Annotated in this window: 51 protein-coding genes, 1 tRNA gene and 1 riboswitch (2 of these 53 only partly in view); of the genes, 29 read left to right on the top strand and 23 right to left on the bottom strand. The window is 63.4% G+C overall.

Annotation, left to right across the window (positions count from 1 at the left end):
- The 3 genes in view from nuoN to AC1DZ8_RS20475 are tightly spaced (at most 31 nt apart) and all read left to right on the top strand, a layout consistent with a single transcriptional unit that may run on beyond the window.
- Nucleotides 1–1,166: the 3' portion of an NADH-quinone oxidoreductase subunit NuoN gene (nuoN, locus tag AC1DZ8_RS20485; RefSeq protein ID WP_477309538.1), read on the top strand. It extends 271 nt beyond the left edge of the window; the window shows 1,166 of its 1,437 coding nt (coding positions 272–1,437); the start codon falls outside the window, past its left edge; its stop codon occupies nt 1,164–1,166.
- Between the two features lie 5 nt (nt 1,167–1,171).
- On the top strand, nt 1,172–1,993 hold the full coding sequence (locus AC1DZ8_RS20480; protein ID WP_477309537.1) for a biotin--[acetyl-CoA-carboxylase] ligase: 822 nt from the start codon (nt 1,172–1,174) through the stop codon (nt 1,991–1,993).
- Between the two features lie 31 nt (nt 1,994–2,024).
- Nucleotides 2,025–3,695, top strand: a complete 1,671-nt coding sequence (locus AC1DZ8_RS20475; protein WP_477309536.1) for a ribonuclease J — start codon at nt 2,025–2,027, stop codon at nt 3,693–3,695.
- A 21-nt stretch (nt 3,696–3,716) separates the two neighbouring features.
- Here AC1DZ8_RS20475 and AC1DZ8_RS20470 read toward each other — a convergent pair whose 3' ends face one another.
- Entirely contained in the window at nt 3,717–4,559 is an 843-nt protein-coding gene (locus AC1DZ8_RS20470; protein WP_477309535.1) for an MBL fold metallo-hydrolase, read from the bottom strand.
- 133 nt (nt 4,560–4,692) lie between these two features.
- Between AC1DZ8_RS20470 and mce the strand changes: the two genes are divergently transcribed.
- The 7 genes from mce to AC1DZ8_RS20435 all read left to right on the top strand — a co-directional run bounded on the left by mce (nt 4,693) and on the right by AC1DZ8_RS20435 (nt 11,962).
- Nucleotides 4,693–5,097 (top strand): methylmalonyl-CoA epimerase, encoded by a 405-nt coding sequence (mce, locus tag AC1DZ8_RS20465; RefSeq protein WP_477309534.1) that lies wholly within the window; start codon nt 4,693–4,695, stop codon nt 5,095–5,097.
- Nucleotides 5,094–5,378, top strand: a complete 285-nt coding sequence (locus AC1DZ8_RS20460; RefSeq protein ID WP_477309533.1) for a DUF1467 family protein — start codon at nt 5,094–5,096, stop codon at nt 5,376–5,378. The genes mce and AC1DZ8_RS20460 overlap by 4 nt, the downstream gene beginning before the upstream one ends.
- 731 nt (nt 5,379–6,109) lie before the next feature.
- Nucleotides 6,110–7,438 (top strand): proline--tRNA ligase, encoded by a 1,329-nt coding sequence (gene proS, locus AC1DZ8_RS20455; RefSeq protein ID WP_477401516.1) that lies wholly within the window; start codon nt 6,110–6,112, stop codon nt 7,436–7,438.
- Nucleotides 7,435–8,751: a lipoprotein-releasing ABC transporter permease subunit gene (locus AC1DZ8_RS20450; protein WP_477401514.1), complete on the top strand. Its 1,317-nt coding sequence runs from the start codon at nt 7,435–7,437 to the stop codon at nt 8,749–8,751. Before proS ends, AC1DZ8_RS20450 begins: the two co-directional genes overlap by 4 nt.
- Nucleotides 8,748–9,431: an ABC transporter ATP-binding protein gene (locus tag AC1DZ8_RS20445; RefSeq protein WP_112565145.1), complete on the top strand. Its 684-nt coding sequence runs from the start codon at nt 8,748–8,750 to the stop codon at nt 9,429–9,431. Before AC1DZ8_RS20450 ends, AC1DZ8_RS20445 begins: the two co-directional genes overlap by 4 nt.
- Before the next feature lie 474 nt (nt 9,432–9,905).
- Nucleotides 9,906–11,156 carry a site-2 protease family protein gene (locus AC1DZ8_RS20440; protein ID WP_477309530.1) on the top strand — a complete coding sequence of 417 codons (1,251 nt, stop codon included), beginning with the start codon at nt 9,906–9,908 and terminating at the stop codon, nt 11,154–11,156.
- Between the two features lie 152 nt (nt 11,157–11,308).
- Entirely contained in the window at nt 11,309–11,962 is a 654-nt protein-coding gene (locus tag AC1DZ8_RS20435; RefSeq protein ID WP_477309529.1) for a hypothetical protein, read from the top strand.
- 15 nt (nt 11,963–11,977) lie between these two features.
- Here the strand turns inward: AC1DZ8_RS20435 and lipB are convergent, their stop codons facing one another.
- Nucleotides 11,978–12,721, bottom strand: coding sequence for a lipoyl(octanoyl) transferase LipB (gene lipB, locus AC1DZ8_RS20430; protein ID WP_477401512.1), 744 nt, complete (start codon nt 12,719–12,721; stop codon nt 11,978–11,980).
- 334 nt (nt 12,722–13,055) lie between these two features.
- Between lipB and AC1DZ8_RS20425 the strand changes: the two genes are divergently transcribed.
- Nucleotides 13,056–13,140 (top strand) — tRNA-Leu (locus tag AC1DZ8_RS20425).
- A 158-nt stretch (nt 13,141–13,298) separates the two neighbouring features.
- Here the strand turns inward: AC1DZ8_RS20425 and AC1DZ8_RS20420 are convergent.
- Nucleotides 13,299–14,378, bottom strand: a complete 1,080-nt coding sequence (locus AC1DZ8_RS20420; protein ID WP_477309527.1) for a sensor histidine kinase — start codon at nt 14,376–14,378, stop codon at nt 13,299–13,301.
- Nucleotides 14,379–14,742: 364 nt separating this feature from the next.
- Between AC1DZ8_RS20420 and AC1DZ8_RS20415 the strand changes: the two genes are divergently transcribed.
- Nucleotides 14,743–15,675: a TauD/TfdA dioxygenase family protein gene (locus AC1DZ8_RS20415; RefSeq protein ID WP_477309526.1), complete on the top strand. Its 933-nt coding sequence runs from the start codon at nt 14,743–14,745 to the stop codon at nt 15,673–15,675.
- A 128-nt stretch (nt 15,676–15,803) separates the two neighbouring features.
- Here AC1DZ8_RS20415 and AC1DZ8_RS20410 read toward each other — a convergent pair whose 3' ends face one another.
- The 7 genes from AC1DZ8_RS20410 to AC1DZ8_RS20380 all read right to left on the bottom strand — a co-directional run bounded on the left by AC1DZ8_RS20410 (nt 15,804) and on the right by AC1DZ8_RS20380 (nt 24,668).
- Nucleotides 15,804–18,473: a phosphoenolpyruvate carboxylase gene (locus AC1DZ8_RS20410; protein WP_477309525.1), complete on the bottom strand. Its 2,670-nt coding sequence runs from the start codon at nt 18,471–18,473 to the stop codon at nt 15,804–15,806.
- A gap of 30 nt (nt 18,474–18,503) precedes the next feature.
- A complete protein-coding gene (locus AC1DZ8_RS20405; RefSeq protein ID WP_477309524.1) occupies nt 18,504–19,472 on the bottom strand; it encodes a 2-hydroxyacid dehydrogenase in 969 nt (322 codons plus the stop codon).
- Nucleotides 19,473–19,559: 87 nt separating this feature from the next.
- Nucleotides 19,560–20,459, bottom strand: a complete 900-nt coding sequence (gene sucD / locus AC1DZ8_RS20400; protein ID WP_477309523.1) for a succinate--CoA ligase subunit alpha — start codon at nt 20,457–20,459, stop codon at nt 19,560–19,562.
- A gap of 14 nt (nt 20,460–20,473) precedes the next feature.
- Nucleotides 20,474–21,661 carry a malate--CoA ligase subunit beta gene (locus AC1DZ8_RS20395; protein ID WP_477401509.1) on the bottom strand — a complete coding sequence of 396 codons (1,188 nt, stop codon included), beginning with the start codon at nt 21,659–21,661 and terminating at the stop codon, nt 20,474–20,476.
- A 76-nt stretch (nt 21,662–21,737) separates the two neighbouring features.
- Nucleotides 21,738–22,700, bottom strand: a complete 963-nt coding sequence (locus tag AC1DZ8_RS20390) for an HpcH/HpaI aldolase/citrate lyase family protein (RefSeq protein ID WP_477310806.1) — start codon at nt 22,698–22,700, stop codon at nt 21,738–21,740.
- A gap of 10 nt (nt 22,701–22,710) precedes the next feature.
- A complete protein-coding gene (locus AC1DZ8_RS20385) occupies nt 22,711–23,901 on the bottom strand; it encodes an aminotransferase class V-fold PLP-dependent enzyme (protein WP_477310808.1) in 1,191 nt (396 codons plus the stop codon).
- Between the two features lie 146 nt (nt 23,902–24,047).
- Nucleotides 24,048–24,668 carry a LuxR C-terminal-related transcriptional regulator gene (locus tag AC1DZ8_RS20380; RefSeq protein ID WP_477401506.1) on the bottom strand — a complete coding sequence of 207 codons (621 nt, stop codon included), beginning with the start codon at nt 24,666–24,668 and terminating at the stop codon, nt 24,048–24,050.
- Between the two features lie 442 nt (nt 24,669–25,110).
- On the opposite strand from AC1DZ8_RS20380, the gene mgtE reads away from it, so the two are divergent.
- Nucleotides 25,111–26,529: a magnesium transporter gene (gene mgtE / locus AC1DZ8_RS20375; RefSeq protein WP_477310812.1), complete on the top strand. Its 1,419-nt coding sequence runs from the start codon at nt 25,111–25,113 to the stop codon at nt 26,527–26,529.
- A gap of 298 nt (nt 26,530–26,827) precedes the next feature.
- The gene (locus AC1DZ8_RS20370; RefSeq protein ID WP_112565167.1) at nt 26,828–27,214 is read left to right on the top strand and encodes a MerR family transcriptional regulator; all 387 of its coding nucleotides are present in this window, start codon (nt 26,828–26,830) and stop codon (nt 27,212–27,214) included.
- Nucleotides 27,215–27,526: 312 nt separating this feature from the next.
- On the opposite strand, the gene AC1DZ8_RS20365 is transcribed toward AC1DZ8_RS20370, so the two are convergent.
- The 3 genes from AC1DZ8_RS20365 to AC1DZ8_RS20355 form a co-directional block, all read right to left on the bottom strand.
- Nucleotides 27,527–28,033, bottom strand: a complete 507-nt coding sequence (locus AC1DZ8_RS20365; protein WP_477310815.1) for a methyltransferase family protein — start codon at nt 28,031–28,033, stop codon at nt 27,527–27,529.
- On the bottom strand, nt 28,030–29,025 hold the full coding sequence (locus tag AC1DZ8_RS20360; protein ID WP_477310817.1) for an acetyltransferase domain-containing protein: 996 nt from the start codon (nt 29,023–29,025) through the stop codon (nt 28,030–28,032). Before AC1DZ8_RS20360 ends, AC1DZ8_RS20365 begins: the two co-directional genes overlap by 4 nt.
- Nucleotides 29,026–29,215: 190 nt before the next feature.
- Nucleotides 29,216–30,379: an aromatic ring-hydroxylating oxygenase subunit alpha gene (locus AC1DZ8_RS20355; RefSeq protein WP_477310819.1), complete on the bottom strand. Its 1,164-nt coding sequence runs from the start codon at nt 30,377–30,379 to the stop codon at nt 29,216–29,218.
- 122 nt (nt 30,380–30,501) lie between these two features.
- On the opposite strand from AC1DZ8_RS20355, the gene AC1DZ8_RS20350 reads away from it, so the two are divergent.
- From AC1DZ8_RS20350 to cobO, 5 genes are all read left to right on the top strand, one after another.
- Nucleotides 30,502–31,194 carry a gamma-glutamylcyclotransferase gene (locus AC1DZ8_RS20350; protein WP_477310821.1) on the top strand — a complete coding sequence of 231 codons (693 nt, stop codon included), beginning with the start codon at nt 30,502–30,504 and terminating at the stop codon, nt 31,192–31,194.
- 67 nt (nt 31,195–31,261) lie between these two features.
- Nucleotides 31,262–31,456, top strand: a riboswitch (cobalamin riboswitch).
- Nucleotides 31,457–31,492: 36 nt separating this feature from the next.
- Complete coding sequence (locus tag AC1DZ8_RS20345) at nt 31,493–31,672, top strand: CbtB domain-containing protein (RefSeq protein WP_477310823.1); 180 nt, start codon at nt 31,493–31,495, stop codon at nt 31,670–31,672.
- Nucleotides 31,673–31,687: 15 nt separating this feature from the next.
- A complete protein-coding gene (locus tag AC1DZ8_RS20340) occupies nt 31,688–32,473 on the top strand; it encodes a CbtA family protein (RefSeq protein ID WP_477310825.1) in 786 nt (261 codons plus the stop codon).
- Nucleotides 32,466–32,978, top strand: coding sequence for a bifunctional adenosylcobinamide kinase/adenosylcobinamide-phosphate guanylyltransferase (gene cobU, locus AC1DZ8_RS20335; protein WP_477401503.1), 513 nt, complete (start codon nt 32,466–32,468; stop codon nt 32,976–32,978). The genes AC1DZ8_RS20340 and cobU overlap by 8 nt, the downstream gene beginning before the upstream one ends.
- Complete coding sequence (cobO, locus tag AC1DZ8_RS20330) at nt 32,979–33,593, top strand: cob(I)yrinic acid a,c-diamide adenosyltransferase (RefSeq protein ID WP_477401501.1); 615 nt, start codon at nt 32,979–32,981, stop codon at nt 33,591–33,593. It begins immediately after the preceding gene.
- Between the two features lie 359 nt (nt 33,594–33,952).
- On the opposite strand, the gene cbiB is transcribed toward cobO, so the two are convergent.
- Complete coding sequence (gene cbiB, locus AC1DZ8_RS20325; RefSeq protein WP_477310829.1) at nt 33,953–34,930, bottom strand: adenosylcobinamide-phosphate synthase CbiB; 978 nt, start codon at nt 34,928–34,930, stop codon at nt 33,953–33,955.
- Here cbiB and cobD point away from each other — a divergent pair.
- A complete protein-coding gene (gene cobD / locus AC1DZ8_RS20320; RefSeq protein WP_477310847.1) occupies nt 34,929–35,984 on the top strand; it encodes a threonine-phosphate decarboxylase CobD in 1,056 nt (351 codons plus the stop codon). The two genes, cbiB and cobD, sit on opposite strands and share 2 nt — an antisense overlap.
- Nucleotides 35,981–36,490: a tyrosine phosphatase family protein gene (locus AC1DZ8_RS20315; RefSeq protein WP_477310831.1), complete on the top strand. Its 510-nt coding sequence runs from the start codon at nt 35,981–35,983 to the stop codon at nt 36,488–36,490. The genes cobD and AC1DZ8_RS20315 overlap by 4 nt, the downstream gene beginning before the upstream one ends.
- A gap of 4 nt (nt 36,491–36,494) precedes the next feature.
- On the opposite strand, the gene AC1DZ8_RS20310 is transcribed toward AC1DZ8_RS20315, so the two are convergent.
- Both AC1DZ8_RS20310 and AC1DZ8_RS20305 read right to left on the bottom strand, forming a co-directional pair.
- A complete protein-coding gene (locus tag AC1DZ8_RS20310; RefSeq protein WP_477310833.1) occupies nt 36,495–37,298 on the bottom strand; it encodes a creatininase family protein in 804 nt (267 codons plus the stop codon).
- A gap of 54 nt (nt 37,299–37,352) precedes the next feature.
- The gene (locus AC1DZ8_RS20305) at nt 37,353–37,736 is read right to left on the bottom strand and encodes a RidA family protein (RefSeq protein WP_477310835.1); all 384 of its coding nucleotides are present in this window, start codon (nt 37,734–37,736) and stop codon (nt 37,353–37,355) included.
- A gap of 254 nt (nt 37,737–37,990) precedes the next feature.
- Between AC1DZ8_RS20305 and AC1DZ8_RS20300 the strand changes: the two genes are divergently transcribed.
- From AC1DZ8_RS20300 to AC1DZ8_RS20270, 7 genes are all read left to right on the top strand, one after another.
- Nucleotides 37,991–38,995 (top strand): ABC transporter substrate-binding protein, encoded by a 1,005-nt coding sequence (locus tag AC1DZ8_RS20300; protein ID WP_477310837.1) that lies wholly within the window; start codon nt 37,991–37,993, stop codon nt 38,993–38,995.
- A 32-nt stretch (nt 38,996–39,027) separates the two neighbouring features.
- A complete protein-coding gene (locus AC1DZ8_RS20295) occupies nt 39,028–39,822 on the top strand; it encodes an ABC transporter ATP-binding protein (RefSeq protein ID WP_477310839.1) in 795 nt (264 codons plus the stop codon).
- Nucleotides 39,809–40,660 (top strand): ABC transporter permease, encoded by an 852-nt coding sequence (locus AC1DZ8_RS20290; RefSeq protein WP_477310841.1) that lies wholly within the window; start codon nt 39,809–39,811, stop codon nt 40,658–40,660. The genes AC1DZ8_RS20295 and AC1DZ8_RS20290 overlap by 14 nt, the downstream gene beginning before the upstream one ends.
- A gap of 318 nt (nt 40,661–40,978) precedes the next feature.
- Nucleotides 40,979–42,280: a cytosine deaminase gene (locus AC1DZ8_RS20285; RefSeq protein WP_477310843.1), complete on the top strand. Its 1,302-nt coding sequence runs from the start codon at nt 40,979–40,981 to the stop codon at nt 42,278–42,280.
- Nucleotides 42,280–43,683, top strand: coding sequence for an FAD-binding oxidoreductase (locus AC1DZ8_RS20280; protein ID WP_477310845.1), 1,404 nt, complete (start codon nt 42,280–42,282; stop codon nt 43,681–43,683). Before AC1DZ8_RS20285 ends, AC1DZ8_RS20280 begins: the two co-directional genes overlap by 1 nt.
- A gap of 205 nt (nt 43,684–43,888) precedes the next feature.
- Complete coding sequence (locus AC1DZ8_RS20275; RefSeq protein ID WP_477307484.1) at nt 43,889–44,470, top strand: NAD(P)H-dependent oxidoreductase; 582 nt, start codon at nt 43,889–43,891, stop codon at nt 44,468–44,470.
- Complete coding sequence (locus AC1DZ8_RS20270) at nt 44,470–45,057, top strand: NAD(P)H-dependent oxidoreductase (protein WP_477307482.1); 588 nt, start codon at nt 44,470–44,472, stop codon at nt 45,055–45,057. Before AC1DZ8_RS20275 ends, AC1DZ8_RS20270 begins: the two co-directional genes overlap by 1 nt.
- A 142-nt stretch (nt 45,058–45,199) precedes the next feature.
- Here AC1DZ8_RS20270 and AC1DZ8_RS20265 read toward each other — a convergent pair whose 3' ends face one another.
- Genes AC1DZ8_RS20265 through AC1DZ8_RS20245 form a run of 5 tightly spaced genes read right to left on the bottom strand, consistent with a single transcriptional unit; the run spans nt 45,200 to nt 52,736 of the window.
- Nucleotides 45,200–47,647 carry a GcvT family protein gene (locus tag AC1DZ8_RS20265; protein ID WP_477307480.1) on the bottom strand — a complete coding sequence of 816 codons (2,448 nt, stop codon included), beginning with the start codon at nt 47,645–47,647 and terminating at the stop codon, nt 45,200–45,202.
- Entirely contained in the window at nt 47,644–48,825 is a 1,182-nt protein-coding gene (locus tag AC1DZ8_RS20260) for a pyridoxal phosphate-dependent aminotransferase (RefSeq protein WP_477307478.1), read from the bottom strand. The genes AC1DZ8_RS20265 and AC1DZ8_RS20260 overlap by 4 nt, the downstream gene beginning before the upstream one ends.
- On the bottom strand, nt 48,825–49,724 hold the full coding sequence (locus AC1DZ8_RS20255; RefSeq protein ID WP_477307476.1) for a homocysteine S-methyltransferase family protein: 900 nt from the start codon (nt 49,722–49,724) through the stop codon (nt 48,825–48,827). Before AC1DZ8_RS20255 ends, AC1DZ8_RS20260 begins: the two co-directional genes overlap by 1 nt.
- Nucleotides 49,721–52,174 carry a GcvT family protein gene (locus AC1DZ8_RS20250; RefSeq protein ID WP_477307474.1) on the bottom strand — a complete coding sequence of 818 codons (2,454 nt, stop codon included), beginning with the start codon at nt 52,172–52,174 and terminating at the stop codon, nt 49,721–49,723. Before AC1DZ8_RS20250 ends, AC1DZ8_RS20255 begins: the two co-directional genes overlap by 4 nt.
- 19 nt (nt 52,175–52,193) lie before the next feature.
- Nucleotides 52,194–52,736, bottom strand: a complete 543-nt coding sequence (locus AC1DZ8_RS20245; RefSeq protein WP_477307494.1) for a helix-turn-helix domain-containing protein — start codon at nt 52,734–52,736, stop codon at nt 52,194–52,196.
- Nucleotides 52,737–53,018: 282 nt separating this feature from the next.
- On the opposite strand from AC1DZ8_RS20245, the gene AC1DZ8_RS20240 reads away from it, so the two are divergent.
- Nucleotides 53,019–53,723 (top strand): nitroreductase, encoded by a 705-nt coding sequence (locus AC1DZ8_RS20240; RefSeq protein ID WP_477307472.1) that lies wholly within the window; start codon nt 53,019–53,021, stop codon nt 53,721–53,723.
- Between the two features lie 22 nt (nt 53,724–53,745).
- Here the strand turns inward: AC1DZ8_RS20240 and AC1DZ8_RS20235 are convergent, their stop codons facing one another.
- Both AC1DZ8_RS20235 and AC1DZ8_RS20230 read right to left on the bottom strand, forming a co-directional pair.
- The gene (locus tag AC1DZ8_RS20235; RefSeq protein ID WP_477307470.1) at nt 53,746–55,188 is read right to left on the bottom strand and encodes an MFS transporter; all 1,443 of its coding nucleotides are present in this window, start codon (nt 55,186–55,188) and stop codon (nt 53,746–53,748) included.
- 176 nt (nt 55,189–55,364) lie between these two features.
- Nucleotides 55,365–55,911 carry the 3' portion of a sarcosine oxidase subunit gamma gene (locus tag AC1DZ8_RS20230; RefSeq protein WP_477307468.1) on the bottom strand. 71 nt of this gene lie beyond the right edge of the window, so the window shows 547 of its 618 coding nt (coding positions 72–618); its start codon lies beyond the right edge, outside the window; its stop codon occupies nt 55,365–55,367.

The following is a 55,911-nucleotide window of genomic DNA, read 5'->3' as shown; positions in this document are numbered from 1 at the left end:
TGATGTCGATGCGCTTTGCCAAGCAGGAGCATTTCGACAAGTTCGAATACCCCGTGCTGATCCTGCTCTGCACGCTCGGCATGATGCTGATGATCTCGGCCAACGGCATGATCGGCCTCTATCTCGGCCTCGAACTGCAATCGCTGGCGATCTACGTGCTGGCGGCGATCAACCGCGACAATCTGCGTTCGACCGAGGCCGGCCTGAAGTACTTTGTGCTCGGCGCGCTGTCGTCGGGCATGCTGCTCTACGGCATCAGCCTGGTCTACGGCTACACCGGCAATGTCGGCTTCCAGGAAATCGCCTCGGCCTTGGGAAGCGGCGAGCGCCAGCTCGGCCTCGTTGTCGGCCTGGTCTTCGTTCTGGCCGGGCTCGCCTTCAAGATCTCGGCGGTGCCGTTCCATATGTGGACGCCTGACGTCTACGAGGGCGCACCTACACCGGTCACCGCCTTCCTGGCGGCTGCCCCCAAGATGGCGGCGATGGCGCTGATCGTGCGCGTCACCATGGGCGCCTTCAAGCCGATCGCTTCCGACTGGCAGCAGATCATCGTCTTCATCTCGATCGCCTCGATGGCGCTCGGCGCCTTTGCCGCTATCGGCCAGACCAACATCAAGCGACTGATGGCGTACTCCTCGATCGGCCATATGGGCTATGCGCTGGTCGGCCTTGCCGCCAACAGCCAGGCCGGCGTGCGCGGCGTCGCCATCTACATGCTGATCTATCTGGTGATGACGCTCGGCACTTTCGCCTTCATCCTCGCCATGCGGCGCAAGGAAGGCAATGTCGAGCAGATCAGCGATCTCGCCGGTCTCTCCTCGACCAACCCGATCATGGCGACGATCCTGACCATCCTGATGTTCTCGCTGGCCGGCATCCCGCCGCTCGCCGGCTTCTGGGGGAAGTGGTACGTCTTCCTCGCCGCCATCAACGCCAACCTCTATGCGCTGGCGATCATCGGCGTGCTGGCCTCGGTGGTGGGTGCCTATTACTATCTGCGCATCATCAAGATCATGTGGTTCGACGAACCGGCCGGCGGCTTCGTGCCGATGGCCAGCGAACTGCGCCTCGTGCTCGGCGTCTCCGGCGCCTTCGTGCTGTTCTATGTGCTGATCGGCGGTCCGATCGCGACCTACGCCGAAGCCGCCGCCAAGACATTTTTCTGAGCGGGATGGCATTTCGGCTGGCTCCAACCTCTGAGACGGAAGGGTTCCGGCTCGAGGCTCATGACAGTATCGGCTCCACCAACACGGTGGCGCTGGACCATGCAAGGGCAGGCGACCCCGGCAAATTGTGGGTCGTTTCCAAGAAACAGGAAAGCGGGCGCGGCCGGCGTGGCCGTGCCTGGGTATCGCCCGAAGGCAATCTGGCAGCGACTTTGCTCGTCATCACGGGCGGCGAGCTTCGCCTTGCCGCGACACTAGGCTTCGTCGCCGGCCTGTCGCTGGCCGATGCGCTCGATGCCGTCGTGCCGAAAGGCCGGATCTCGATCGGCCTCGATGGCGCCAGCCAGGGCAATAACCGTTTCGAGCTGAAATGGCCGAACGACGTGCTGGCGTCCGGCGCCAAGCTTGCCGGCATCCTGCTGGAATCGGCCATTCTCGACGGCGGCCGTTTCGCTGTGGCGGTCGGCATCGGCGTCAATGTGGTGGCATATCCCACTGATATGCCGTATCCGGCGACATCGCTGCAGGCGCTTGGCGCGACATGCGATGCCGAAACGCTGTTTCTGGCGCTGTCGGATGCGTGGACCGACAATGCGCGGCTGTGGGATGAAGGACGCGGGCTCGATGCCATCCGGCGGCGGTGGCTGGCGCGCGCAGCGGGGCTCGGCGGCGAGGTTGCTGTCAGGATTGACGGGAATGTGGTGCGCGGTACCTTCGAGACCATTGACGCGGACTGCCGTTTCGTGATCCGCGATGATGAGGGGTCGGTCGTGACGGTAGCCGCCGGCGACGTGCATTTCGGCGCGGTCGCGTCGGCAAGGGTTTAGGACTGGCCCGAGGGCCGGGAAGGGAAAATTGATGGCGAAAGCGCAAAACGCCGAACTCGTCTTCGTGCCGCTCGGCGGCGTCGGCGAGATCGGCATGAACTTCGCCCTTTACGGCTATGGGCCGCCCAGTGCGCGTGAATGGATCGTCGTCGATGTCGGCGTGACCTTTCCCGACGCGGCGCATCCGGGCGTCGACCTGATCCTGCCCGATACGCGCTTCATCGAGGAAAACCTCGCCAATCTGCGCGGCATCATCATCACCCATGCGCATGAAGACCACTACGGTGCGCTGCTCGACACCTGGCCGAAGCTGAAGGCGCCGGTGTGGATGACGCCGTTCAGCGCCGGCCTGCTGGACGCCAAGCGCCAAGGCGAACAGGGCGCGCCAAAAATCCCGGTGACGATCTACCGGGCAGGCGAGAAATTCACAGTCGGGCCGTTCGAGATCGAGGCCATTCCGGTGGCGCATTCGATCCCCGAGCCGATGTCGCTGGCCATCACCTCACCGGCCGGCACCGTTATCCATACCGGCGACTGGAAGATCGATCCGGAACCGACGATCGGACCCAAGACCGACGAAGCGCGTTTCCGCGCCTATGGCGACAAGGGCGTGCTGGCGCTGGTCTGCGATTCGACCAATGCGCTCAGGGAAGGCGAATCGCCGTCGGAAGTGGCGGTGGGCGAAGGGCTGAGAGGCGTCATCCAGAGCGCTGTTGGCCGCGTCGCCGTCACCACCTTCTCGTCCAATGTCGGTCGTATCGTCTCGATCGCCAGGGCGGCGCGCGATGCCGGCCGCCAGTGCCTGGTGCTCGGGCGCTCGCTGAAGCGGGTCATCGATGTCGCCGGTGAACTCGGCTACATGGACGGGCTGCCGGAGTTCATCGCCGAAGAGGATTTCGGCTTCATCCCGCGCGAGAATTTGGTCATCATCTGCACCGGCAGCCAGGGCGAGCCGCTGGCGGCGCTGGCGAAACTGTCGCGTGACGAGATGAAGTCAGTGTCGCTGACGGCAGGCGACACGGTGGTGTTTTCCTCGCGCACCATTCCCGGCAACGAGAAGGCGATCCTCGAGATCAAGAACCGGCTCATCGATCTCGGCATCAAGATCATCGAGGACGGCGACGCGCTGGTGCATGTCTCCGGCCATCCGCGCCGCAGCGAACTGCGCAGGATGTATGAATGGGTGCGCCCGCAGATTGGCGTTCCCGTGCATGGCGAGGCAGCCCACCTGGTGGCGCAGGGATCGCTGATGTCGACCTCAGGCATCGGCCAGGTGGCGCAGGTGCGCGACGGCGACATGCTACGGCTGGCGCCCGGTCCGGCAACGATCATCGACCAGGTGCCGTTCGGCCGCATCTACAAGGACGGCAGGCTGATCGGCACCGACCAGGCGATGGGCATACGCGACAGGCGCAAGCTGTCGTTCGCCGGCCATGTCGCGGTCAATGTCGTGCTCGACGACAAGTATGAGCTGGCTGGCGATCCCGATCTGGTCGCCATCGGCGTTGCCGAAGCCGATGCCCGCGGCGAGAACATGGAAGATCTGATGCTCGACGCGGCCGTCGGCGCGGTGGACTCTATCCCCCGCCAGCGCCGCAAGGACCTCGATCTGGTGCAGGAAGCGGTGCGGCGCGCCGTGCGCGGTGCCGCCAACGAAGCCTGGGGCAAGAAGCCGCTGGTGACTGTGTTCGTCACCCGCTAGGGCGACGCCAATCGCTGAAATTCAGCTGGTGGCGGGAAGCCAGCGAAACGTCCCGTCCACTCGCTCGACGTGCCCGAGACCCGGGAACGGCATGTGATAGCCGGCGACCAGCAGCCGGTGATCGGCGGCCATGTTCAGCAGGCGCTTGCGGGTCTCGACGGCCTGCTCCTTCTCGTCGTCGAGATCGGCATGCCACTCAGGCCGCTGGATCGACACGACAGAGTGCAGGAAAGCGTCCGACCAGATGAGCAATTGCTGGCCGTCACTTTCGATGTGGAACGCCAGCAATCCCGGAGAATGGCCGGCAGCGTCGATGGCAGTGATGCCTGGCACGACCTCGTCTCCGGGCGCTACGAATGTTGAGCGGTCGGCAAGGCCGGCGCAGACACGCAGGAACAGGTCGCGGTTGCTCAGCCTGGCTTCGCGCACCGTATCGGCCTCGGTCCAGAAGACGAATTCTGCCGCACCGAACACGTAGCGCGCCTGGCTGAAGACGGCTTCGCCGTTGCGGACGAGGCCGCCAATATGGTCGGGGTGGCCATGCGTGATGACCACCAAATCGATGTCGGCGGGTTCGATCCCAAGGTTCTGCAAACATTGCAGCAGCGAACTGTCCTCGTCGCCGAATCCCGTGTCGAACAGGATCTTTTCGGCACCGGTGTCGACCAGCGTCGGGATGAAGCAATGCTCGTACCGGTTGGGGTCGATGAAGTTCGACATGGCGAGTTCCCGCACCGCGCCCGGCGACTGCCCGGTGGCGAAGGCAGCCGCGAGATTGTCTCTGGCGTCGACGGCGTCGAGCAGGGCGGCAACCCTGAACGAGCCAAGATCGAAGCTGAAAACGCGGGGGCGGGCATTGGACATTGCCGTTTGTACTTCGCCGATACCGATTCGAACATGCCGGCGGTTCACGGAAGTGCGACCTTGCGCGCCTCGGCAAAGGCTATTGATGTCGGCCGATTTGCCGTAAGACGCCAGCATGGAAGCTGGAGGTTTCATGCTCGGACGCCTGAACCATGTCGCGCTTGCCGTGCCGGATCTGGCTGCGGCAATCACCGCCTATCGCGATACGCTTGGCGCGAAGGTCACCGCGCCACAGGCGCTGCCGGAGCACGGCGTGACGGTGGTGTTCGTCGATGTCGGCAACACCAAGATCGAACTGCTGGAGCCGCTGGGCGAGGGCTCGCCGATCGCGGCCTTTCTTGAGAAGAACCCCTCGGGCGGCATGCATCATCTCTGCTATGAGGTCGACGATATTCTTGCCGCGCGCGATCATCTCAAGGCGAGCGGGGCGCGTGTGCTGGGCGATGGCAATCCCAAAACCGGCGCCCACGGCAAGCCGGTGCTGTTCCTGCATCCCAAGGATTTCTTCGGCACGCTGGTCGAACTGGAGCAGGCATGAGCTGGATTTCGTTTGCCGCGCTGTTCTTCATCACCTGGTGGCTGATGCTGTTCATCGTGCTGCCGTTTTCCGTGCACACGCAGGATGACGATCACGACGTGACGCTGGGCACGGTTGCCAGCGCCCCGCGCGGGCCGCATATGCTGCGCGCCGTGGTCCGCACCACCATCGTCACGGCTGTCGTCATGGGCATTTTCTACGGGCTGACGCATGGGCTGGGTTACAGCCTCGACGAAGTCCCGCACATCATCCCCGAAGCCAGCCAGGCACCGGCTAACTAAACTCTTTCCCGCCTACAGATCGGGCAGGGTGTTTGTGCCTGTTTTCGGAGCACAAAACTCAGGTTTTGTCGCGCCAGCCCGCGATGCGCAATTCGCCCTCAAGCGTGGCCGAGCCGCGAGAGAATCACGGCCCGGCATCAGGCCGGCGCAAGCTCATGTAATTTGGGAACAGGTTGATCTAACCGGATGATTGGGCAAAAAAAATGCAAGGCACAAGGCCTTGCAATTTAAACGCGTTCCGATCTGTTTTCCGGTTTCCGGCGGCAGCGGGTAACCGCGCCTAGATCGCATCCTCCCAAGACTTTGACCGCGTAGGAGAGCAGATTTTTCTCTACCCTCTCGGTTATCGGGGCACACTAGCCTAACCCTGATGAAATTGTCACGCAGAATTTTGCCCGCAAACGGGCAATCCTGTGCTGCACTGCACAATAGTACGGCAGGCTTTGCTTGCGAAACGAACAACAGCGGGGTTGCCGCAATAATGTGGCCAGGTGTGCTGTGTCGCTCGGACGCGCAAAGCGTGTGAGAGCACTTTGCAGCCAGGCCCGGCACTTTGCACCCAAGCTTTACCGTTTTCGGTTCCAAGATCTTTGGAAGAAGAATCGATTTTTGCGATTTCGGGCCGATGCGGCGGGTCGGGTTTCCATTCCGTCACGAAATAGCTATGAAGCCGGGGCAAGCAAGCCAGCCGCGCCGATTCCGGTGCAGCCTCCTCTCTCACGGACCTGTCCATGCGTTTGTCGCAGTTTTTCCTGCCCATCCTGAAAGAAAATCCGCGCGAGGCCGAGATCGTCTCGCACCGGCTGATGCTGCGTGCCGGCATGATCCGCCAGCAGGGGCAGGGCAGCTTTTCCTGGCTGCCGCTGGGCAAGCTGGTGCTGGACAAGGTCTGCCGCATCATCCGCGAGGAGCAGAACCGCGCCGGCGCGCTGGAAATCCTGATGCCGACCATCCAGTCGGCCGATCTGTGGCGCGAAAGCGGCCGCTATGACGACTACGGCAAGGAGATGCTGCGCATCAAGGACCGGCAGGACCGCGACATGCTCTACGGCCCGACCAATGAGGAAGTGGTCACCGAGATCGTGCGCGCCTACGTCAAGTCCTACAAGGATTTGCCGCTCAATCTCTACCACATCCAGTGGAAGTTCCGCGACGAGGTGCGGCCGCGCTTCGGCGTCATGCGCTCCCGCGAATTCCTGATGAAGGACGCCTACTCCTTCGACCTCGATTTCGACGGCGCAAAGGCGGCCTATAACAGGATGTTCGTCTCGTATCTCAGGACCTTCACGCGCATGGGCTTGCAGGCCATTCCGATGCGGGCCGACACCGGGCCGATCGGCGGCGACCTCAGCCACGAATTCATCATCCTGGCCGACACCGGCGAGAGCCAGGTCTATTGCGACCGCGCGTATCTGTCGCTGCAGGTGCCCGGCGAAAACACCGACTTTACCAAGGACGGCGAGATCGCAGACATCGTCAAGACGTGGACGACGCCCTACGCCGCCACCGACGAGATGCATGACGAGGCGGCCTGGGACAAGCTCGGCGAAGCCGACCGGGTCTCGGCGCGCGGCATCGAGGTCGGCCACATCTTCCATTTCGGCGACAAATATTCGAAGCCCATGAACGCCAAGGTGACCGGGCCTGACGGCAAGGATCATTTCGTCTCCGGCGGTTCCTACGGCATCGGTCCGTCGCGCCTGGTGGCGGCGATCATCGAGGCCAGCCATGACGACAACGGCATCATCTGGCCGGAAGCGGTGACACCGTTCGACATCGGCCTGATCAACATGAAGGTGGGCGACGCCGACTGCGACCGCGTCTGCAACGAGCTCTATGCTGCCTTCACCGGCGCCGGCAAGGACGTGCTATACGACGATACCGACCAGCGGCCGGGCGGCAAGTTTGCCACCGCCGACCTGATCGGCCTGCCCTGGCAGGTGATCGTCGGGCCGCGCGGCGTGGCAGCCGGCGAGATCGAGATCAAGAACCGCCGGACCGGCGAGCGCGAGACGCTGCCGGTCGCGGAGGCCAAGAAACGCTTCGGTGCAACCGCATGACCGAAGCCGCGGCAACGAAGCCTTCGGTCGCCAAGTCGCCGGTCGCCAAGTCTCCGGTCGCTGGCCCGTTTTCCATGTTCGAACGCATGGTTGCGTGGCGATATCTGCGCTCGCGCCGCAAGGAGACGGTGATCTCGGTCATCGCCTCGATCTCCTTCCTCGGCATCATGCTGGGCGTCGCCACGCTGATCGTCGTGATGGCGGTGATGAATGGGTTCCGGGCCGAGCTTCTGAYCCGCATTCTCGGCGTCAACGGTCACCTGATCGTCCAGCCGCTGGATTCGCCGCTTGAGGACTATGCGCAGGTTGCCGCCCGCATCAACGGCGTGGCCGGTGTCAAATACGCGATACCGCTGATCGACGGCCAGGTGCTGGCGCAAGGCAATGTCGGCGGCGGCATGGGCGCGCTGGTGCGCGGCATACGCGCCGAAGACCTCGGCAAGATCGCCATCGTCGCCCAAAACGTCAAACAAGGCACGCTTGACGGCTTCGATTCCGGCGAAGGCGTCGCCATCGGCAAGCGCATGGCGGAGAATCTCGGCCTGGTGCTGGGCGACACCATCACGCTGATCTCGCCGGACGGCGATGTGACGCCGATGGGCACGACGCCGCGGCTGAAGGGCTACAAGGTGGCGGCGATCTTCGAAGTCGGCATGTCGGAGTATGACAGCTCCATCGTCTACATGCCGTTCTCGGAAGCCCAGCTCTATTTCAACATGGACGGCAGGGCGCAGACGATCGAGATCTATGTCGACAATCCCGACAATGTCGACGCGCTGAAACCGCTGGTCGATGCGGCCGCACAACGGCCGATCGACATGGTCGACTGGCGCCAGCGCAACGAGACGTTCTTTTCCGCCCTGCAGGTCGAGCGCAACGTCATGTTCATGATCCTGACGCTGATCGTGCTGGTGGCGGCGCTCAACATCATCTCCGGCCTGATCATGCTGGTGAAGGACAAGGGGCACGACATCGCCATTCTGCGCACGATGGGGGCGTCACGCGGCGCCATCCTGCGCATATTCCTGATGACGGGCGCGGCGATCGGTGTCACCGGCACGCTCGCCGGCGTGCTGCTCGGGGTGCTCATCTGCACCAACATCGAATCCATCCGCCAGTTCTTCTCCTGGATGACCGGCAAGGTGCTGTTCAATCCGGAGCTCTATTTCCTCAGCCAGCTGCCGGCAAAGATGGACCCGCGCGAGACCACCTACGTCATCCTGATGGCGCTCGGCCTGTCCTTCCTGGCGACGGTGTTTCCGGCATGGCGGGCCGCCCGTCTCGATCCGGTCGAGGCCTTGAGATACGAATGAAGTCCGAGATCATTATCGAGCTGAAGAGCGTCGAGCGGCACTATGTCCAGGGGCCGCGCAAGCTCACCATTCTGAACGGCGCCGATTTTTCGCTGAAGCGCGGCGAGATGGTGGCGCTGGTGGCGCCGTCAGGCACCGGCAAATCGACGCTCTTGCACACTGCGGGCCTGCTCGAGCGCCCCGACGCCGGCGACGTCATTTTGGCCGGCCGCGCCTGCGGACGGCTCTCCGACGACGAACGCACCGCGATCCGCCGCAACGATGTCGGCTTCGTCTATCAGTTCCACCATTTGCTGCCGGAGTTTTCGGCGCTCGAAAACATCATGATGCCGCAGCTGATCAAGGGGCTGTCGCGCAAGGAAGCGTCGGAGCGCGCGGCGCAGCTGCTCGACTATATGCAGATCGGAAAGCGCGCTTCGCACCGGCCGTCCGAACTGTCGGGCGGTGAACAGCAGCGCGTCGCCATCGCCCGTGCGGTCGCCAATGCGCCCTTGCTGCTGCTCGCCGACGAGCCGACCGGCAATCTCGATCCGGTCACCGCGTCCTATGTGTTCGAGGCGCTGGGCGCGCTGGTCAGGCAGTCCGGCCTTGCCGCGCTGATCGCCACCCACAACCACGAGCTGGCCTCGCGCATGGACCGGCGGGTGACGTTGCACGAGGGTAAGGTCGTCCCGCTTTAGGGCACGTCGATACTCAGGTGAGGCCGGCCTGCGAAAGGCGACTTCCTGCGCTTCCGGTGCTCACGTACCCAAAGTACGCTCCGCTCAGGTTCTCGGAATCCACCTTTCTCGACTCAGCCTGACGGCGCCGGAAGACCGGCATCGCGCCTGCTAACCTTTCCTTAACCCTGCCCAAACCGGCTGTCAGGATTCGTCGGCATGCCGCTTTCCGATCGTTGACATTCGAACAAAATTAGAACAAATTATGAACATAGCAACAACAGGAGAGAGTTATGAGCGATCTTGTTCAGGACGTCGTTTCGTTGGTGTGTATGAGTGCGTTTCTTATTTCCATGGCGGTCTGGATCGGCGCCATGTGATCAGTCTGCGGTTCGCCGCAGTGTTTTGAGGCGGGCAGGAGGGCGTTGTGTTGTTAAGCCTTTCTTGCCGCCATGACGCTAGGGTGCCCTGTCAAGATAGGGAGCAAACGCCTAGGTGTCACCGATCATCACGGCCCTTCTCGTGGCCGGCAATCTCGGACTAATTTTCCTTTTGATGACCGCGCCGCTCGGTTTGCGCACGGTGAGGCTCAGCCGCGTGGTTGCCATGGACCGGCAGCGCCTCTGGCAGGCGCTGTGGCCGCTCGGCAGCGATGCCGGCTGGTCCGGCGAGATACTGTCGGCAGAGCCGCTGGACGGGCAAGGTACGGTCCGCATCATGCTGTCCTGGGAAGGCCGCGACGGCCAGCCGATCGAGCGCCGGTCGCGCTTCGAGGACGTCGTCGAAGGCAGTCGTTTTTCGCAGCGCGTCATCGAGGATACCGCGCTCGACACGTCGTTCTGGAAGGATTTTTACGAGACCACTGAACTCGTCACGGAAGGTGCGGGCACGCGGGTGACGCTCAGCCAGACCGACCACTATCGCGGCGTCGCTTTCCTGGTCTTCCGCTACTTCGCCATGCGCCGCGAACTCGGCAAGCTGCAGGTCTGGGCGAAGACCGGGCAGTATCGAAAAGGCGGCTGGTTCGAGCATCCGCTGAGCCAGGTCGGCTTCGCCATCCTGTCGGCCTTCATTCTGTGGCCGTTCTTCGGGCTCAATCTCGGGGGCTTCGCGCTGGCCGCGATCCTGACCTCTGTCGTCGCCCTGCACGAACTCGGCCATATGGCGGCCTTCCGGCTGACCGGGCACCGCAAGGCGCGGATGATCTTCATCCCGCTGCTCGGCGGCATCGCCATTGGCGGGCGGCCCTATGACAGCCGCTTCGAGGTCGCCTTCGTGGCGCTGATGGGCGCCGGCTTTTCCGCGTTTCTGGTGCCGCTGCTGATCGTCACCAGCGGCTTCGCGTCCAGCGAGGGGCATCGGCTGGCCGCCGCCCTTCTGGCGACGCTCGCCGGCTTTGCCGCTCTGTTCAACATCGCCAATCTCGTGCCGGTGTGGAAATTCGACGGCGGCCAGGTGCTGCGCCAGATCTGTCCGGGCCCGATAGCGCTGGCACTAGCCTCCTTCTCCCTGCTCTCGGCCTTGCTGGCGATCGGCTGGCTGGCCGGCTTTTCCCAAAGTTTTTTGCTGGTGGCGGGCGCGGTCTTCGCCATCCTCAGCCTGCTGACCATGGGCAGCGGGGTAAAGCCGCGCCACGAGCTGAAGCCGATCCGCACCTTCGACCGTTTCGCCATGGCCGGCGCGCTGCTGGCGGTCTTCGCCATTCACGGCTATGGGCTGCTATGGGCTTCGGCGCGACTGCTTTGATAGGAGTTCGCGACTTCCGAAAGGACGGGCTTGACGGCCTCGCCGTTGCGGATTGCCGTAGCGGTCTGCCATAATTTCGTTTGCGGAGAGATTTTCCGTGTTTAATTCCTGTCCAGCTCGATGAATGCAGCAATCCTTAGAATCGCAACGGCATGTTGACTTTGAAGGAAATTCTGAAGTCGGACCCCAAATCTATTCCAATTGGGGAGTACGAACGGGTTTTTAGTTTTATCAATTTGATTAGAATTCCTGACAACGATGCTGAAAAGAAGCAGGCATACCTTCAGGCGTATAGATTTCATATATTTCTGTATTATTCATGGACTCCAGTTGCTGCATCTTTTTTGATCTACTATTTTTCTAGAATAATCCCCGATGGCGGATATATTTCGCAGCGCATCGACGTCATTTTATATGCGTTTTGGCACTGGGGCTTCCCGGAGGGCGAGCATTTATCTTACACAAGAGCATGTGGCGCCACCAGCTTGTCGTGGGCAGCTTGGCTGGTTTGGAGGCTATACAGAGATACTACCGACAGGGGAGTTTTCCTGCGCGAGGACGTTCAAGAAGCTTTTCCCAAGCTTCTGCAACTTGCTCTTTTCGTGCTTTTAGGGAGCTTGTTTTTCTTCGTTTTTTCGCTTCTGGGTCCGTTCGGCGCTTCGTCATTGGCCGTGCCATCTGCACACGATAGCGTCTATGTGTATGCATTTAAGAAATGCGCGATGATATCGAGCGGTTATTGGTTACTCGGCTTTTCGTCTCTATTGTTGTCGACAGGTATTCGATGGGCATACCAACAGAGATAAAGTGAGATCCGGATTTCAGCCGGCCTTGCGCGCCGGTTCGGCAGAAATGGCCTCGGCCGCTCCAAAAACATCCTCGAAGGCGGATTTCAGCGCTAGGTCGAAGTCGGCCATGGTCACCGGCAGGCCGAGATCGACAAGGCTGGTGACGCCGTGGTCGGGCACGCCGCAGGGCACGATGCCGCTGAAATGGCTGAGATCCGGCTCGACATTGACGGCGATGCCATGAAAGCTCACCCAGCGCCGCAGCCGGATGCCGATAGCCGCGATCTTGTCCTCGGCCGGCGAGCCGTCGGGCAGGGCAGGGCGATCGGGCCGCACCACCCAGACGCCCACGCGGTCCTCGCGGCGTTCGCCGCGCACGTTGAAGGCGGCGAGCGTGCCGATGATCCACTGTTCGAGCGCGGCGACGAAGGCGCGCACGTCCTCGCGCCGGCGTTTTAAGTCAAGCATGACATAGGCAACGCGCTGGCCCGGTCCGTGATAGGTGTATTCGCCGCCACGCCCGGCCGCGAAGACCGGAAAGCGGTCGGGGTCGATCAAATCCTCGATGCGGGCGCTGGTGCCGGCGGTGTAAAGCGGCGGGTGCTCGACCAGCCAGACCAGCTCGGCGGCCGCACCGGTGCGGATCGCGTCGGCGCGTGCTTCCATCAGGGCAAGCGCATCGGTGTAGCCGGTCAAACCGGGCTCGATGCGCCATTCAACGGGTGCTGAGCCGGGCAAGGGCAGGAACGACGTGGCGATCTGGCTGCGTTCGGTCATGGCTTTTCGATTTTTCGCTGAATCAAAATGACGTTTCGTTGAATCGTCATCTTGATCCGTCAGTTTGTTGGAGCGTGATCTTTTCCGAAAACCGGTTCCCACTTTCCGGGATCGCACTCTAATGCACGCCGGCTTCCAAAACCGCCTCAGGCCTGAGCCGGAATGCATTTGCCCTTCATATGGCGGTATCCAGCCGAAACGTCCAGATATCAGCGGATTTCGACCTTCCCGACCGTTATGCCAATTCCCCGCGATTATTGCGCACCGCGCCCTTGTTTCGCCGGAAACGATTTGCTACACGCCGCGAGCCGGTTCGTTCCGGCTCCTACCACGGGCGGTCGTGGCGGAATTGGTAGACGCGCAGCGTTGAGGTCGCTGTGGGGCAACCCGTGGAAGTTCGAGTCTTCTCGACCGCACCAACATCCCGATCCATCGCGATCGGAATCGCCTAAATCCAACTAAGATCAGGTTGCGACGTCCTGCTGCTTGCGGCAGCCGCCGGGCGCTCTTGCGCACCCAATGAGGACGGCCGCCCGATGGCGCTAAGCCTCGGTCTGCGCGGAATGCGTTGCGCCAGTCAGTCCGTTGCGGCTGATCGCTTGAAAACGATGGTGACCTTGGTCCCCTCGCTGGCATTTGACTTGACGTCAAATTGCGCCTTGGCATTTTCAGTCAGCGACCGCGCGATCAGCGCGCCGAGCTTGCCGGGCTTGGGCCAGGTCTCGCCCTTCGGCAGACCGATCCCATCATCAGCGACAGTCACCCGGCAGCCGTCGCCGCTGACGACGCTATGCAGCGTAATCGTGCCGCCCTCGCGCCCGATGAAGGCATGCTTCAGGGAATTGGTCAGCAGCTCGTTGACGACCAACCCCGTCGGCATGGCGACGTTGATGGATACCGGATACGTATCCACTTTGAGGTCGAGGCGGATGCCTTCGACCGCATGCGATGCCATGACGGCGGACGCGATTTGGCTGAGATATACGCCGAGATCCACCTCATCCTTCTGCTCGTCAGCCGACAGTGCCTGGTAGAGGATTGCCAATGCGTCTACCCGACCGGCGAGCCTTTCGAAACGCTTCTGGTCCGGTTCGGTGGCGTTGCGGGTTTCCAGGCGGATCAAAGCGGTGATCATCTGCAGATTGTTTTTCACCCGGTGCTGCAGTTCGCGCAGCAGGGTGTCCTTCTCTCGGATTTGCTCCTCCACGGGCCGCGCGTCCTCGGTCTCGCCGTGTGCCGTGACGTCGACAAGTGCCACCAGCCGGAAGCAGAGCTTGCCGTTATCGTCCTCGATGACGTTGGAATAAACGTCGACAATTGCCGGCTTGTCCTCGCCGCGCTCGAGACGAAATGTGCCGACGAAGTCGGTGTCTTCAACAACAGCCTCGGCGAGCGCCCGGTCCTTCTGCTGATGAAGACCCCTGCCAGAAAGTGCAGCCCAGTTTTCCCGCGCAAGCTTCGCTGCCTTGAGGTCCGAGAGCTTCTCGAATTCGGGATTGGCGTAGACGACACGTTCCTTTGCGATCAATTCCGACACAGCAATCGCGATCGGCATCTGGTCGAGGAACTTCTTGAACTGTTCGCTTTCCAATGCGGTGGCCAGGTCAGGCGTATCGAGCAGTTGCTCGACAGCGTCAGCCTTTTCAGAGTCTGTCATCTGCGGGGCCTGCCTTTGCGTGGAAGCAATCAGTATCAGTCATGCACTTCACCCGCTATCTCCAATCTCAAAGGGGATGCGACACCCCGCGCAGCTTCGGGTGCGAGCTCGGGCAGAAGTCATTTTTCCTCGAGCCGCCGAACTTTGAAACACCTTTTCTATGGAATTTGTAGAATTACGTCTTGAATGTGATCTCGGTACTGTTCGCTAAGTCCCGGCGGCCTTCGCCTCCTGAGTTGCGATCAGCGCTTTCGAAAGCAAGCAAGACCAGCTCCCGATGAGGGAGTTGCTCCGCCGATCGCTGTGCGGCCGGTAGCGGCGGAGCATTGCCAGCAGCCCGCGGTTCCAGAGGACAGAGGTTCCCATGCCCAAACTTGCACCCGTAGAGCAGACCATCCCGGAAGCCGACATTGTCCCGCTTACGGGACGTGTCGGCGCGGAGATCAGGAACATTCGGCTTTCCGGCGACCTGCCGCAGCAGACGGTCGCGGCGATCAACCAGATGCTGTTGCGGCACAAGGTTGTGTTCTTCCGCGACCAGGCGCATCTCGACGATGCCGAGCAGGAGCGCTTCGCGCATCGTCTCGGCGACCTTGTTCCGCATCCGACCCAAGGTGCAGTCAAGGGAACGGCGTCCATTCTCGAGCTCGATTCAAGCCGTGGCGGCGGTCGCGCCGATCAGTGGCATACCGATGTCACCTTCGTTGACGCCTATCCGAAATTCTCGGTCCTTCGCGGCGTCGTCATACCGCCGGCCGGCGGCGACACCATCTGGTCGAACACCGCCGCGGCCTACCTGGATCTGCCCGAGCCGTTGAAGCTGCTGGCGGACAATCTCTGGGCGGTTCACAGCAATGTCTACGACTACGCCGCGGTCCGGCCGCGTGCGAGCGCTGCGGAAAAGAAGCATTTTGAGGAGGTCTTCACCTCGACGGTCTACGAGACCGAGCATCCCGTCGTCCGCGTCCATCCCGAAACAGGCGAACGCACGCTTTTGCTCGGCAATTTCGTGCAGAGGCTGATCGGTCTTTCCAAAAGCGATTCAGCGCGGCTCTACGAGGTGTTCCAGTCCTATGTCGCGGCGCCGGAGAACACCATCCGCTGGCGCTGGAAAGCCGGCGATGTGGCAATCTGGGATAACCGGGCGACGCAGCACTACGCCGTCAACGACTATGGCGATCAGCATCGAGTGGTGCGTCGCGCCACGGTCGACGGCGACATTCCCGTCAGCGTCGATGGCCGCCGCAGCGTCACCCGCACCAAGGTCGCGAAGCCGGCGACTGACAAGGCCGCCTGAGGCGCGAGGAGCCGCCATACAGGCGGCTCCTGCAGTCTCACCGAAGAGTGCGCTGTCGGTGCTATGACGACGCCGGCCTCTTCACGGCGACGGGCGAGACGTAACGTTGGTAGCTCACCAACTCACGCCTATCCCGTCCACCCAAGGCCAGACGAGATGCAGTTGATCGAGACAAGCAGGGCGTCGGTTGAGCGCTTCTGATCCGTCGCGCCTGATCGCACTTCACGCAGCAGATCGACTTGCAGCCGGTGAATGTCGTCCATCTGACGCCGCAGGCTGTCGAAACGCCGCTTGAACATCGGAAAGCGCACGGAGAGGTCGCCTCCGGTGAGGTCGCGGATCAGGCGCCGTGTCAACTCGTATTCGGCGACAATGCGGGTGTAGATCCGGTGCGATGCATCGCTGTTGGACACCAGGCCGGCATAGAGCCGCGCGATCTCCATGTCGGACTGGTAGAGCGTCTTCTCGGCCTCGTCGACGATCAGGCGGAAGAAGCGCGAATGTTCGAACATGCGCGCCAGTAGGTCTCGTCCGGCATCGCCGCGCACGGCGACGAAGGAGCTCAGCGCGCTGCCGATGCCATACCAGCCGGTCAGCAGGTGACGGTTCTGGCTCCAGGCGAACACCCAGGGGATGGCGCGCAAGTCGGCAATGCCGTTGGCGCCGAAACGGCGCTCCGGCCGCGAGCCCATTTTCAGCAGCCCCAGTTCCGCCACCGGGCTCGCCTGGTTGAAATAATCGAGGAAGCCTGGCTCCGCCATCAACCCGGCATAGGAGGCCTGCGACATGCCGGCCAGCGCTTCCAGCGCTTCGTCGAACTCGGGTGCCTGCCTGGTTTCGGCGTCGCCGGGCGATACGGTACTGTGAGCCAGAACGGCGGCGGCGAGGATTTCGAGCTGGTTGAGGCCGGTGCCGCGATTGGCGAATTTCGACGACACGACCTCGCCCTGTTCCGTCACCCGCATGGACCCAGTGACGGTGCCTGCCGGTTGTGCGGCGATCGCCCGGCCGGTCGGCGCGCCGCCACGGCTGACGGAGCCGCCACGGCCGTGAAAGAAGCTGATCCTGACCTTGTGCCTGCGGCCGATGGCGGCGAGGCGTTTTTGCGCCTTGGCCAGTTCCCAGTTGGAGGCGAGGAAGCCGCCATCCTTGTTGGAGTCCGAATAGCCGAGCATGATTTCCTGGCGCGCGCCGAAATCCCGCACCGTGCGCCGCACCAGGGCAATGTCGAGCAATGCGTTCAGGATGCCGGGGGCTGCCTGCAGGTCGGCGATGGTCTCGAACAAGGGCACGATCCGCAGCCTGATCGTGCCGTCGCCACCGGGCGCGCTCGAAAGCCCGCAATATTGCGCCAGCAGATAGACTGCGAGCAGATCGTCAACCGAGCGGGTCATACTGAGGATGAAACAGCCCACTGCATCGCTATCGGCGCCGGCGATCTGGTTCGCGATGACAGAGAATGTCGCAAGCAGCTCTGTTGCCTCGGGCGACAGCCGGTCCGCGTCGACCTCCAACCGCTCGCTTTGGCCAAGGGCCGCGCGGATGCGCTCCGACCATTGCGGCGTGCCTGGTGTGACCGGGTCTGCCAGCGCAAAAAGTTCGGCCAGCACCCGATTGACGACAGTGGAGTTCTGCCGGATGTCGAGCGAGACCGTACGGAAGCCGAAGCTTCCAAGCTGCCAGAGCAGCGGCTGGACGAAACGTCGGGCGACCGCGCGCCCTCCGATCGCTTCGAGGACGCGAGCCAGCCCACGGAGATCAGCACCAAACGCTTCCGCGGAGGGGTAGGCGGCTGCTCCGCCATCGCGTGTGGCCACGAGTCTGGCCAACAAGGCCGAAGCGAACTGGCGAAGCGGCTCGTCAGGGTTGCGGGCGGCGATGTCGTGCCCCTGTCCGCTTTTGTCGAGTGCCCTTTGCAGAATCGGCGCGAAGCTGGCCGGCAGGTCGACGACGTTTGAACTGGCGCTGAGCACCGTCACCAGCCGCTGCATTTGCTTCAGGTACCAGCCAAGGGCGGTGTTGCGGTATTCGGCCAGGGCACCGGCGGTCATTGCGGCGGTCACGTTCGGATTGCCGTCGCGATCGCCGCCGATCCACGAGGCATAGCGCATGAAGGAGGGGATCCTGACCGGCTCCCCGGGATAGTGACGCTGGAAGGCGTCCTGCAGCTTGCCGTAGAGTTGCGGCGTCGCCTCGAAAATCACTTCGCGGAAGAAATGCAGGCCCCAGGCGATTTCGCGTTCGACCGTCGGGCGCTCCAGCCTGAGCTCGCCCGTCATCCACAGAAGCTCGATCTCGCTTTCAAGATCAGCGACCAGCAGCTCGCGCTCGCGCGGTGCCCAGCGCGGCTGGTCGAGCTCGGTCAGCTTGCGATAGATGCGGCGGTGGATCTCCAGAACCGTGACGCGCTTGGCCTCTGTCGGGTGTGCGGTCATGGTCGGGCCGACGCTGAGGTCATCAAGTGCGGCCTGGACTTCCTGAGCCGAACGTCTGTTCGCCGCCATCTGCGCGATCACGCTGGCGAAGGAGCCCGGCACGTCGTCGGTGCCTGCGCCCTGTTCGAGTTCGCGGCGCGTGCGCATGGCCAGCAATTCATCGGCGATCGCCAGCAACTGGAACCAGACGCCGCTCGCCTGCAATGCCGGGATGCGCTGTTCCGGGGCAAGAGAGACAAGCGACCTGCGCCCGCTTAGAACGGCGGCGATCTCGGGCTCACGCGCGCTGGCGACCTTGAGCAGCAGCCGCAACAGCAGGCTGCGCTCGTCCTCGCGAAATTTTATGGGTTTGCTCTGTTCCAAAACGCTTTCCTCCCGGGTTGCGCCCGGCTTTCAAGCAACCCGGTTGGGGACCGGGCGACCCTCGAAGAAGGCGGTCAGGTTCTCCACCACCTTCATGCCCATCGCCACGCGCGTTTCCTCGGTCGCGCTGCCGAGATGCGGCAAGAGCACGACGTTTTCCAACCGCTTGAGCGCTTCCGGAACGGCCGGCTCGCCGTCGAAGACATCGAGGCCGGCTCCAGCGATCTCGCGCCTTTCCAGCGCGCCGATCAGGGTATCCTGGTCGACGACGTCGCCGCGCGCCGTGTTGATCAGGAAGGCGCCAGGTTTCATCAGACGCAGGCTGCGGGCATCGATGAGATGGCGGTTTTCCGCACCGCCCGGACAGTGCAGCGAGACGAAGTCGGATGCCGTGAGCAGCCCTTCGAGCGTCTGCATCTGCACCGCGCCCATGGCGCGCGTTTCCTCATCGTCGACGGCTGAGCGATTGAAGAACACGATCTTCATGCCGAAGCCGAAATGGGCGCGCCTGGCGGTTGCCTTGCCGATGCGGCCCATGCCGACAATGCCAAGGGTTTTGCCCGACACTTTCGCGCCGGCCATATGCGTCGGCGACCAGCCGCGCCATTCTCCGGCCCGCAGTTGGCGCTCGCCTTCGCCGGTCCGGCGCGCGACAGCCAGTATCAGGCTGAGCGCCAGGTCGGCGGTGCAATCGGTCAGCACACCCGGCGTGTTGGTCACCACGATGTCGCGGTCGCGGGCGGCGGCGACATCGATATGGCTAAAGCCGACGCCGAAATTGGCGATGATCCGCGTGCGAGCGGATGAGTCAGGAAACACCGCGTCAGGCAAACGGTCGCTGACCGTCGCCAGGATCGCGTCGTAGTCGGCGAAGGCGGACGTCATTGCGGCCGGGCTCAACGGCGTATCGCTGGTGTTGAACGTCGTGTCGAAGCGTTCGGCGAGGATCGCTTCGACAGGGGCCGGCCATTTGCGGGTAACAATCAAACGCGGTTTCATCTGACATCCTGCCCATCGCTCGGCTGGCGATCCCTGGCGCCATCCCTCAACTGCACATTGCGCTACGCGGGCTTTGCCCGACCGGAGTCACGCCGCCTTCTTCATCCGCGACAGCGTGTCGGCCACCACCTCGCCGAACGAGGACGGCGTCGGCACGATGGTGACGCCGGCTTCCTTCAAGATCTCGACCTTCTCCTGCGCCGATTCGCCGAAGGCCGAGATGATGGCGCCGGCATGGCCCATGCGGCGGCCTTTCGGAGCGGACAGGCCGGCGATGTAGGCGATGAGGGGCTTCCTCATATTGTCGCGCGCCCAGATCGCGGCTTCGGCTTCCTGCGGTCCGCCGATCTCGCCGATCATCACAACGGCGTCGGTCTCGTCGTCCTGTTCGAACAGCTTCAGCATGTCCTTGAACGACGAGCCGTTGATCGGATCGCCGCCGATGCCGACGCTGGTCGACACACCGATGCCGAGCGCCTTCATCTGTGACGCCGCCTCGTAGCCGAGCGTGCCCGAGCGGCCGACGATGCCGACGCGGCCGGGGAGGTAGATCGAGCCGGGCATGATGCCCATCAGCGCCTGTCCGGGCGTAATCACGCCGGCGCAGTTCGGGCCGATCAGTCTCATGCGGTCCTCAAAGCGGTAACGCATCATGTAGCGCTTGACCTGCATCATGTCCTGCGACGGGATGCCGTCGGTGATGCAGACGCAGAGTTTTATGCCGGCGTCGGCCGCTTCCATGATCGAATCGGCGGCAAAGGGCGGCGGCACGAAGACGATGCTGGCCTCGGCGCGGGTCTCGCGCACCGCGCCTTTCACTGTGTTGAAGACAGGCAGGCCGAGATGTTTCTGGCCGCCTTTGCCGGGCGTGACGCCGCCGACCAGCTTGGTGCCGTAGCGCTTCATGTCGTCGGCATGGAAGCTGCCGATCTTGCCGGTGAACCCTTGCACGATGACGCGCGTGCTGCGGTTGAGCAGAATTGCCATTTTATCGACCTCCCTCAGGCTGCTTTTTTCTTTTTGGCGGCCGCGCGCCATGCGGCGACGGCTTTTTCGGCGGCTTCAGCCAGCGTGTCGGCAACGATCACCGCTTCGCCGGAATCGGCCAGGATACGGCGGCCTTCCTCGGCCTTGGTGCCGGAGAGCCGCACCACCAGGGGCACGTTGACGCCGACCTCGCGGATCGCCTTGATGACGCCTTCGGCGACCCAGTCGCAGCGGTTGATGCCGGCGAAGATGTTGACCAGGATGGTCTCGACATTCTTGTCGCCGAGCACGGCGCGAAAGGATTTCGCCACGCGCTCGGGCGAGGCGCCGCCGCCGATGTCGAGGAAGTTGGCCGGCTCGCCGCCGGCGATCTTGATCATGTCCATGGTCGCCATGGCGAGACCGGCGCCATTGATGATGCAGCCTATATTGCCGTCGAGGCCGACATAGGAGAGGCCGCGATCGCTTGCAAAAGTTTCGCGCGGGTCTTCCTGGCTCTTGTCGCGCAGTTCGGAAATTTCCGGCCGGCGGAACAGCGCGTTCTCGTCGAACGACATTTTGGCGTCGAGCGTGATCAGATTGCCGTCGCGGGTCACCACCAGCGGATTGATCTCCAGCATCGAGGCGTCGTAGTCGCGGAACACCTGGTAGCAGCTGAAAATGGTCTCGGTCGCCTTGCCGATCAGATTGTGGTCGAGGCCGAGGCCGAAGGCGATCTCGCGGGCCTGAAAACGCTGCATGCCGACGCCGGGATCGACCGAGGTGCGCAGGATGGAATTGGGCGCCTTCTCGACGATGTCCTCGATCTCCATGCCGCCGGCGGCCGACGCCACGATCATGACGCGCTCTTCCTTGCGGTCGAGCACGAAGCCGACATAGAGCTCCTGCGCGATGTCGACGGCTTCCTCGAGATAGAGGCGCGAAATCAACTTGCCGCGGGGACCAGTCTGCTGGGTCACCAGCTTGCGGCCGAGCATGGCCTCGGCGGCGTTGGAGATCTCCTCGTCATTGGCGCACAGCTTGATGCCGCCCGCCTTGCCACGGGCGCCGGAATGCACCTGCGCCTTCAAGACCCATTTGCTGCCGCCGATCTCTCGTGCGCGATAGGTCGCCTGCTCGGGGCTGTAGGCCAGCCCGCCGCGCGGCACGTGCACGCCGTGGCGGGCGAGCAGTTCCTTGGCCTGATATTCGTGAATGTCCATTTTGTCCTCCCGGTATTTCTCTTTGTCTTTCCGCAATTCCGGACGGAAAACCGCTCACACTTTTCCTGGAATTGCTCTATTGCGCGGCGACGTGCGGTTGGCGGGCGCGTTCGATGGCTTCGTTGACCACCAGAACATTGCGCGCCATGCGTTCCGACGCGGCGTCGATCATCTTGCCGTCCAGCGCTGCCGCTCCCTTGCCCTGCGCCTCCGCCTCCTTCAGCACTTCGAGGATGCGCCTGGCGCGCGTGACCTCTTTTTCCGGCGGCGAGAAGACGTCGTTGGCGAGCGCGATCTGCGAGGGGTGGATCGCCCATTTGCCTTCGATGCCAAGTGCTGCAGCGCGCCTGGCTCCAGCGATATAGCCTTCCGGATCGGAGAAATCGCCGAACGGCCCGTCAATGGCGCGCAGGCCGTAGGCGCGGCAGGCGACGGTCATGCGCGACAGCGCGAAATGCCACTGGTCGCCGGGATAGTCGGGGTTGAGCCCGCCAATGTTGACGGTGCGCGCCTTGCAGCTTGCGGCATAGTCGGCGACGCCGAAATGCATGGCTTCCAGCCGGCCGGGCGTGGCGGCAATCGCCTCGACATTGGCCATGCCGAGCGCTGTCTCGATCAGCGCTTCCAGGCCGACGCGGGTCTTGTAGCCCTTGGCCATCTCGATCTGGTTGACCATGGCCTCGACCATATAGAGGTCCGCCGGCACGCCGACCTTCGGCACCAGGATGGTGTCCAGCCGGTCGCCGGCCTGTTCCATGACATCGACCACGTCGCGGTACATGTAGTGGGTGTCGAGGCCGTTGATGCGTACCGAGACGGTCTTGCCCTTGGCGCGCCAGTCAATGTCGTTCAGCGCCTGGATGATGTTCTTGCGGGCGCGTTCCTTGTCGGGCGGGGCGACCGCGTCCTCGATGTCGAGGAAGATGAAGTCGGCGGCGCTGTTGGCCGCCTTGTCGATCATCTCCGGGCTGGAGCCGGGAACGGCGAGTTCGCTGCGCTGCAGCCGCAGCTTCTTCAGATGGTTGATGGTGTGGCTCATCGTCGGTTCCTCACGCCGCTTCGGCGACCGGCACGGCGGCCGAGGCACGGAAATGCTGGATGGCGGCGCCGACGCCGGAGCCGGGCGCCAGCCGCACGCCGCAGTCGAGCAGCGTGAGTTCAGCCGCCGAGAGCGAGGCCAGCACCATCACCTCGTTCAGCCAGCCGAGATGGCCGATGCGGAACACCTTGCCGGCCACCTTGTTCAGGCCGCCGCCGAGGGACGTCTGGTAGGCCCCGTATGCGCGTTTGACGACATTGGCGCTGTCGATGCCCTCCGGCACCAGAATGGCGCTGACCGTATCGGAGTGCCATTTCGGTGCCTTGGCGCAGAGCTTCAGGCCCCAGGCGTCGACCGCCTTGCGCACGCCTTCGGCGAGGCGGTGGTGACGGGCGAAGATGTTCTCCAGCCCTTCCTCGGCGATCAGGTCGAGCGAGGCGCGCAGGCCGCGCAGCAACTGTGTAGCCGGCGTATAAGGGAAGTAGCCGGTATCGTTGACGCGGATCATGTCTTCGAAGGAGAAGAAGCAACGCCTGTGGGTGGCAGTCTTCGAAGCTGCCAGCGCCTTCTGGCTGACGGAGAGGAAGCCGAGGCCGGCGGGCAGCATGAAACCTTTCTGCGAGCCGCTGACGGCGCAGTCGACGCCCCATTCTTCCTGGCGGAAGTCGATCGAGCCGATCGAGGAAACGCCGTCGACGAACAGCAGAGCAGGGTGGTTGGCGTCGTCGAGCGCGGCGCGGCAGCCGGCGACGTCGCTGGTCACGCCGGTCGCCGTCTCATTCTGGGTGCAGAAGACCGCCTTGATGCGGTGAGCCTTGTCGTCCCTAAGCCGCTCGGCATAGAGCTCCAGCGGCACGCCGGTGCCCCATTTGCAGTCGATGACATCGACCTCGAAGCCGAGGCGTTCGGCCATGTCGACCCACAGATGCGAGAACTGGCCGAAGCGCGACATCAGCACACGATCGCCCGGGCTGAGCACATTGGTCATCGCCGCTTCCCAGGCGCCGGTGCCGGAGGAGGGGTAGATGAAGACGCGGCCGGTCTCGTTCTTGAACACTTTTTTGATGTCTTCGAACAGCGGCAGCGTGAGATCGGGGAAGGATGCGGCGCGCATGTCCTCCATCGGCAGGTTCATCGCCTGCCGGACCTGTTCGGGAATGTTGGTCGGTCCGGGAATGAAAAGATGGGTGAAACCGGCCATGATGCGAACTCCTCCTGATCCAGCAAAGCGTTGATGGGGAGTTTCGTTTCGACGGCTAAAAGCAACAACACCTTGCCGGGTAACATCTCGCCGCGTGCGGGTGGGGGAAGCCTACCCGGTTGGCCTACCCGCGGCCTGTCGCTTGCCTACCCGAAAGGCTGTTTCTGGGTGCGCTTTTCCCTGGCATAGAGCGCCACGGCCATCGCCCTGTTGCGGACGTCAAGCTTATCGTAGAGATTCTTGAGGTGGTATTTCACCGTGTTTTCGGAAATCCCCGTCCGCGTCGCGATCTGCAGGTTCGTCCAGCCATCGGACAGCACCGCCAGCAGCTCGCGCTCGCGCACGGTGAGCTGCGCCAAGGGTGTGTCGTTGACCTTGTTGATGTCGATGTAGGGGATACAGATGCGCCCATGCGCCACGGCCAGGATGGTCTCGAAGATGATCGAAGGGTCGTCGAACTGGAAGCAGTAGCCCTGGGCTCCGAGCCGCACGCACTGCTTCAGAATGCCGATGTCATGGTCGTTGGAAAACACCGCGATGCGCACGCCGAGCTTGCGGCTGTGAACTTCGGCCAGCACATCGGCGCCGTCCATGTCGGCCAGCTTCCAGCCGATGACGGCGACGTCGAATTCGCTTTCCGTTGCCAGGTCCAGGAAATGCCTGCCGCTTTGCACGCAGGCGAGGAGATCGAAGCGGCCGTCGCACTCCAGCATTTCGCGCAGCGCCGATATGACGAGCGGATTGCGTTCGGCGACGACCACGCGCACGCGCCGTTCCGCTGATACCTTGGCTTCTGTCTGCGACCTGATCTTCAAGGGCTTCCGGCTGTTCTGGTTGCAATCCGAGCGGTCCGACCACTGCCTGGACCTGCATCATGACAATTCTGCCCCAACTGTGCAGGGGTGCTCTTTCCCCAGCGACATGCGCTGTCGCGCTGCCTTAAGCCGGAGCGCGTACTGTTTCGATGGCAACGACAGGGTTCGGGTGTGGCCGGCACCGTCGCTTCACCGCAAGAAGACGCCAACTGCCAAGCGGGCATTTCGCTTGAAATTCCCGTGCGTTAGAGCGACAGCTTGTGACGCTGATTCGCGTTGCGACCCTGTCTGTCTTTGTTTGAGCGCCGGACCCAAAACCGGTTTCCCCTTTTCAAGATCATGGTCTAGACCTGACGGGCACCTTTTCCGGAAGGGATGATGGTGGGAGGCGCCGGTGGAAGGCGAACACGAACAGACGAGCGGCGCCAAAGCCGCTGACGATGCCCACGCCGACATCTATGGCGAGGATGGTGTGGTGCTGTCGTCCTTCCTCGCCCAGATCGGCGCCGCCATCGCCGATCGCGACACGCTAACGCTCAAGCGCGAAGTCGACGACCTGCACCAGTCGGAACTCGGCGATCTGCTCGAAGCGCTGCATCCCGAACAGCGCCGCGCGCTCGTCGAGCTGCTCGGCACCGATTTCGACTTTTCGGCGTTGACCGAAGTCGACGAGGCGATCCGCCGCGACATCGTCGACAATTTGCCCAATGAGCAAATCGCCCAGGGCATGCAGGACCTCGATTCCGACGACGCGGTCTACATTCTCGAAGACCTCGAAAAGGAAGACCAGGACGAGATCCTGTCGCAACTGCCGTTCACCGAACGGATCAGGCTGCGCCGTTCGCTCGACTACCCCGAAGAGACGGCCGGCCGGCGCATGCAGACCGAGTTTGTCGCCGTGCCGCCGTTCTGGACCATCGGCCAGACCATCGACTACATGCGCGAGGACAAGAATCTCCCGGACCGCTTCAGCCAGATCTTCGTCATCGATCCGAGCTTCAAGCTGTTGGGCGCCATCGACCTCGACCAGATCCTGCGCACCAAACGCACGATCAAGGTCGAGGATGTCATGCATGAGACCAGGCACGCCATTCCGGCCACGATGGACCAGGAAGAGGCGGCGCGGGAATTCGAGCAATACGATCTGCTCTCCGCCGCCGTCGTTGATGAGAACGAGCGGCTGGTCGGTGTGCTGACCATCGACGATGTCGTCGACGTCATCCAGCAGGAAGCCGAGGAAGATCTGCTGCGCATGGGCGGCGTCGGCGACGAAGAGTTGTCCGACAGCATTCTGTCGACCTCGCGCTCGCGCGTGCCCTGGCTGCTAGTCAATTTGCTGACGGCGTTCCTGGCGGCTTCGGTGATCGGCCTGTTCGACCGCACGATCGAGCATATCGTGGCGCTGGCCGTGCTGATGCCGATCGTGGCCGGCATGGGCGGCAATGCCGGGTCGCAGACCATGACCGTGACCGTGCGGGCGCTGGCGACCAAGGACCTCGACATCTACAACGCCGGCCGCATCATCCGCCGCGAGATGGGCGTGGGCTCGATCAACGGCATCATCTTCGCGGTGCTGATCGGCATCGTCGCGGCAGCGTGGTTCCGCGATCCCAATCTGGGCGGCATCATTGCCGCGGCGATGATCATCAACATGTTCGTGGCAGCCCTTGCCGGCATCCTGATCCCGTTGCTGCTCGACCGGTTCAAGATCGATCCGGCAGTGGCCTCGGCGGTGTTCGTCACCACGGTCACCGACGTCGTCGGCTTCTTTGCGTTTCTGGGGCTGGCCACCTGGTGGTTCGCCGTCCCCTAGGCTGCTGATATTCAGGTGAGGCCGGCCTGCAAATGGCTGATACCTGCGCTTCCGATGCTCACGTACGAAAAGTACGCTCCGCTCCGGTTCTCGGTATCAGCCATTTTCAACTCCGCCTGACCTGAATCTCAACAGCCGAAACGCGCGGAAGCTTGGCACGTCAATTGACTTTTACGTAAATGCCGTGCGACGCTGCCTCGGGGTTTCCTGCCGAATCCGGTATGGAGCGGGTGGATCGGAATTGGGGGAGGTGCCGCGCAGGCGGCCGCTGACTCATGTTCCGGAATTTGGAGCAATGATGCGGGAATATTATACCATCACCGAACTGACGCGCGAATTCGACGTGTCGACGCGCACGCTGCGTTTTTACGAGGATGAGGGGCTCGTGCAGCCGGTGCGGCGCGGCCGCACAAGGCTGTTTCGCCCGTCGGACCGGCATCTGATCCGCCAGATCATGCGCGGAAAACGGCTCGGCTTCTCGATCAACGAGATTCGCGAAATCATCCAGATGTACAAGGAGCCGCCCGGCGAGGTCGGTCAACTCAACCTGATGATCAAGCGCATCGAGGAAAAGCGCGAGGATTTGCGCCAGAAGCGGCGCGATCTGGAAGAGACGCTGGCGGAGCTCGACCAGGCGGAGGAGTCTTGTGTCGAGCGGTTGGTGGAGCTGGGGGTTAACACCTGAGCTGACCATCACGTGTTTGAGCGCGCCTGTCGCAAACGTTCGCGATTAGCCGGAGCCGTCCAAACTTCGTCATTCCAGGGCGGAGCAGGAGCGAAGCTCCGTCGCGTAGACCCTAGAATCCATTCCGTGACATTGGCCGCGGAGTGCAGCGGTAGAGAATTCTGGACCGTAGCAACGCTCTGGAGTGGCGGCATGGGTCCTCGGGTCTGCGCTGCGTCGCTGCGCTCCTTGCTTCGCCCGTGGATGACGAAGAGACGGGCGTGTCTGCTAATCGCCAAGGCATGCGACTCCTGCCTGCGACCACGCGCCGCCTCAGATCCAGCGCCGAACCCGTTTGGCGTAGTCGCGGTATTTCTTGCCGAATTTGGCCGCCAGCACTTTTTCCTCGCTCTCGATCGCGACTTTCTGGGTGGCGAAGGCGGCAATCAGGGCCAGCGGCAGGAACCAGACGATCCCCGAAACGAAGGCGGCGCCGATCAACAGCAGCGTGTTGGCGAGATACATCGGATTGCGGGTGACGCCGAACGGGCCTGACGTCACCAGATGCTCCGGCACGCCGTTGGGGTTCATCGTCGTCCTGGCCCGCGTCATGGCGCGGATGGCGGTGAACCAGAGCGCGGCGACGGCAAACAGCACCACGAAGCCGGCCGCGAACAGAAGGTCGCCAAGGAGATCGCCGATCCAGGGCAGGGGATACAAGAAGCCAAGCACGATGCTGATGGCGATGGCGGCGCAGTAGATCAGCGGCGGCCAAGGGATCAGCCCGGATTTTGCCAGCTCAGGTTTTGCCAGTCCGCCTTTTGGCAGCTTGTCGCTCATTGTTGCCCTCCCTGCGTCATCGGGCTCTCCTCCGTTTTGGCGGTGCAGATGCCGGCGAGTTCACCGAGATGCGCTTTGAACTCTGGGGTCTGGTCGCCATTGTAGAGCCGGTCGAATGCTGCCTCGCCTTGCAGCGTGTCCAGCATGCACACACAATAGCTGGCGCAGAACGCCGTGTCGCGCTGCTGTTCGCAGGAGACCTGGCATTCCTTGAGGAAGACCACTTCCCTTGTCTCGACTGGCGCCGGCGCGATCTGCGAGAACAGCCAGACACAGCCGAACAGCAGCGGCTGGTGGATCAGGTAGAAAGCCAGACTGTGGCGGCCAATGAAGGTGAGGGGCTTGGCCCAGCGTCCGGGTGTCAGCGTCGCCAGCCGTGCCAGCACGCCGCTGGTGGAGGCAAGCTTCGCCGCCGCGATGCCGACAAGCACCGCGCCAAACCAGGGAAACAGCGGCACATAGTCGTTGGAGCGCGGGTTGATCGCCGACAGGCCGACCCACCACAGCGCCTGATGGTCGAAGGCTTCGGACCTGAGGTAGATGGGCGCTGCGATCACGATTGCCGCCACGACCAGCGTCAGCAGCGCCGGCAGCCGCAGGAACAGCAGGCCGAGCAGGCTGGCCAGCGCGATCTCGTGCAATATGCCGAAGAAGATGAAGCTGTCCGGCGTGATGAAATACGTCACCGCCGATATGGCGGCCGCCGCCACCGCGACCATGGCAAAGCGCTTCCAGAAGCCGATCCAGCGGATCTGCTTGCCGTGGGCGAGAAACAGGCTGACGCCGACCAGGAACAGGAAGGTCGAGGCGATGCAGCGCGCATAGATCTTCCACCAGCCGAAGGCGGTGAGGCCGGGATCGGTGTAGTGGAAATTTTCCAGATCCCAGGTGAAGTGGTAGCTGGCCATGGCGATCAGCGCGATGCCGCGCACGACGTCGATGGCTGTGATGCGCTTCGGTTGATCTCCAGGGGGTGCGGTATGGATGCTCATGGTCTCGCGATCTGATTCAGCCCCAGAGACGACTATCACGGTTGCACTGGACAAAAGAAGGCCGTGCGGCTGCATCGGGCGCCGCTTTAGGCCAGAGCCGGAAAGCCTTTGACCGAATTCGCTTTTTGCCGGGAACGGATCGGTTTCCTGTTACCGGCCGAGGAATTGCCAGCCGCCGAAATCACTTTGATCAGAGCGCCGCATGCTGCTCACGCACCCAGTTGTGGAAGCGGTGCAGATCGTATTCCTCCGGCATCAGCACCCCGGCCTGGTGGCGCATCGAGCGCAGGCCTTTCTGGTTGATCTCGCAAATCGCCGCATCCTCCTCGAGCACCTGGGTGCCGAAGGCGACGACATTGTCGATGTCGGTCTGAGCCAACGCTTCGGGCGCGAACAGCCATTCGGCGGTCAGTTCGGTCTGCTCGGGGCCGAGCGGCGTCAGCCGCACGGTGCGGACATAATCGACATGGCCGACGATGAACATCGAGGGCAGGCTGATGGCATAGGTCTGGCCGGCCGCGCGTTCGGCCGGCGTCAGGCCGGAGAAGACCGGGCCATGGACGTGGCCGTCGCGCGACCATGTCTCGGCGCCGGCGCGCAGGCCGCCGGAAAACTCCGGCGCGTCATTGTCGGCATGGCGCACCCAGTCGGGGTCGTCGTGGCGGCTCATCAGTCCGCGGCCGTAGATCGGCACCAGCCGCGACAGGTCCTTGTGGACGCCGGGGCAGTGCAGGCACTCGTTGAAGTTCTCCCAAAAAATCTTCCAGTTGCAGTTCATCACCTTGCGCAGCACATGACCTGAAACCAGCGCTTCCAGCGGCCAGTTGCCGAGGTTGCCCGATGCCGGATCGAACGAGGTCTCGGCAGTGCCGGCCGCATCTTCCTGCAGGTTGACGAAGACAAAGCCGCGCCAGACCGACAGCGCCACGCGGTAGAGCGGATGGTCGGCCTTGTCGAACCCGTCGGGCAGCGATTTCGAGGGCACGCGCACGAGATCGCCGCGCAGCGAATAGGACCAGGCGTGGTAGGGGCAGGTGATGAGCCGCGCCTTCAACCGTCCCTCGCTCTCCTGGCAAAGCTGCGAGCCGCGATGCCGGCAAGTGTTGTGGAAGGCGCGCAGTTCGCCGGTGTCATCGCGCAGCACGACAATTTCCTGTGTGCCGACGCGAAATGTCCTGAACGCCAAAGGCTGGGCGAGGTCTGCCTCGCGGCAGACGAGCAGCCAGCTTTTGTACCAGATGGCGTCGAGATCGCGCTGGTATGCGCCGGCGTCCCAATAGGCCGAGGACGGCAGCGTCGGTTCGGCCCGAGTCAGGCCGTTATAGGGGTCGCGCTGGCCCGGATTGGGTTGCATGGCTGGCTTCCTCTAGGGATACGCCAGCCGACACCCCGGCAAATCGTTTGTCAATCAGGGCGCCGCATTGCCGGTTTGGCGCGCGGCGCATAATCATGTCGGGGACATGGGGGATTCGGAACGTGGCCGCACGACAGATGTCGCTTACGCCGGAGCTGGTCGCGCGTTGCTGGCGCGAGATCAGGGACCCCGGGCCGGATCCAGACGCGATGCATCTGGATGACAGCGACTACGACGCGCTGCTGGATGAATTGCAGGCTGAGCTCCCCGACAGCGAACCGCTGTGGCTGTTCGGCTATGGTTCGCTGATCTGGAAACCGGAAATCGATTATGTCGAGCACCGCGTCGCCTTGGCGCGCGGCTGGCACCGTTCCTTCTGCATGAACATGACGCGCTGGCGGGGCACCAAGGAAAGCCCGGGTCTGATGATGGCGCTCGACAGTGGCGGACAGTGCAAAGGCGTCGCCTTCCGGCTGGCCGACGACAACCGGCGAGAACAGCTGGGCCGGCTTTTCCGGCGTGAAGTCACGCTGAAGCCGACGAGCTACCGGCCGCGCATGCTGAAGCTTGCAAGCGAGGCCGGTCCACTCAGGGCGCTGGCTTTCGTCATCAACCGCAACGGCCTGACCTATTCCGGTCCGCTCGACGAGGCGAAGGTCGTCGAGCGGCTGGCCACATCCTGCGGGCACTGGGGGTCGGGCGCCGACTATCTCTACAACACGGTGAAGAATCTGGAGGAGCGCGGCATTCACGACCGCCATCTCTGGCGGCTGCAGCGGCTGGTGGCCGAGCGGATCACCGCCTTGAACCCGTAACACTGAATGGCGCATTCGCGCTGTTGGCCGGCGGAATTTGGTTTGCCGGATGCGGCTGTTTCAGCCTATAGTCACGCATGTCGTCGGTTCCGTTAGGGACCAAGAGGGAATGCGGTGAGGGCTGACTTGTTGCCCAATGCCGTGGCTGCCCCCGCAACTGTGTGCGGTAGTCCTCTCCAAGCCACTGAGGATTTTTCTTCGGGAAGGTGGGGAAGGGCGCTGATCCGCGAGCCAGGAGACCTGCCGGCGACAGGGAACTGACTTCGATGCCCTCGGGTGGAGGGCGAAAGGACAAGATATGAATACCGCTTCCGTCTCCCTCGGCGCTTCCGTCTCCTCGCAGTCGCGCTTCATGCAGCTGGTGCTCTCTGCATTTCTCGGCCTGTTCGTTGTCGGTGTTGTCGGCTTCTCGCATCTTGATGTGGTCCACAACGCCGCGCACGATTATCGCCACTCGATGGCGTTTCCCTGCCACTGACGAGGAATTGACATCATGAACCTGTTTCGCAACGTCGTGTTTATCGCGGCGATCGCAGGGCTCGTGGCTGGCGTCGTTCTTGCCTGCATGCAGGCCTTTGCCACCTACCCCCTGATCTACCAGGCCGAAGTTTTTGAGAAGGCCGGCGGCCACCAGCACGATCATGCTGCGGCACCGGCCGCCAACACCAGTGCCGCACCGGCGGAAAACGCCATGAGCACCGCCGCACCGGCGCCTGCCGAAGCGGCGGCTCCGGCTGAAGACGAAGGCTGGTCGCCGGCCGATGGCTTCGAGCGCTTCGCTTTCAGTGTCGCCGCCAATATCGTCACCGGCATCGGCTTCGCGCTGATTCTGGTCGCGGTTTCCGAGTTCGCTGGCGGAATCGGCAGCTGGCGCCAGGGTGTGTTCTGGGGCTTGGCCGGCTTTGCCGCGTTTACGCTGGCGCCGGGCCTCGGCCTGCCGCCCGAACTGCCGGCAATGCCGGCAGCCGACCTCATGCAGCGCCAGATCTGGTGGTGGGCAACGGTGGCGGCGACAGCGGCTGGCCTTGGCCTTCTCGCCTTCCGCAAGTCGTTGCCGTTGGCGATCCTTGCCGTGGCTTTGATCGTGGCGCCACATATTGTTGGTGCGCCGCAGCCAGACAGCTTCGTGACAGCAATCCCGGAAGGTCTGCACCATCAGTTCGTGGTGGCGGTTACGGTGACCAATCTGGTGTTCTGGCTGGTGCTTGGTGCTGCCGTCGGCGTGGTGCGCGGACGCTTCACCGGCACGGCGACCAGCCTGCGCGACAGCTTTGCCTGATCGCAGTTTGACCTTCATCATCGGCGGTGCGCGCTCCGGCAAGAGCGCGCATGCCGAAACCCTGGCGACGGCGTTGCCGCCGCCGTGGGCCTATATCGCCACAGCTGAAGCCTATGACGAGGAGATGCGCGAGCGCATCGCGTCGCATCGGTCGCGGCGCAGCGAGGGATGGGCGACCATCGATGCGCCGCTCGATCTAGCTGGTGCGCTCGAGGCCTTGACGGAAAACCAGCCGGTGCTTGTCGATTGCCTGACGCTGTGGCTGACCAATCATATGCTTTCCGACCATGATCTCGACGCAGAATGCCGGCGGCTGGCCGATGTTTTATCGCGGCCGCGCGGGCCGTGGTTTGTGGTCTCCAACGAAGTCGGGCAAGGCATCGTACCGGACAATGCGCTGGCACGCCGGTTTCGCGACGCCGCCGGCCGACTCAACCAGCAGGTCGCGGCAACTGCCGATACGGTGCTATTGATGGTGGCCGGGCTGCCGCTCAAGGTGAAATAAATGACCGATATCGATGCAAAAGACGAGGAACGCCACCGCGCCAAGATGGCCAAGCGCAAGGCGGTGCAGGATGCCGAGGTGGCGGAAAAGACGGTCGAGAAGGGGCTGCTGATCGTCAACACCGGTCCCGGCAAGGGCAAGACCACCGCCGCCTTCGGCCTGGCGTTGCGCATGCTCGGCTACGGCAAGCGCATCGGTGTCGTCCAGTTCATCAAGGGCAAATGGCACACCGGCGAAAAGGATGCCTTCGCGGCGTTCGGCGAGCGCGTCGTCTGGCACACGATGGGCGAGGGGTTCACCTGGGAAACGCAGGATCTCAAGCGCGACATCGCGGCGGCGGAGGCAGCCTGGGCCAAGGCGGTGGAGCTGATCGCCGATCCCTCGATCAGCCTTGTCGTGCTCGATGAGCTGAACATTGCGCTGCGCTACGACTATCTCGATCTCGACGCAGTGGTCGCGGCGCTGAAGACGCGGCGTGAAGGCCTGCATGTCGTCGTCACCGGCCGCAACGCCAAGCCGGCGCTGGTCGAGGCCGCCGATCTCGTCACCGAAATGGGCGTGACCAAGCACCATTTTTCTGCGGGTGTTAAGGCACAGCAGGGGATTGAGTTCTAGAGGGTCTTTTACTGTCCCCACATGGGCTACGGCCTGCATACATTTCCAAGCGGCTGATCTTTGGCAATAGTGTGCATGGCAGCCTGGCGCATGCATTGTCTTATGCTGCGCTGGTCGACCCCCACTCCGTCTCGGCTTCGCCGAGCCACCTCTCCCCCGATCGACGGGGTAGAGGAAAGGCGCCAAGTTTTTTGCGGCCAATGCTCGTCCAGCAACGCTCCCTTCCTTTCCCTCCGGAGGGGGGAAAGGTGGCGCTGCGAAGCAGCGACGGATTGGGGGAACCACGTGGCAATCAAGCCTCGGGCCGATCAGTCGCGCCAGTCACATGGGGAGGGTGAAGAACGGGCGAAGCCTAGATCTCAAAACGTCACCGCGATCAGCACCGCTGACAGCAACCCAAACAGCCCGATCAGCAGATAGTCCGCCACCTGGTAGAGTTTCAGTGCCCGCCTGATGTCGAGGCTCTCGGCTTCGCGGCGGCCGCCTTCGCCCATGAACGCATCCTCGACGACAACGCCGCCATAGCTGCGCGGGCCGGCGAGCGCCAGGCCGAGCGCGCCGGCCATTGCCGCTTCCGGCCAGCCTGCATTGGGCGAGCGGTGTTTTCCGGCGTCGCGACGCACGGCTTGCCAGGCATTGCGGGGATCGGCGTCGCGGACAAGAAAGGCGGCAGCGACGATCAACAGCGCCGTCAGCCGGGAGGCCGGCAGGTTGATCCAGTCGTCGAAAAGCGCCGCGGCGCGGCCAAAGGCCTCGTGGCGCGGTGTGCGGTGGCCGATCATCGAATCGGCGGTGTTGGCGGCCTTGTAGGCGACGCCGCCGGCCAGCCCGCAGACGCCCGTCCAGAAGGCAGGTGCGACGATGCCGTCGGAGAAATTCTCGGCCAGGCTTTCAATCGCGGCGCGGCTGACGCCGGCGTGGTCGAGCTTTTCGGGATCGCGGCCGACAATGCGGGCGACGGCAATGCGGCCGAGCGCCAGTCCGCCAGTGTCGAGCGCATCGGCCACCGCCTCGACATGTTCGGTAAGGCTCTTCTGCGACAGCAGCGACGAGGCGAGAATTGCGGTGAGAATCATACCGGCGGGAAACAACTGCCAGAGCAGAAGTTGCGCGACGAAGGCGATTGCCGCAGGCACCAGCACGATGACAAGCAAAGCGGTCTTGCCTTGGCGGCGACGCTGCGCGTCGGAATCAGTGGCGCGGTTGAGCCTGAGGTCGAGAAAGGATATCAGCCTGCCGAACCAGGTGACGGGATGGCCAACGGCACGGAACAGCCAGTCCGGGTAGCCCAGGATGCGTTCGATGACCAGCGACAGGAAAGCGATCAGGATCGACATGAAGCTTTCTGATGGAGCGATTGCTGCGGTGGATCACGGTGGATCCCTTGGCCGGGCGAGCGCGCTCTTCCCTCACGCGCCACAGCCTTTCGTCGATCTCTCGACAGGTATCAATCCGCACTCCTACCCGCTTTTCGAGCTGCCCGCCACCGCTCTGTCGCGATTGCCGGAAGCCGCGCGTCTGCATGAGCTGGCTAAGGTCGCCGCCGGCGCCTATGGCGCGCCGTCGGCAGCGCATGTGGCGGTAGCCCCGGGCACGCAGATCCTGCTGCCGCGCGTCGCTTCGCTGGTGAGCCCCGGTCGGGCGCTGGTGCTGGGGCCGACCTATGCCGAGCATGCCAGGGCGGCGGCGATTGCCGGCCATGCGGTGGTGGAGGTCGAGGATGTCGACGCGCTTGCCGCCGCCGACCTTGCCATTGTCGTCAATCCCAACAATCCGGACGGGCGGGTCGTTTCGCGGGAAAGGCTGCTTCTGCTTGCCGGGGCATTGCGCGCCAAGGGCGGGCTGCTGGTCGTCGACGAGGCGTTCATGGATGTCGGCCCGCACGCGGAAAGCCTTGCCGGCGATGTCGGGCAGGGTGGTATCGTCGTGCTGCGCTCCTTCGGCAAGTTTTTTGGCCTGGCCGGCCTGCGGCTCGGCTTCGCGCTTTCCGATGCGTTGACGGTCGAACGGCTGGAAACGCAATTCGGTCCCTGGGCCGTCGCCGGCCCGGCGCTTGAATATGGCATCAGGGCGCTTGGCGACAGCGGCTGGCAGGCCGACATGCGGCGCCGGTTGGCCAAGGATGCGGCGCGGCTCGATGCGCTGTTCGGTCGGTTTGGCATTCCCGTCGCCGGTGGCACGACGCTGTTTCGCTATCTTCAGATGCCGGACGCCGGCGGGCTGTTTTCGGCGCTCGGTGAGCGCGGCATCCTGCTTCGGCATTTTGCCGACCGGCCGCAGGTACTGCGCGCCGGGCTGCCGGGCACCGACGAGGAGTGGCAACGGCTTGAATCGGCGCTTGCCGACTGGGCCGCACGGCGCGACGATGAGCCGAAGGAGATCGCGCCATGATCCATGTCTGTTCGCTGTCCAAGCTGGAGGAAACGGTGGCGAAAAGCGGCGCCGAGCGCATGCTGTCGCTGCTGGCCGCCGGCACCGAGGTGACGCGACCGGCCTCGATCTCCAGGGAAAACCACCTGCATCTGGTGATGCACGACATTGCGGTGGCGCAGGACGGCATGAGCATGCCGGGCGAAGACCATGTGCGCAACCTGCTCGCTTTCGCCCGCAAATGGGATCGCGCCAAGCCAATGGTCGTGCATTGCTATGCCGGTATCAGCCGCTCGACGGCCTCGGCCTATATCATCGCGGCGGCGCTCGCCCCGAAGCGCGACGAGGCGGAATTGGCGCAGACATTGCGGAAGCTGTCGCCATCGGCGACGCCCAATCCACGGCTGATTGCCGTCGCCGATGCGCTGCTTGGGCGCGAGGGCCGAATGATTTCGGCGATCGAAGCGATCGGGCGCGGCGCCGACGCTTTCGAAGGCACGCCGTTTGTGCTGAAGATCGACGGCTGAGCCTTTACGCCAGCCAGTCGGCAAGCTTCGCCTTGCGCACATCTTTCAACAGGGTGATGAAGCCGTCGGCCTGATGCTCTGCCGTCAGCCGGCCTTTCTCGGCCGTTGCGATCGAGGCGTCGCCGACGACGCCGTTCGGGTTGAGGTCGCTGGCGATCCAGGCGAAGGCGTGGGTTCCGGTGTGGCGCAGCAGTGCAAATTCCGTTTCGGCGCGGGCGACCTTGGAGACAAAATTGTCAGCCTTGCCCATGTCGACGAGGTCCGGGCGGAAATGCAGCATCAGCGAGGTCTCGACGTCGCCGCCATGGATGCCGTGGCGGTCCTCCAACTCGGTGTACATGCCGGCCGGGCGGCCAAAACGCTGCCAGCTGGTCTTCACCGCCAGCATCCTTTCACGCACGCGCAGCTCGCGCGTGACGATGCCCATGATCTCTTCATTGCCGCCATGCGAGTTGACGACGATCAATTTTCTCACCCCGGCGCGGGCAACGGACAGGCCTAGCTCGGTCCAGGCGTCGACCAGGGTCGTCGCCGGCAAGGTCAGCGTGCCCGGCGCATGCAGATGCTCGTTCGACTTGCCGACCGCCTGCACCGGCAGGATGCGGATGTCGAGATCGGTTGGCAGGCGGGCAATCACCGTCTCCAGCATGCCGTTCATGATCGACGTGTCGGTCGAAACCGGAAGATGCGGGCCGTGCTGCTCGATTGCAGCTACCGGCAGAACGGCAATGGTCGCTTCCGGGTCGATCGCGGCGTATTCAGTGGTCCGGTAGTCGCCCCACCACACGCGTCTGTTAGCAACGGTCATGTCATGCCTCTTCAATGTGCCGGGAGACCTAGCGCGCCAAACGCCGCCTGTCGATCACCCGGCCGCGATCGCCTCAACCTCGACCTTGAACTCCGGCCGCGCGAAGCCCGACACGATCATCAGCGTCGAGGCGGGCGCCGGGCTGCTAAACAAGCGGTCGCGGACGTCCATATAGGGGCGCAGATGCGCGCGGTCGGTGACATAGGCGTTGATGCGCACGATGTCGGCAAGCCCGAGCCCGGCCTCAGCCAATACCGCCGCGATGTTCTGGAAGCACAACTCGGCCTGCGCGCCGGAATCCTCCGGGATCTGATCATCCGCCGTGATGGCGACCTGACCCGAGCACAGCACCAGCCGCTTGCCTGAGGGGACCTCGACGCCGTGACTGTAGCGGGCGAAGGGCGGCTTGATCGACTTCGGGGTGAGGAATCTGAACATGGCAATCTCCGGTTCTGCGGCTAGCCTAGGGCCGGACGGCTGGGCCCTCAAGATGCGGTGCATGGCATAGGGGCGATTGTGGACAGGCGTCCAAAAAATAGGCACGATGCCTCCCGCACAGCATGACCCGTCCGGTCTTGGCAATGACGTCCGCGTGAAGCAGGCGGTCCGGGCGGTGGCATGTGTCTTGCTTCTTGGACCAATGGTGTCGAGCCCGGCGCGTGACGCTCCGGAGCCAACAAAGGGTGGTGTCGATGTACGGAAGACGGAAGATTTTGGCTGGCGCGCTCGCGCTGCTTGGGGCCAGCACGCTGGGTGCGGCTGCGAACGAAAAAGTCACCTTCGGCACCAATTGGCTGGCCGAGCCCGAGCATGGCGGCTACTACCAGGCCGTGGCCGACGGCACCTATGCCGCTTGCGGCCTCGACGTGACGATCTCGCAGGGCGGCCCGCAGGTCAGCGGCCGGCCGCTGCTGCTGGCCGGCAAGCTCGATTTCTACATGGGCGGCAATCTCTTGTCGGCCTTCGATGCCGTGCAGCAGGGCATTCCGATGCGGGTCGTCGCCGCCGATTTCCAGAAGGATCCGCAGGTCATCATGTCCCAGCCGGGGCAGGGACTGGACAAGTGGGAAGATCTGAAGAACGCCGACCAGTACATTCTCGGCGACGAGGGCGCGCAGACCTTCTTCCAGTGGATGGTCACCGAACTCGGCTTCGATGCCGCCAAGCGCGTGCCCTACACCTTCAATCCGGCGCCCTTCATCGCCAACAAGAAGTCGATCCAGCAGGGCTATGTCACCTCGGAGCCGTTCGCAGTGCAGAAAGCGGGCGGCTTCCTGCCCAACCAGTTCCTGCTCGCCGACTATGGCTGGGAGACCTATGCGACCACCGTCGAGGTCATGCAGGACACGATCGACAAGCGGCCGGAGGTGGTGCAGTGCTTCGTCGATGGCTCGGCCAAGGGCTGGTACAACTATCTCTACGGCGACAACAAGGCCGCCAACGACATGATCAAGAAGGATAATCCTGACATGACGGATGAGCAGATCGCCTTCTCGATCGAACAGCTGAAAAAATTCGGCGTGGTCGATTCCGGCGATTCGGAGAAGCTCGGCATCGGCGCCATGACCGACGCACGCATCCAGAGTTTCTACGACAAGATGGTCAAGGCCAAGGTCGCGCAGCCCGGCATCGACATCAAGAAGGCCTATACGCTGGCCTTCATCAACAAGGGCGTCGGGCTCGAGCTGAAGAAGTAATCGTGAGACTGGAGACAATGGCGAAGGCGCCCATGACAGCGTCGAGCGAAAGCCCGATGCTTTTGGCGCTGCGCCATGTCGGCAAGGTGTTTTCCAACGGCGTGACGGCGCTGAGCGATGTCGACCTGACAATCCGCGAAGGCGATTTTCTCAGCCTGCTCGGGCCGTCCGGCTGCGGCAAGTCGACGGCGCTCAGGCTGATCGCCGGCCTGTCGACGCCGACCTCCGGCGTGCTCGACTGGCGCGGTTCGATCGACCGCTCGAACATCGGCTTCGTCTTCCAGGAGCCGACGCTGCTGCCCTGGGCCAATGTCTTCGACAATGTCTGGCTGCCGCTGAGACTCAAAGGCATCTCGCGCGCCAAGGCGGCGCCGGCGGTGACGGAGATGCTGGCGCGGGTGCATCTGACCGGCTTCGAGAATGCCGTGCCGCGCGAGCTTTCCGGCGGCATGAAGATGCGCGTCTCGATCGCGCGCGCCATGGTGACCAAGCCGCGCATCCTGTTGATGGACGAGCCGTTCGCAGCGCTCGACGAGATCACCCGTTTCAAGCTCAATAACGATCTTCTGGAGCTATGGCAGGACGAGCGTTTTACAGTCGTCTTCGTCACCCACAGCGTCTTCGAAAGCGTGTTCCTGTCCAACCGAGTCGTCGTCATGGCGGCGCGGCCGGGACGCGTCCATGCCGAGTTGGCCATCGATGCCGCCTATCCGCGTGACGAGGTGTTTCGGACCTCGCCCGACTATGCCGCGCTCTGCCGCCAGGCCTCGGACATTCTCGTCAACGCCATCAACACATCAGCCGGACCGCACCATGACGGCCATTGAGCAGCCCTCACTGACTCTCGATCCGGAGGAGGCGGGCCGTGTGCGCCAGGAGCGGCTGGAGCGGATTGGTAGATGGCTGCTGCCGCTGGCAATCATGATCCTGGCGATCTGGTTCTGGGACCGTATCTGCGTCTGGAACGAGATTCCGAAATACATCCTGCCGCGTCCGGGCGTCGTGCTGCAGACGCTGTACGACGATGCCGGGCTGCTGTTCTCCTCGCTTCTGGTGACGCTCAGGATCACCTTCCTCAGCCTGTTGCTGGCCGTCATTGGCGGCGTTGGGCTGGCGGTGCTGTTTGCCCAATCGAAATGGGTGGAGATGTCGTTCTTCCCTTTCGCCATCGTGCTGCAGGTGACGCCGATCGTGGCGATCTTCCCGCTGATCAACATCTATGTGAACAACCAGACGGTAAAGCTGCTGCTCTGCGCCTGGATCGTCGCCTTCTTCCCGATCCTGTCCAACACCACGCTCGGCCTGAATTCCGTCGACCGCAATCTGCGCGATATGTTCAAGCTCAACGGCGCGACGCGCTGGCAGCAATTGCGCTATCTCAGGCTGCCGGCGGCGATGCCCTATTTCCTCGGCGGCTTGAAGATCGCCGGCGGCCTGTCGCTGATCGGCGCTGTGGTGGCCGAGTTCGTCGCCGGCGCGCAGGGGCAGTCGTCGGGGCTGGCGTCGCGCATCATCGAGGCCGGCTACCGGCTCAACGCGCCAAGGCTGTTCGCGGCGCTGATCCTGATTTCGCTCACCGGCATAGTGATCTTCCTGGTGCTGTCGCTGGTGTCGCATCTCATCCTGCGCCGCTGGCACGAGAGCGCGCTGAAGCAGGAGCGGTAGGGTGACGAAGTGAGCGGGACGTTGGCGCGAAGCACCCCCCTCTGGCCTGCCGGCCATCTCCCCCTCAAGGGGGGAGATCGGATGTTTCTTTGGCTTTCGCCACTCATAGATGTTGCTGAAGAGGCGGCTCGGTTGAAGCTGCCAATCTCCCCCCTTGAGGGGCAGGGCAATCGCATATGGACTCGTTCGAGGAATCGAACGGCGAACAAATCGGAATCGCGTCGAGAACAAACGTCGCGAAATTCCATCTTTGTTCCGCATATGCGATTCCCCTGCCTTGAGGGGGGAGATGCCCGGCAGGGCAGAGGGGGGTAAGGCTTGATACCGCCCTTTGGCTCTTACCATCTCGCCAACGTCCGTGTTCATCGATCGCTGACACCGGGCTTTGCCGGTGCCTTCGATAATGACGGCTTCGCACTGGCTGACATCGCCATTGCCGATGGCAAGATCTCAGCCATCGCCGCGCATAAGAAATCAAAAGCGCCGACAGACGCCATCGACCTCGCCGGCCGTATCATCCTGCCGTGTTTCGTCGACTGCCATACCCATATCGACAAGGGCCATATCTGGCCCAGAAAACCCAATCCAGACGGCACGTTCATGGGCGCGCTCAATGCCACCGGCGCCGACCGCGCCGCGCGCTGGAGTGCTGAGGACGTCGCGCGGCGCATGGATTTCTCGCTGCGCTGCGCCTACGCGCACGGCACCAGGGCGCTACGCACGCATCTCGACAGCGTGCCGCCGCAGGAAGAAATCTCCTGGCCGGTGTTCGAGATAATGCGGGACAAATGGCGTGGCCGCATCGAGTTGCAGGCGGCCTGTCTGCTCGGCATCGAAGGCGTGCGCGACAGGGAATGGTTCGAGAGGCTGGCCAAGCGCGTGGCCGCCGCCAAGGGCGTGCTCGGCGTCGTCACCTATATGGTGCCCGACCTCGAGGAATTGCTCGACAAGGTGTTTGCCGAGGCGATCAAGCATGGGCTCGACCTCGATTTCCACGCCGACGAGACCGACGATGTCGCTGCGATCTCCTTGAAGAAGATCGCAGAGGCGGCGCTGTGGAACGGCTTTGAGGGCAACATCCTGGTGGGGCATTGCTGCTCGTTGGCACGCCAGCCTGATCTCGACGTGCTGGATACGCTGGACAAGGTGGCCAAGGCGGGGCTGGCGGTGGTGTCGCTGCCGATGTGCAACCTCTATCTGCAGGACCGGCGTGTTGACCAGACCACACCACGCTGGCGCGGCGTGACGCTGCTGCACGAGATGAAGGCGAGGGGCATTGCGGTCGCCGTTGCTTCCGACAACACGCGCGACCCGTTCTATGCCTATGGCGATCTCGACATGCTGGAGGTCTACCGCATGGCGACGCGCATCCTGCATTTCGACCACCCGGTGGCGGACTGGCCGCAGGCGGTGGCGTCGACGCCAGCCAAGGTGATGCGGCTTGACGGCGTCGGCACGCTTGCCGCCGGCGGCAGCGCCGACTTCATCGTCTTCAAGGGGCGAAGCTGGACCGAATTGCTGTCGCGGCCCGAATCGGATCGCATCGTCGTGCGCGACGGCAAGGCGATCGATCGGCAATTGCCCGACTATGCCGAGCTCGACGAACTGATGGTGGACTAATGGATGTTTCGGCGCTCAAACGCGATCTCGACGGGATAAAACTCGACGACAATCCGGCCATCGTCCAGCAGAAGAGCCGCGATTTCTACTGGTACAGCCCGGTGCTGAAGCAGCAGCTCGACCATGTCACCGGGGATCTGATCGTGACGCCGAAGGATGAGGCAGAACTGATCCGCGTGCTCGCCGCCTGCCACCGTCACGGCGTCCCGGTGACCCCGCGCGGCAGCGGCACCGGCAATTACGGCCAGGCGATGCCGCTGTCGGGCGGTGTGGTGCTCAACCTGGCCGAGATGAATGAGATCAAGTCGATCGCGCCGGGGCGTGTGGTGACCGGACCGGGCGCGATCCTGGCCGACATCGACAGAGCGACACGGGCGCATTCCGGGCAGGAGCTCAGGCTGTCGCCGTCGACCTACAACACCGCTTCGATCGGCGGCTTCATTGCCGGCGGGTCGGGCGGCGTCGGCTCGATCAATTTCGGCGGCTTGCGTGATTTCGGCAATGTGCTGCGCCTGCGCGTCGTCACCATGGAAGCCGAGCCGAAGGTTCTCGAACTCACCGGAGAGGACCTGCACAAGGTGACCCACGCCTATGGCACCAATGGCATCATTTCCGAGGTCGAGATGCCGCTGACAGCGGCTTATGAATGGATCGATGTCATCGTCGGGTTCGACGCTTTCATGCCGGCGGCCCGCTACGGCAATGCGCTGGCCTGCCAGGACGGCATTCTCACGAAGCTGATCACGCCGATCGCCGCACCCGTGCCGCAGCTCTATTTCAAGCGCCATCAGAAGTTCCTGAAGGAAGGGCAGAGCATCTGCGTCGTCATGGTCGCGCGGCATGGGCTCGACGCGTTCCTTGCCTTCACCCGCCGCGCCGGTGGCGAAATCATCTTCAATGCGGCGACGGCGACGGATGAGGACAAGAAGGGTCTGCCGCCGGGCTTCGAGCTGGCGTGGAACCACACAACGCTCAGGGCGCTGCGCGTCGATCCCGCGATCACCTATCTGCAATCGCTCTATCCATTTCCCAACCAGTTGGCGCTGGTCGAGAAGATGGACGCGATGTTTCCGGACGAGGTTTTTTCGCATCTCGAATTTGTGCGGCTGGACGGCAACATCACCTGCTTCGGCCTGCCGCTGGTCAAATTCACCACCGAGGCGCGGCTCGACGAGATCATCCGGCTGCATGAGGAGAATGGTTGCCCGATCTTCAACCCGCATCGCTACACGCTGGAAGAGGGCGGCATGAAGCAGACCGACGAAATCCAGCTCGCCTTCAAGCGCGAGACCGATCCGCAAGGTCTGCTCAACCCCGGCAAGATGATCGCCTGGGAAAATTCGGATTATGACTATCGCTCGGGCCGGACTTTTTTGTTCAAGGGCCTGCAGAAGGCGGTGTGATGAGAGGTTTGCGCCCGTCCACCCCCCTCTGGCCTGCCGGCCATCTCCCCCTCAAGGGGGGAGATTATTTGCTCCGCCGCTTTCGCCAATCTCCAATGTTGGAAGGACAGGCGCGGCGTAAAAGCTGCCAATCTCTCCCCTTGAGGGGGAGATGCCCGGCAGGGCAGAGGGGGGTGCCTCGCGCTGACCCCGGCAATGCCTCCCCATGAAAGTCCTCGTCCTCCATGCGCATCCGGTGGAGACCAGCTTCAATGCCGGCCTGCATCGGACGATCGTCGAGCGGCTGACGGCGACAGGCCATGAGGTCGACGATTGTGATCTTTATGCCGAGGATTTCGACCCCAGGCTGACGCGTGCGGAGCGGCTCGACTATCACAACCCGCGCAGCCCTTCGGACCCGACCGCGCCCTATGTCGAGCGCCTGCTCAAGGCCGAGGCACTGGTGCTGTCCTACCCCGTCTGGAACTATGGTTTTCCGGCGATCCTGAAGGGCTTTTTCGACCGCGTGTTCCTGCCCGGCGTGTCGTTCAAGCTGGTGGACGGCAAGGCGCAGCCGTCGCTGCACAACATCCGCAAGCTGACCGCCGTCACCACCTATGGCGGCAGCCGGTTTCGCGCCATGCTCATGGGCGATCCGCCGCGCCGGCTGGTCAAGCGGATGCTGCGCGCGACGGTCAAGCCCGGCGCGCCTGTGTCCTACCTCGCGCATTATTCGATGAACCTGTCGACCGACGAGACGCGGGCGGCCTTCCTCGCCAAGGTCGCGGCCAGGATGGATACATTCTGATGCGTGTGCTGGTGGTCTACTGCCATCCGGTGCCCGAAAGTTTTTGCGCCGCCATCCGCGACACAGCGGTCGACGTGCTTCAGGCGCGCGGCTGGGAGGTGCGCCTGCTCGACCTCTATGCCGAAAAATTCGATCCGGTGATGGGAAGCGACGAGCGGCGCGCCTACAATGACCGCGCGCCGGAGGATCCGGCTCTAAAGCCGCATTTCGAGCATCTCGCCTGGGCGCAGGCGATCCTCTTCATCTATCCGACCTGGTGGTACGGGCTGCCGGCCATGCTGAAGGGCTGGCTCGACCGGGTGTGGGCGACCGATGTCGCCTTCAGGCTGCCGGCGGGCAAGGGGCGCATCACGTCGCTGATGACGCATGTCACCAAGGTCGGCGTCATCACCACTTGCGGCGCGCCGACCTGGTGGAGCGTCGTCGTCGGCCAGCCCGGCCGCAAGACCCTTTTGCGTGGCATGCGGGCGCTGTGCGCCCGCCGCTGCCGGACCTTCTTCCTGGCGCATTACCTGATGGACGCCTCGACGCCGAAGAGCCGGGCGGCGTTTTTGGGGAAGGTGCGGGCCAAGCTGGAGCGGTTTTGAGGTTAGCCTTCTTCGCCCCGTTTACGGGGAGAAGATGCCGGCAGGCAGATGAGGGGCGGCGCGAACTTTCGAATGCTAGCGCCGCCCCTCATCCGGCCCTTCGGGCCACCTTCTCCCCGTGAACGGGGCGAAGGAAGAGGCGCTACATCTTCACCCGTTCCGCCTTCGGATCGTACATCGGCTTCAGCGAGGCTTCTGCTGCAAAGCGCTCGCCGGCGATTTCGATCTCGTAGGTTGAGGCAAGCACGTCCGCCTCGCTCTCGCCTTGACAGGGCACATAACCCAACCCAATTGCGCCGCCGAGATGATGGCCGTAATTACCCGAAGTGATCGGGCCGACGATCTTACCGTCGCGCAGGATCGCCTCATTGTGGAAGAGCAGGGGCTCAGGGTCTTTCAGGCGGAACTGCACCAGCCTGCGTGAAAGGCCGGCTTCCTTTTTCCTCAGCACGGCATCACGGCCAATGAACTCGCCTTTTCCGGTCTTCACCGCGAAACCGAGGCCGGCTTCCAGCACATTGTCCTCGTCGGTGATGTCGTGGCCGAAATGGCGGAAGGCTTTTTCGATGCGGCAGGAATCCAGCGTATGCAGACCGCAGAGTTTCAGGCCGATATCCGCGCCAGCCTCGTCGATCGCCTCGAAGACATGCGCCGCCTGGTCGGTCGAGACGTAAAGCTCCCAGCCGAGTTCGCCGACATAGGTGACGCGATGAGCGCGGGCGAGGCCCATGCCGATCTCGATCTCCTGGAAGGTGCCGAACGGATTGTTCTCGTTGGAGAAATCGTTGGGGCTGACCTTCTGGATCAGCGTTCGCGCATCCGGACCCATCAGGCAGAGCACGCTTTCCGCAGCCGTGACATCGGTGATGACGACGAAGTCTTCGCCGACATGCCGGCGCAGCCAGGCGAGGTCGCGCTGCAACGTGGCGCCCGGCACGACGAGGAAGTAGGCTGTCTCCGACAGCCGCGAGACGGTGAGATCGCTCTCGATGCCGCCGCGCTGGTTGAGCATCTGGGTGTAGACGATCTTGCCCGGCGCCACGTCCATGTCGTTGGCGCAGAGCTTTTGCAGGAACGCACAGGCATCACGGCCCTCGACGCGTATCTTGCCGAACGAGGTCATGTCGAACAGGCCGACCTTGTTGCGGACCGCAAGATGCTCCTCGCGCTGATTGTCGAACCAGTTCTGTCGTTTCCAGGAATAGCGGTATTCGCGCTCCTGTCCCGGCCTGGCAAACCAGTTGGCGCGCTCCCAACCGGCGACTTCGCCGAACACGGCGCCGCGCGCCTTCAGGTGCTCATGCAAAGGCGAACGCCTGACATTCCTCGACGTCGCCATCTGCCGGTAGGGAAAATGGTCGGCATAGAGCAGGCCGAGCGTTTCGGAGACGCGCTCCTTGAGATAGCGGCGGTTCTTCTGGAACGGCTGGGCGCGGCGGATGTCGACTTCCCAGAGGTCGAACGGTGCTTCGCCATCGTTGATCCACTGCGCCAGCGCCATGCCGGCGCCGCCGGAAGAGACGATGCCGATCGAATTGTAGCCGGTCGCCATCCAGTAGCCACGGAGTTCCGGCGCCTCGCCGAGATAGTAGCGGTCGTCGGGCGTGAAACTCTCGGGGCCGTTGAAGAAGGTATGGATGCCGGCAGTCGCCAGCATCGGCATGCGGTTGACGCCCATTTCGAGGATCGGCTCGAAATGCTCCATGTCCTCGGGCAACTGGTCGAAGCAGAAATCCTCGCGGATGCCGTCCATGCCCCATGGCTTGGCCACCGGCTCGAAAGCGCCGAGCATCATCTTGCCGGCATCTTCCTTGTAGTAGGCGCATTCGTCGGGAACGCGCAGCACCGGCAGGCGACCGAGGCCGGGGATCGGCTCGGTGACGAGGTAAAAATGCTCGCAGGCATGCAGCGGTATGGTGATGCCGTTCTGGGCGCCGAGCTCACGCGCCCACATGCCGGCACAGTTGACGACGATGTCGGCCTCGATGGTGCCCTGGTCTTCGCCCTGCGCCCACGACACACCGGTGACGCGACCGTCCCGGGTATCAACCTTGGTGACCTTCACATTCTCGACGATAGTGGCGCCGCGCTGGCGCGCACCCTTGGCCAGCGCCATGGCGATGTTGGCGGGATCGCATTGGCCGTCGAGGGGCAGATGCACGGCGCCGACGACGTCGGAGACGTTGAGATGCGGGTACATCTGTTTGACTTCATTGGGTGAAATCTCGCGCACGTCGACGTCGAAGGCGCGCGCCAGCGAGGCCTGCCGGTAGATTTCGTGCTTGCGCTCCTCGGTCAGCGCCACGGTGATCGAGCCGACCTGGCGCATGCCGGTGCCGACTTCGGTTTCGGCCTCCAGCTTGACGTAGAGGTCGGCCGAATATTTCGCCAGCCGCGTCATGTTCTGCGAGCCGCGCAGCTGGCCGATCAGGCCGGCGGCGTGCCACGTTGTGCCGGATGTCAGCTGCTTGCGCTCCAACAGCACGACGTCGGTCCAGCCGAGCTTGGCCAGATGATAGGCAACCGAACAGCCGGAGACGCCGCCGCCGATGATCACGGCGCGGGCCTTGGTTGGAATGCTCTTGGTCATGCGGCCTCGCGGCGATAGCTGGATGCGAAGCGGCGCAGGCGCTGCGCAGCCTCCTGAAGTACCGGTTCCGGCTGGCAGAGGCTGATGCGGATGTGGCCCGCAGCGGCCTTGCCGAAGCTGGAGCCCGGCATGACGCCGACCTTTTCCGCGTCGAGAAAGGCCCAGGCGAATTTCTCGTCGTCGGGCTCGACGGCCGAGATGTCCAGCATGACATACATGCCGCCTTCGGAGCCGTGCACGCTGACATTGTTCATGCCGCGCACAGCGTCGAGCATCGCGGTGCGGCGCGCCGCATACCGCTCGGCGATTTCCTTGACGCCATAACGGTTCTCCAGCGCCTCGGCGCAGGCGATCGAGATGAAAGCCGGCAGGCCGTAGGTCGTCACCAGGTTGAGGTTGGTCAACAGCGTGATCATCTCAGCCGGGCCGGTCAGCCAGCCCATGCGCCAGCCGGTCATGCCATGGCTCTTGGACATCGAGTTGATGACCAGCGTGCGCTCGGCCATGCCGGGCAGGCCGCGTGGCGAGATGTGCTCACCACCGCCCAGCGTCCAGTAGACCTCGTCCGACAGCAGCCAGAGATCATGCTCTTTGCAGATATCGGCCAGCTCTTCCAGCCGCTCGCGCGAATAGACGGCACCGGTCGGGTTGTTCGGCGTGTTGATCAATATGGCGCGCGTGTTGGGCTTCAGTGCCGCGCGGATTCTGTCGGCGCGCGGCTGGAAACCGTCCTCGGCCGGCGTCTCGACCACGGTGAAGCTGGCGCCGGCGGCGCTGAACGTGTTGGGGTAGGTGGCGTAGTAAGGCGCCACGACGATGGCATGGTCGCCCTGGTCGAGCACGGCTTGCACGGCGGCATAAAGGGCTGCCTGGCCGCCGGGCGTGGCAATCACCTGCTCGGGGCCTGTTTCGATGCCGGTGCAAGCGGTCGAGGCCGCTGCCATTGCCCGGCGCAGGCGCGGAACGCCGGGAAGAGGGGTGTAGTGGTGGTTGCTGCCGCGTACCGCGGTCACGCAGGCTTCGATTGTTTGCGACGGCGTATCGAAATCATGGTCGCCGACCGACAGCATGATGATGTCCTGGCCCGCCTCCTTGCGGGCCCAGGCCTCGGTGTGGACCTCCCAGCCATCCTTGCCCGAAGGCACGATGCCGGAAATGCGCTTTGACGGTCTGGGCATCATTGAACTCCCGAAATCTGGTAACCGGCCCGTTCGAGCCGGTCACGCAAGGCAGCGATGTGGGCAGGGCCGACTTCGCAGCATCCGCCGACGATGGTGGCGCCGGCCTCGACCCAGCCGAGCGCCTGGTCGGCATAGGCATCAGGACCAAGGTCGTGGCGGGCGTGCAGCACATCGACTGTGCCGCCGTGCTTGAGCGCTTCGGTAGAGGTGAAGCCATTGGCATAGGCGCCGACCGGGCCGCCGAGATCGATCAGCTCGGGCAGTGCCGCGGCGATCGCTTCGGGCCGACAGCAATTGACCAGCCGTGCTGCGAGTTGCAGCCCGTCGAGTGCACGGGAGGCCGTGGCGATCGCTTCGCCGCTGCGCAGGCGCGGGGTACCGTGGTCAGCCAGCGTCCATGACACCCAGACCGGCTTGCCGCTTTCCGATGCCGCCGTGACGGCCGCGCGCGCCTCATCGGCCGAGGCCATGGTTTCGCACAGAAAGAGATCGACGCCGTCCGCCTGCTCGGCAACGATGCGGCGGTAGATGTCGAGTGTGTCCTGATAGGAAATGGTCAGTGCCGGCGCATAGCTGCCGAATAGCGGCGACAGGCAGCCGGCGATGGTTGCCTCGCCGGCTTGCTCGCAAGCTTGCCTTGCGAGTTCGATGCCGCGCTTCTGCAGCGGCTTGAACAGGTCCTCTGCGCCTTCCCGCGCGAGCCGCTCCGGCGTCGCCGAATAGGTGTTGATGGTGATGACGCGGGCGCCGGCAAGGATGAATTCCGCATGCAGGTCGCGCACCAGATCCGGCTCGTCGATCAGCACCCTGGCCGACCACAGCGGCGTCGGCTCGGATTTGCTGCGGCGGACCAACTCCTGGCCCATACCGCCATCGGTGAGGATAACTGCTTTCACGCCCGCAGCCTCTCATTCTTCGGATCCCACAGCGGCTCGTCCTTCTGCACGACCGCCTTGAAACGGTCGCCGAAGATTTCGATCTCGATGGCAGTATCCGGTTCAGCCAGGTCGGCGCGCAGCATGCCGAGCGCGATCGATTTGTCGATGCGATGACCCCAACCGCCCGACGTCGTCTCGCCGACGATCTTGCCGTCATGCCACAGCGTCGACACCGAAGGCGCGTCGCAATCGCCGGGGTTTTCGACGACCAGGGTGACGAAGCGCTTCTTCACGCCCTGTTGCTTTTCGTTCTGCAAAGCTGCCTTGCCGCGGAAGTCGGGCTTGTCCCATTTGACGAAGCGCTCGAGCCCGCCCTGCAGGACCGTATAGTCGGTCGACAGGTCGCCCTTCCAGGTCCGGTAGCCTTTTTCGAGACGCAGCGAATCCAGCGCATACATGCCGAACGGCTTTAGCCCGTGCCTTTGTCCTGCCGCCCAGACGGCGTCGAAGATGGCGCCGGTGTCTTCCACCTTGGTGTGGATTTCCCAGCCGAGTTCGCCGGCGAAGGATACGCGCACCAGCTTCGCCCAGCGGCCGGCGATGGTGGTTTCCTGATGCGTCAGCCAGGGCAGCGAGAGATCCGCGCCACAGACCTCGGCCAGTATCTTGCGCGAATTGGGACCGGCGAGGATTTGCGTCGAATAGTCTTCGGTCCTGTCGGTGAGGGTGAAAGCTGCGTCCTTCGGCATGCGCGACTTCAGCCATTCGAAATCGTGCCACTGCGCTACCGCCGCGGTGATCAGCGTCATCTGCTCTTCGCCATGGCGCACCACCGACATCTCGGTGACGATGCGGCCCTTGTCGTCGGCGAAGTAGACGAGGCCGATGCGGCCGGGCTTGGGCACCAGGCCGGTGACCTGCAGCGCCAGCCATTCGGCTGCGCCAGGGCCTTCGAGGTTGAAGCGCGAGAAGCCGGGCAGGTCCAGAATGCCGGCGGCATCGCGCACAGACAGGCATTCTTCGCGCACGCGGTGATGCCACGGCCCTTCTCGGTTGAAGGTAAGCGTGGCTTCTTCCGACGTATCGTCGCCGTCCTTCGCGTACCAGGTGGCACGCTCCCAGCCATTGTAAGCGTCGAACTGGGCGCCGAGCGCCTTGATGCGATCGTGGATCGGCGACAGCTTGCGGTCGCGCCCCGCTGGCCAGGCATGGCGCGGGAACTGGATGGCGTATTCGTTGCCGTAGATCTCCATGCCTTTGGCGACGCTGTAGTCTTGTGCGGCGGCAAAGCTGGTGAAGCGGCGCGGATCGCAGGACCACATGTCCCATTCGGTCTGGCCTTCGGTGATCCATTCGGCCAGCACCTTGCCGGCGCCACCGCCTTGCGCGATGCCGAAAGTGAAGACGCAGGCCTCGAAAGCATTGGGAACGCCGGGCATCGGACCGATCAGCGGATTGCCGTCCGGCGCGTAGGGGATCGGTCCGTTGATGACCTTGGACAGGCCTGCGGTCCCGAGGATCGGCACGCGGGCGACGGCGTCGGCCAGATAATGTTCGAGACGGTCGAGATCGTCGGGGAACAGCTGGAAGGAGAAATCCTCCGGCATAGGGTCGTTGTGGGTCGCCCAATGCGCGCGGCAATTGCGCTCATAGGGGCCGAGATTCATGCCGTTCTTTTCCTGGCGCAGATAATAGGACGTGTCGACGTCGCGCAGCAGCGGCAGTTTCTTGCCCTGTTCCTTAGACCACGCCATCAGTTCGGGGATTTCCTCGAACAGAATGTACTGATGGCTCATCACCATCATCGGCACATCGCGGCCGAACATTTTGCCGACTTCGGCGGCACGGTAGCCGGCGGCGTTGACGACGATCTCGCAGCGGATTTCGCCTTGCGGGGTTACAACCACCCATTCGTCGTTCTCGCGGCGCACACCCGTGACCGGGCAGAAGCGGACGATTTTCGCGCCCATGTCGCGCGCGCCCTTGGCCAGCGCCTGCGTCAGCTGCGCCGGGTCGATGTCGCCGTCGCTCGGGTCGTAGAGCGCGCCTTTGAGATCATGCGTCTCGATGAAGGGATAGCGGCGCTTGATCTCGTCGGGACCGACAATGTCGATGTCCATGCCCTGGTAGCGGCCCATGCCCTTGGCGCGCTGAAATTCCTGCATGCGCTCCTTGGAGTGGGCAAGCCGCAGCGAGCCGGTGACGTGATAGTTCATGGGATAGTCGACCGCGTCGGCGAGACCGCGATAAAGCTCGGTCGAATAGCGCTGCATGTTCATAAGCGACCAGGACGACGAGAAGGTCGGCACATTGCCGGCGGCATGCCAGGTCGAGCCCGATGTCAGCTCGTTCTTCTCAAGCAGCACGCAGTCGGTCCAGCCGGCCTTGCACAGGTGATAGAGCGAGGAGGTGCCGACGACACCACCTCCGATGATCACCACGCGTGCCGTGGTCGGCAAACCGGCCATGTTCTTCTCCCAGTTCAATTCAATATACGGGCGGGGAAACCACCCAGATGACCACGGCCGGCTCGCTGCCGGGATTGCGCCAGCGGTACGGCTTGCGCTCGAAGCGGAAGGAATCGCCTTCGCCGAGCCGATGCCAGACGCCGGCGATCTCGATCTCGAAAATACCCGAAGCGATATAGCCGGCTTCCTCGGTCGGTCGCAGCTGTTCGGTCTTCAACTCCGCGCCCGGCGCGAAGATCGAACGCACCATCTCGAAACTACCGCCGAGATCGGGTGACAGAAGCTCCTCCACAAGGCCGGTTTCGCTTGTGCCAAGCGTGCGGCGGCTGCCAGCGCGCACGACAACGCCGCGCTCCTTCTCGATCGGCACGTCATGGCTGAAGAACAGGCTGAGCGGCACGCCGAACAGGTCGGCGAAGGCCCTGAGGTCGCCGAGCGAAGGGATCGACAGGCCGCGCTCGACCTGGCTGACCCAGCCGACGGAGCGGCCGAGCTTCAGCGCGATCTCGGCCAGCGTCAGCCCACGCGCCTTGCGCAGCGCACGGATGTCGCTCGCCAGCAGGCGCTCGTCAGGTCCCGGCAATGTTTTGGCGATAGCTGGGGGCAAAACGCTCACTGGATGAAAATTCTGGAGTGAATTTCATGAGACCCCACGTGCGTGAAAAAATCAAGGGGATTTTCATGAGGCCACAAGATTTGCTTGCGCGATTTTGACGGTTCATGCAAAGGCTCGGCCACGAACGGCTGATCTGGGGCGCCGGGTCGGCGACCAAGGTTTGGAATCTGCGCAAGGTCTTCTCTGAACGCCGTTTCGGCCTTCCGGGTATGCGCAAAGGGACGGCCCATGCTGGAAAAAAACGCCCAAATCGCGCAGGACGCGGCTGTTGTCGACGAGGCGATCCTGTCGCGCCGCTCGGTGCGTGCCTTCCTGCCCGACATGGTCGATGACGAGACGATCCGTGCCATTCTCTCCGTTGCCGCGCGCGCGCCTTCCGGCACCAACATGCAGCCCTGGCGGGTCTATGTGGTCAAGGGCGAGGTCAAGCAGCAGATCACCGATGCCATCCTCAATTCCGGCATCCGCGCCGAAAAGGCCGATTGGGACGAGTATCGCTACTACCCCACCCAGTTCTTCGAACCCTATCTCACGCGCAGGCGCGCCAATGGTTTCGGGCTCTACGGGGCGCTCGGCATCGGCCGCCGCGAGGTCGACAAGATGCGCGCCCAGCACGACCGCAACTTCGTCTTCTTCGATGCGCCGGTCGGCATGATCTTCACCATCGACCGGCGGCTGAACCAGGGTTCGTGGATCGACTACGGCATGTTCCTGCAGAACATCATGGTCGCGGCGCGGGGCAGGGGCCTGCACACCTGCCCACAGGCAGCCTTCGCGCCCTATCACCGGCAGATAAGGCCGGTGCTCAACATTCCCGACGAGGAAATCGTCGTCTGTGGCATGGCTCTCGGCCTCGAGGATACGTCCAAGCCCGAAAACGACTTCCGCACCGACCGCGTGCCGCTCGAAGAGTGGGTGACGTTCAGCGAGTAAGACGAGCTTCGGCTTACTGGTTCTAGTCTACGCTCAATTGCGCGCCGTGGCCGCTGACATGGGCGCCGTCCTGTGGTGTCAGCTTGAGATAGGCGATCAGCGCGCACAGCGTGATGATGCCCTCGACCACGAACAGGATGCGGAAATCATTGGTCACCGCCGGCCCGCCGGCAGCCAGGAATGAGAGCAGTGCGGCTGCCAGGCCGACGCTGATCGCAACTGCCAGCTGCCAGAGAATGTAATAGAGGGCACTGAAGCGGGCGAGTTGGTCGGGGGCGATGTCGGAATAGGCGAGATTGCCGGTCGATGCCCACTGCGCCGAGCGCAGGACACCGAAGGCGAAGATATAGGCAAGCACGATCCAGACAGGCGTCGTCGCCTCTATCAACGCGAAGCCCGCAACCATCGCAGCAACGATCGGCGTGTTGACGACCAGCACGCGGCGAAAGCCGAAGCGGTTGAGCAGGCGCGGCATGAAGACACGCATGATCAGCGAGCCGATCGCCGCCACGAAAGTCAGCGAGCCCGCCTGCACCGCGCTCATGCCGAAGCCGAGCTGGAACATCAGCGGCAGCAGGAAGACGACGGAGCTTAAGCCGATCGTGTCCAGCCCGCCGCCGGTGAGGAAGGAGATGCGGAAGGTGCGGATGCGCAGCAGTTTCAGGTCCAGCAAGGGGTTGCGGGCACGCAGGCAGTAGAAGGAGGCAACCGTCAGGATGATGATCGCCAGCGCCAGCTCGGCCGCGATCATGCTGCTGCTCGCGTCTTTCGCGGCAAGCGAATCCATGCCGAAGACCAGCAGCACCATGCCGCTGCCGACCAGCAGGAAGCCCGGAAAATCGAACGGTGTGCGCACCGGTTTGGTAACCGTCGGAAACAGCGAGGCGGCAAGAACGGCCGCCGCCAGCGCAAACGGCACGTTGATGAAGAAGATCCAGCGCCACGAAATGTAGGTGGTCAGCGCGCCGCCGACGAGCGGGCCGACCAGCGGTCCTGACTGGCCGGCGAGCGAGATGTACATGTTGATCTTCAGCGTGCGGCTGCGCGGGAACGTCGACAGGATGACGACCTGACCCAGCGTCCCCATCAGCGCGCCGCCGAACCCTTGCAGCGCGCGGGCGCCGACGAGCGTCCAGATGTCGTTGGACAGCCCGCACAGTGCCGATGACGCCGCGAAGACCAGCAAGGCAAAGCAGTAGACGTTACGCAGGCCGAAGCGGTCGGCGGCCCAGCCACCGAGCGGCATCGAGATGATCAGGCTGGCGACATAGACGGTAATCAGCAGGCCGAGTTGGCTCGGCGGGCGGCCAAGGCTTTCACTGATGCCGGGCAGCGCAGTGACCACGACATTCTGGTCGAGGCTGGTCATGAACACACCGCAGGCGACCGTCAGCGGCAGCAAGAGCAAGGCTCTGGCCGACACATCGGCGCGATCCGTGGCGCCGGCGGATAGTTCTGCAGTCATGGGGATGTTCGAACCAAACGACGATGCCGACTCTGAGACGGGATCTTTTTGACCCCTTGGACCGGTTGGACGGCCACTTCGCCCATCATGGGCGTCTGCAGCAGGATTCTCTAGCGGCAGAACCGGTCGGCGTTGATGCCAGAAGCCGAGGGGAAACGGCTATTTGGCCGCTTCGCTTATTGTACTTCGTAGCCGACTTCCTCGCTTGCATGGCAAAGCGCCTTCCAGAACGAGCGGGCAAAGGAGCGGAAGACATAGATGTCGAACTGATCGGCGCGGGTGCGCTGGATCTGGGCGAAGACGTCGTGATGGGTGGTCGAGCGGCCGGCACCGACGGGGAAGGCGGGCAGCGCGAAGTCGATGGCGAAGAATTTCGCCAGCACCCATTCGGCCTTCGGCCCGGCGATGCGGATCGCAGTGCGGCCATGCGACAGGTCGGTCACCGTGCCGATGGCCGGGGTGACAGCCTTGGCAAAGGCCGAAGCCAGACCCTCGGCTTCATCGACGACCGTGAACCTTCCCGGCGCAAAGCCGAATACCGCCTTGCCGTCCTTGGCCAGACCGCTGCCTGCGCCGTCGGGCAGAGCGAGGCCGGTGACGCTGCGGATCGCCTCGATCAGTTGCTTTTCCGCGCCCGGCCATGCGGCAAGCTGCAGGATCGAGCCCGGCCTTGTCTCGGTCAGGATGACATCGACGCCATGCTCGAAATTGCCGTGTGAACCC

The sequence above is a fragment of the Mesorhizobium sp. P2_F7 genome, from assembly GCF_056403695.1.
The sequence above is the reverse complement of the archived record's forward strand: the minus strand, read 5'-3'. Positions and strand labels throughout refer to the sequence as shown.

What these genes read in the sequence shown, in the direction of transcription:
- AC1DZ8_RS20265 (WP_477307480.1), bottom strand. Translation starts at nt 47,647, where the DNA reads ATGACCAAGAGCATTCCAACCAAGGCCCGCGCCGTGATCATCGGCGGC.
- AC1DZ8_RS20480 (WP_477309537.1), top strand. Translation starts at nt 1,172, where the DNA reads ATGGCATTTCGGCTGGCTCCAACCTCTGAGACGGAAGGGTTCCGGCTC.
- AC1DZ8_RS20240 (WP_477307472.1), top strand. Translation starts at nt 53,019, where the DNA reads ATGCTGGAAAAAAACGCCCAAATCGCGCAGGACGCGGCTGTTGTCGAC.
- AC1DZ8_RS20300 (WP_477310837.1), top strand. Translation starts at nt 37,991, where the DNA reads ATGTACGGAAGACGGAAGATTTTGGCTGGCGCGCTCGCGCTGCTTGGG.
- sucD (WP_477309523.1), bottom strand. Translation starts at nt 20,459, where the DNA reads ATGGCAATTCTGCTCAACCGCAGCACGCGCGTCATCGTGCAAGGGTTC.
- AC1DZ8_RS20345 (WP_477310823.1), top strand. Translation starts at nt 31,493, where the DNA reads ATGAATACCGCTTCCGTCTCCCTCGGCGCTTCCGTCTCCTCGCAGTCG.
- AC1DZ8_RS20370 (WP_112565167.1), top strand. Translation starts at nt 26,828, where the DNA reads ATGCGGGAATATTATACCATCACCGAACTGACGCGCGAATTCGACGTG.
- AC1DZ8_RS20340 (WP_477310825.1), top strand. Translation starts at nt 31,688, where the DNA reads ATGAACCTGTTTCGCAACGTCGTGTTTATCGCGGCGATCGCAGGGCTC.
- AC1DZ8_RS20305 (WP_477310835.1), bottom strand. Translation starts at nt 37,736, where the DNA reads ATGTTCAGATTCCTCACCCCGAAGTCGATCAAGCCGCCCTTCGCCCGC.
- AC1DZ8_RS20360 (WP_477310817.1), bottom strand. Translation starts at nt 29,025, where the DNA reads ATGAGCATCCATACCGCACCCCCTGGAGATCAACCGAAGCGCATCACA.
- mce (WP_477309534.1), top strand. Translation starts at nt 4,693, where the DNA reads ATGCTCGGACGCCTGAACCATGTCGCGCTTGCCGTGCCGGATCTGGCT.
- AC1DZ8_RS20385 (WP_477310808.1), bottom strand. Translation starts at nt 23,901, where the DNA reads ATGGCCGGTTTCACCCATCTTTTCATTCCCGGACCGACCAACATTCCC.
- AC1DZ8_RS20355 (WP_477310819.1), bottom strand. Translation starts at nt 30,379, where the DNA reads ATGCAACCCAATCCGGGCCAGCGCGACCCCTATAACGGCCTGACTCGG.
- AC1DZ8_RS20420 (WP_477309527.1), bottom strand. Translation starts at nt 14,378, where the DNA reads ATGACAGACTCTGAAAAGGCTGACGCTGTCGAGCAACTGCTCGATACG.
- AC1DZ8_RS20270 (WP_477307482.1), top strand. Translation starts at nt 44,470, where the DNA reads ATGCGTGTGCTGGTGGTCTACTGCCATCCGGTGCCCGAAAGTTTTTGC.
- AC1DZ8_RS20365 (WP_477310815.1), bottom strand. Translation starts at nt 28,033, where the DNA reads ATGAGCGACAAGCTGCCAAAAGGCGGACTGGCAAAACCTGAGCTGGCA.
- cobO (WP_477401501.1), top strand. Translation starts at nt 32,979, where the DNA reads ATGACCGATATCGATGCAAAAGACGAGGAACGCCACCGCGCCAAGATG.
- AC1DZ8_RS20460 (WP_477309533.1), top strand. Translation starts at nt 5,094, where the DNA reads ATGAGCTGGATTTCGTTTGCCGCGCTGTTCTTCATCACCTGGTGGCTG.
- AC1DZ8_RS20390 (WP_477310806.1), bottom strand. Translation starts at nt 22,700, where the DNA reads ATGAGCCACACCATCAACCATCTGAAGAAGCTGCGGCTGCAGCGCAGC.
- AC1DZ8_RS20280 (WP_477310845.1), top strand. Translation starts at nt 42,280, where the DNA reads ATGGATGTTTCGGCGCTCAAACGCGATCTCGACGGGATAAAACTCGAC.
- AC1DZ8_RS20290 (WP_477310841.1), top strand. Translation starts at nt 39,809, where the DNA reads ATGACGGCCATTGAGCAGCCCTCACTGACTCTCGATCCGGAGGAGGCG.
- AC1DZ8_RS20395 (WP_477401509.1), bottom strand. Translation starts at nt 21,661, where the DNA reads ATGGACATTCACGAATATCAGGCCAAGGAACTGCTCGCCCGCCACGGC.
- AC1DZ8_RS20250 (WP_477307474.1), bottom strand. Translation starts at nt 52,174, where the DNA reads ATGGCCGGTTTGCCGACCACGGCACGCGTGGTGATCATCGGAGGTGGT.
- AC1DZ8_RS20295 (WP_477310839.1), top strand. Translation starts at nt 39,028, where the DNA reads ATGACAGCGTCGAGCGAAAGCCCGATGCTTTTGGCGCTGCGCCATGTC.
- AC1DZ8_RS20415 (WP_477309526.1), top strand. Translation starts at nt 14,743, where the DNA reads ATGCCCAAACTTGCACCCGTAGAGCAGACCATCCCGGAAGCCGACATT.
- AC1DZ8_RS20310 (WP_477310833.1), bottom strand. Translation starts at nt 37,298, where the DNA reads ATGACCGTTGCTAACAGACGCGTGTGGTGGGGCGACTACCGGACCACT.
- cobD (WP_477310847.1), top strand. Translation starts at nt 34,929, where the DNA reads ATGAAGCTTTCTGATGGAGCGATTGCTGCGGTGGATCACGGTGGATCC.
- AC1DZ8_RS20435 (WP_477309529.1), top strand. Translation starts at nt 11,309, where the DNA reads ATGTTGACTTTGAAGGAAATTCTGAAGTCGGACCCCAAATCTATTCCA.
- AC1DZ8_RS20470 (WP_477309535.1), bottom strand. Translation starts at nt 4,559, where the DNA reads ATGTCCAATGCCCGCCCCCGCGTTTTCAGCTTCGATCTTGGCTCGTTC.
- AC1DZ8_RS20445 (WP_112565145.1), top strand. Translation starts at nt 8,748, where the DNA reads ATGAAGTCCGAGATCATTATCGAGCTGAAGAGCGTCGAGCGGCACTAT.
- cbiB (WP_477310829.1), bottom strand. Translation starts at nt 34,930, where the DNA reads ATGTCGATCCTGATCGCTTTCCTGTCGCTGGTCATCGAACGCATCCTG.
- AC1DZ8_RS20315 (WP_477310831.1), top strand. Translation starts at nt 35,981, where the DNA reads ATGATCCATGTCTGTTCGCTGTCCAAGCTGGAGGAAACGGTGGCGAAA.
- AC1DZ8_RS20475 (WP_477309536.1), top strand. Translation starts at nt 2,025, where the DNA reads ATGGCGAAAGCGCAAAACGCCGAACTCGTCTTCGTGCCGCTCGGCGGC.
- lipB (WP_477401512.1), bottom strand. Translation starts at nt 12,721, where the DNA reads ATGACCGAACGCAGCCAGATCGCCACGTCGTTCCTGCCCTTGCCCGGC.
- proS (WP_477401516.1), top strand. Translation starts at nt 6,110, where the DNA reads ATGCGTTTGTCGCAGTTTTTCCTGCCCATCCTGAAAGAAAATCCGCGC.
- AC1DZ8_RS20260 (WP_477307478.1), bottom strand. Translation starts at nt 48,825, where the DNA reads ATGCCCAGACCGTCAAAGCGCATTTCCGGCATCGTGCCTTCGGGCAAG.
- AC1DZ8_RS20275 (WP_477307484.1), top strand. Translation starts at nt 43,889, where the DNA reads ATGAAAGTCCTCGTCCTCCATGCGCATCCGGTGGAGACCAGCTTCAAT.
- AC1DZ8_RS20235 (WP_477307470.1), bottom strand. Translation starts at nt 55,188, where the DNA reads ATGACTGCAGAACTATCCGCCGGCGCCACGGATCGCGCCGATGTGTCG.
- AC1DZ8_RS20405 (WP_477309524.1), bottom strand. Translation starts at nt 19,472, where the DNA reads ATGAAACCGCGTTTGATTGTTACCCGCAAATGGCCGGCCCCTGTCGAA.